Consider the following 43,667-nt stretch of genomic DNA (forward strand, 5'->3'; position numbering starts at 1 on the left):
TCCTCCTCGTCGTCACCGGGGAAGGTGTCGCGGAAGGCCTGGTCGAGGTGGCGTTCGGCGACCCGCCACCACTCCTCGGCGGTGCGCGGCCGTTCCTCCTCCTGCAGCGCCGCGATCCAGGCGCGGGCGTCGTCGAGCGTGCCGCCCCACTCCCTGCCCAGCTCGCCGAGCCGCAGCGCCTCACGCTCGGCCGTGACCTTGGCCGCCGCGTCGCGCGCCTGGCCGCGTTCGGACTCGTGCCTGCTCCTGCGGCCTTCGAGCCGTTCGATCTCCATGTCGCGGGTGCGGGCTCGGAAGTCGAGCGCGCCCGCCTGCTGCTCGGCGACCGCCACGGCGGGCGTGAGCTCCTGGAGCGTCTCGGTCAGCTCGGCCAGCTTGGCCCTGCGCTCGGCAAGGCGCTGCTCGATCTCCAGCAGCCGCACGCCCGCCTTGGCGCCGTCGAGCCGCCGCTGCGCCTCCGCGACCCGTTCCTCACCCGCCTTGACGGCCTGCGCCGCCTCCTCCTGCACGTCTCTGGCCCGGTTGAGCCGCTGCTCGGCGGCCTTGATGCGGGCCTCCCTGCCGGTGGCCACGCCGTCGAACGCGCCGACCACGCTCACGCCCGCCGAGCTGACGAGCACCGAGCCAGGCAGATCCTTCAGCGCGTCGGCGGCGGCGGCGAGCCGGTCGGCGTCGACGATCACCGCGTGCTCGGTCGGCCAGCCCCGCAACTGCGCGTGGTCGCTCGCCTGCTCGGCCACGTCGAGAGCGTCGAGCAGGCCGGTCGCGTCCACCCCCGCCGCCGCGAGCGCGGTGAGCTGCGCGGCGGCCGGGCCGCCCTCGGCGTCGTCGAGCGCCGCCTGCGCCGAGGCCACCTCGCGGTCGGCCACCCCGAGCGCCTTCAGCGCCTCGTTCAGCCGCCCACGCGCCTCGGTCAACTCCCGTTCGGCCGTCGGAACGTCGCGCCCGTCGGCCAGTCGCCGCCGCTCCTCCAACGAGGGGATGGCGCCCCGCAGCTCGTCGGCGGAGTTCTCCGCCACCGCCCGGTCGGCGTCGAGCTTGGCGGCCCTGGCCTGCAGCACCGCCAACTCCTTACGCGCCTCGACCACCATGCGGTCGAGCGTGTCGTCCTTCAGCGTGGCGATCTCGGCCTTGACCGTCGCGATCGCCTCGGCCGCCGACTCCTGAGCCGACTCCAGCGTGTCGAGCTGGGCGGCGAACGCCTCGTCACGGTCGGCGGCGTCGGCCAGCCTGCGCGCCTGCCGTCCCCGCCAGCACCGCAACGCCTCCGCGAGCCGCACCCTGGCCTGGTCGCGCCGGTCGAACGTGGTCAGCAGCGCGCTCGACTCCGCCTCGAACTCCGCCAGCCGTTGGCCCGCCTGCGCGGCCTTGACCCGTCTGGCGTGCTCGTCGCGGCGTGCCTCCCGCTCCTGCTCCAGCTCGGCGTCGAGCCCGGTCAGCGCGGCGATCGCCTCGAAGACGCGCTCGGGGGAGATCTCGTTCAGCGGCTGCGACAGCAGGTTGGTGGCCACCTTGCTGCGAACCGACGTCGACAGGAACGACACGCAGCGCACGCGGTCGCCGTACAGGACCTTGGTGAGGTCTCTGGCGACCACGTCGCGGCGGCCCGCCGACCTGGGCAGCGTCGACCACACCTCGTCGGCCCTGGCCACCCGCTCGGCCTCGGAGCTCGCGGCGGCCAGGTGAACGCCGTCACGCCAGCGGATCTCCAGGTGCGGCGCCTCCTGGTTGACCCGCAACCAGACGGTGATGGGGCCGTTGGCGGTGTCGGGCTCGGGAAACAACCCCTCCCCGCTGTCCTCCGGACTCGCTCCTTCGAGCGTGCCGCCGCCCTGCGCGACCAGCCCAGAGCGGCCGCTGTCCCGGCCGTCGCCCTGCGCGGTCGGCTCAGATCCGCCGTCGTCGGGGGCGCTCGGTGCTGAGGCCCCGTCGGCAAGGTGGTCGCCCGCCCCCGACACGGCGCTGGTGAGAACGTCGAGGGCGTTCCCCTGGATCGTGGGGGTTGTGTGGGCGGAAGGCCCGAAGACGCCGACGATGTAGCCGTGGTCGGCGCTGGCCCACTGCCGCCCGCCCGCGCCGCTGGCCAGCTCGGCGTTGAACAGCAGCTCGGACACCGCCTTCGCCCCCGACGCGAACCGCCACTGCTCGTCGCCGAGCAGCGCCGTGATCGACGCGATGAACGACGACTTCCCCGCACCGTTGGAGTCTTTCGGCCCCGCGCCCGCCACGACGATCAACGTGCCGGGGACGGTCGGCACCGGATGCGTGGACAGCCGTGAGATGTTGACCGCCTGAACGGCGATCAGCACCCGATCCCCGACGACGTTCTCCGCCAGTGCCACTTACTCGTCCCCCGTCTTCCGCTGTGCTCGTACGGCCGCCGCGAGAGGCGTGTGCGGCCCCGCGGCGAGAATCAGCTCTTCCTGCAGACGCCGCCGCGCCGCCCGCGTGAGCCGGTGGAACTGCGGGCCAGGCACGTAACCCCCGGCCTCTTCACCCGCCTTGACCTGCGAGAGCAGCCCGGCATGCCGCAACACGCGCAGCGCGGACTCCAGCTCGCCGATGGGCAGCTGGGTGTGGCGGCGCAGCTCGTCGACGGGGGTGGCGTGCGGCGACAGCCACGTGTCCTCCGGCAGCAGGCCCTCCGCCCGCGGTATCGCCACCGAATGCACCAGCACGAGCGTCAGCACCGCGCGCTCGCTCTCGCCCAGCGCCGTGCCCACTTTCGCGGCCACGGCGTCGTCGTAACCCGAGATCCACCGCTCCCGTTGCTGGATCAGCGTGCGTCCGCGCCTGGCGAGCATCTCGGCGAGGGTACGGCGAAGCGCCGGGTCTCTCAGCGCCGTGAAGCGCGCCTCCTGGACGGGCTCGGCGGCGAACTCGACCGCCATGAACGCCGCCACCAGCTCGGCCCTGCGCCGCTCGTCGAAGGCGTCGAGCAGGTCGTCGAACTCGGCCCGCGCCGTTTCGACCCTCCCCCCGAGCAACCCGGTCTCGCTCACGCCGAGCGCCCCTATCTCCTGCCCGCCAAGCGACTCGCCCTGTCCCGCGCCGACCGACCTGGCCTCGCTCGCGTCAAGCGACCCGCCCGGGCTCACGCCAAGCGACTCCCCCTGTCCCGCGTCGAGCGGTTCGGCCTCGCCCGCGCCAAGCGGTCTGGCGGCCTGGTCCTGCGGTGCGACGGTCTCGGTTGCGGGCACGTCGGCGGCTCCCGAAGCGACGGCCGCGGCCACCAGGTCGGCGTCGCCGACGACCGTCAGCGTGGTCCTGTCCGCCTCGGGAAGCCGCCTGACCAGCTCCTTCAGCTGCCCGTACGACTCCACGGGCCACGTCGCGCACCGCGGCCCGAGCCGGACGAATCCGTCGGCCATCACCACCCACGACGAGTCGTGCAGCCGCCGCAACGCCCCCACCGCCCAGTTGCGCATCAGGTCGTCGGTGCGGCCGATCAACGCGCGGTAGGTGTCGAGCACCAACTCCACCGGCGCGGTCGCCCCGGGCCAAGGATCGGCGGACAGGTCCACCCAGCAGCACTTCAGGCAGGCCGCCAGCACCCGCCTCGTCTCGCCCGACCGCTCGACGTTGGGCGGGGCGACCTGGTGCTCCTCCAGCAGCGAAGGCGTCACCCCGTCGGGCCACACGGGGACGGCGAGGTCGGCCAGCCGTACCATGCCCGCCGGGGTGGCCTCCCCCGAACCGAGCCGCAGCGGACCCTCCGCCCTGGCACGGGCGTGGGAGAGCAAGGGCGTCATGAGTCCTCCTTCATCGGCCTCATGACCGAGGTGCTGTGCCTCTTGATGACCTCGACAAGCTCGGTCATGGGATGCGCTCCAGGAAGCCGTGCGACAGCCACGCGGGCTCGTGAGAAGGGTCGGCCGTCAGCGCGTCGGACCACACGAGCCGGTAGGGCAGCTCGGGGCGCAGATCGACGCTGGTCAGGTCGGCCAGCAGCCGCCGGGCGGCGGCCCAGTCGGAGCTCAGCAGCCCGGCCAGCGCCACCCTGTCGGCCCCGCCGAGCACCGACTCGGCCACCTCCGCCAGCCGCTCGACCGCCGCGCCAGGCGACTGGTCGAGGGAGTCGGCGGGCCCCTCGTCGGGTAGGTCGGAGCGCGGGGGAGTGGGCTGGGCGGGCGCGGGCCGCGGGCTCTCGTCGACCGCGCGGACGATCGCCGCTGGATCGTGCCAGGGCGCGGGAGCGTCGAAGACGAACCCGTCGAGGACGGCCGCGAGCCGTTCCTTCGACGCCGTCTGCGCGAACGTGCGCCAGGTCTCGGACGGCAGCAGCGTCAGGTTGCGGGTGGTGCCCGCCGAGTCGGCCAGGCGGCCCGCCGCGCGGCGGGAGGCGTCGCTGTAGGCGTAGATGGCCGCGCGCAGGTCGGTGCAGACCCTGTCGAGCTCGGGCCAGCGGGTCAGGATGGTGCCGTGGAGGTTCTGCGCGCGCCGGGCGATCTCCTCGGTGCCCCACAGCTTGGGCGCCTGCTCGCGCAGCTCCTCGATCGTGCCGGTGGTGAGCGTGATGAGCTCGAGCGCCCACAGGCGGAAGGCCCTGGCCAGGTTGGCCGCGCTCTGCCTGGCCTGCTCCATCGTGGTGCGCGGGTCGGCGACGTTGAGGTCTTCGAGGGCGAGCAGGCGGTGCATCTCCGACTGGCCGCCGTCGTCCATCATCCGCCTGATGAACATCAGCCCGACCACGCTGGTGAAGGAGGCGCGGTAGCGCAGCTGGTTGGGCTTGGGGAACACCTCGCGGATCGCGCCGAGCCCCTTGAGCACGCGCAGCCTGTTGTCGAACTGGTCGGAAGGATAGGCGCGGCAGGCGAAGCGCATCTGCTCGTGCGTCAGCCACTCCTCGCCCGCCTCCGCGAACGCCGCGAAGAGTGTCTCGGCGACGTCGACCATGGCGGGGTCGTCGACCACCGCGCCGCTGTCGCGCGCCAGGGCGGCGAACATCCTGCGGTAGGTGGACAGCACCGCCTCCTCCGAGAGGGCGGCGTCGAGGGTCAGGGGCTGTTCGGGCACGCGCTCTAAGGTAGAGGTTCCCACCGACAGTTCGCTCAGATGACGACGCGAGAAAGCCCGTGTGCGACGGCGATGCCGCCGCACAAAAGCCCCGATGCCGCCACACGAAAGCCAGCGATGGCCCCGATAACGACAAGGCACCCAACAACGACAAGGCGCCCCGAGAGATGCGGATGGCGCTAGGGTGATGCCCGGTAAAAGGGGGACATAGCCCGCACTGACGGCCTTCCCGCCGGGGCCGCAGGAGAAGCTGTTCAGGAAGACGGCGCAGGAGGCGACGAAGGGGGCGACCTCGCCCATCAGCCAGGCGTACCGGTTGCAGAAGTTCCTGCGCACCACCGCGAAGTACGACATCACGGCGCCGCCGGGGCACTCGCTCAAGGCGCTGGAGTTCTTCATGGACACGACCTATCGGGGGACCTCCGAGCAGTTCGCGTCCGCCTTCGCGCTGCTGGCCAGGACGCTGGGGCTGCCCGCCAGGGTCGTCGTGGGGTTCAGGCCCGGGGAGCAGGACAACGGCGTCTACCACGTGCGGTCGGGACATGTCCTGGCCTGGGCGGAGATCAAGTTCGAGAAGCTCGGATGGCGGCCGTTCCATCCCACCCCCGGCAGGAGCGGGGCCAAGGACGACCACGACGTGGTGTCGGCCCAGATCCAGGAGAGCGAGCAGCTGGAGGGCGAGTTCGGGCAGGGCGGCGGCTCCAAGGACAAGCAGCCGTCGGCGAAGAAGAAGCCGGACAGGCCGGTGGCGTCGAGCGGGATGTCCTGGTGGTGGGCGATCGCCGTGGTCCCGCTCGGCTACGCGGGCGTGGCGGCGGGGCTGCCATGGTGGCGTCGCCGCTCCCGCCGTCGCGGCGGTGGCCCCTCCGACCGGGTGATGGGGGCGTGGCGGCAGGCCTGTGACGACCTCGGCCTGCGAGGGGAGCGCACGCTGACGGCGGCGGAGGTGGTGGCCGGGCACCCCGGCGCGCGGGAGCTACGGCCGCTGGCCGACCTGGCCAACCACGTCAGGTACGCGCCCGAGTCGGTCACCACGGAGGCGGCGGAGGCGGCATGGCGGTGCGGCGACGCGGTGCGCGCCCACGCCCGCCGTACGACGCCGCTGCGCGCCCGCCTGCTCCGCCGCCTCGACCCCCGCACGTTCACCAGCCGCTGACCCCGCCCGCCTGCTCCGCCGCCTCGACCCCCGCGCCTTCACCCGCCGCTGACCCGCCCGCCGCCGCCCCCCGCGTCGTTCACCCGCATCCGTTCACCTGCATCGTTCACCGGCGCCGCTGACCCACCCGTCGTCGGTCGCCGCTGCCCGTCTCCGGGTTCTGTCGGTGGCTGCCCGTAAGCTCCCCCTGTGCCGAAGGATCTGCGCAGCGCCCGCCTGTCAGCCCAGTTGCTGCACCGCCCGCCCGGCCCCGGCGTCGGTGGGATGGTTCGCCACCTGCTCGCCGTCCAGGCGCAGGACGTCCCGTCGGCCCTGCTCGCCTTCCGCGCCAGGTCCGCCACGGTCACCGTCAAGGAGATCGAGGCCGCCTGGCAGGCCCGTGAGATCGTCAGGGCGTGGGGCCCGCGCGGCACCCTCCATTTCGTCCACCGCGACGACCTGTCGTGGCTGCTCGCGCTGACCCGCGACGACACCGGCACCCTGCGCAGGCTCGCCCAGGAGGGCGTGACGGGCGACGACCTGCTCCCCCTGATCGACCGCGCCCTCGCGGGGCAAGGCCCGCTCACCAAGGCCCAGCTCGAAGCAAGGCTCGGGGGCCGCGCCCGGGGGCAGGGGATCGTCCACCTGGTCGCCCTGGCCGCCTTCCACGGCCTGGCCGTCCTCGGCCCGCTTGACCGGGGCAAACCCACCTACGTGCACACGGCCGACTGGCTCGGCGCACCCATCGCCTTCGAGCCGGACCGCGACCGGGCACTGGCCGAGCTCGCCCTGCGCTACCTGCGCGCGCACGCCCCCGCCGCGCCCGCCGACCTCGCCGCCTGGTCGGGCCTGCCGCTCGGCGCGGCCCGCTCCGCCTTCGACCTGATCGCGCCCTCCCTCGAAGCCGCCCCCCTCGGCGGCGTCCGCCTCCGCACCCGTTCCCACCCGTACCACCAGCCCACGGAGGAGCCCGAGCCCCCACCCTCGGACCACCAGCCCAAAGGGGAGATCGACCGGGCGCCCGCGGGCCACCAGCCCTGGGGCATCGCGGTCGGGGAGTTCGACCCAGTACCCGCGGGCCGCCAGCCCGCAGGGAGCGCCGCATCGGGGTTCGCGGGCGGGCGCGGGGGATCGGGCGGGCAGGCCGTCGGCGGGGTACGGCTGGCGCCCGCCTTCGACGAGTACCTCCTCGGCTGGGCCGACCGCGACCTCATCCTCGATCCGCGGCACCGCCGCGCGGTGTTCCCCGGCGGCGGGATCCTGCGCCCGGTCATGCTGGCCGACGGCGTCATCGAGGGCACATGGTCGCGCAAGGGCCAGGAGGTGACGCTGGCCCCGTTCGAGCCGGACGACCTGAGCCGATGGAAAGGGGAGGTGGCCGACGTCCGCGCCTTCCTCAGCGGGCGACCGCGCCCCTGATGCAGTACGGCTTCGACCAGACGACCGTGCTCTTCTGGCTGATCTCCAGCGCCGCGCCGACCAGGAAGCAGTAGCCGGTCTCGGGGTCCAGGCCCACGACCCTGGCCGTGGTGTCGCCCGGCTTGAGCGAGATGAGCTGCTGACCGTCGGCCGGCTCGCGTTGCAGGATCAGCGGGTAGCGGCGGGCGTTGGCGGGAAGCGTCCACCGGAGGGTGACGACGGCGCCCCGGTCGGACACCATGCGCAACCCGCGAGGAGCGAGGGCGTCGCGCGCCGCCTTGCCGATCTCGGCGGGCCTGGCGGGCTTGGCCGACTGCGGCTCCTTGGCGACCTGCTGCTTGGGCTGCGCCGCCGGGCTCTGCGGCCGGCCCGGGAGGAGAACGGCCAGGAGCGCGCCGGTCACGGCGACGGCCGCGACCGCGCCACCGATGAGGAGCCTGCCGCGCCACGACGACGCATGCGAGCGGGCGGGGGAGGTGGGGGCGTGCCGAGAGGCCGCATCCGAGGTGAAGGGGGAGCCCGGCAACGGCTCGGCTGACACCGGCCCGCCGGATGGGAAGGCGGCCCCGGGTGCCGGTACGGCTGACGGTGGCGTGCCCGGGCTGTAGGGGGACCCGGGCGTCGGTGGCGTGCCTGGGCTGTAGGCGGTCCCGGGAGTCGGCGTGGCCGACCGCGGGGGCACGAACGGGCCAGGGGCGGCGAACGGGCCGGGCGATGGGGCTGTGGAGAGGGCGCCGGGAGAGACGAGGGGGCCCGGCGGTGGTGCGGCGGGTTCGGCGGCGACCAGGTCGGTGACCGGCAGGCCGAGCTCCTGCTGCACCTCCCGCAGCCGCCCGGCGAACGCCCACGCCGACTCGTACCGCCCCGCGGGCGCCTTCGCCATCGCGCGCAGGATCGCCTCGGTGACCGCGGGCGGCATGTCGCGCCGGTTGATGGGCGGCGGCTCGGCGCTCAGCACCCTGAACATCAACGGCGCGATCGAGGCGTCGGTCGCCGAGTGGAAGGCGGGCTGCCCGGCGAGCAGGTGGTAGAGGGTCGAGCCGAGCGAGTACACGTCGGTGGACGCGCTGTGCGGCTGCCCGCTCAGCACCTCGGGCGCGGCGTGCAGCGGGGTGAACGCCTGCGCCGTGGCCGACATCTCCGCCGAGTCGACCACCCTGGCCACGCCGAAGTCGGCGATCGCGGGCTCGCCGTACCGGGAGATGAGGATGTTCTGCGGCTTGATGTCGCCGTGCAGCACCCCGGCCTCGTGCACCGCGGCCAGGGCGGCGGCGAGCTTGACGCCGGTGCGCAGGACGTCGGCCACGGGCAGCGGCCCCTGCGCGCGGATCCGGTCGCGCAGCGAGCCGTTGTCGAAGAACTCCATCGCGATGTACGGCTTGCCGGAGCGGGTCGTGCCGGTGTCGAACACCGTGACGACGTTCGGGTGCCCGGTCAGCCGCCCGGTGAGCTGCAGTTCGCGCTGGAAGCGGCGCATGGTGCGCGCGTCGACCCGGTCGACGGTCAGCACCTTGAGCGCCACCACCCGGTCGAGGCGTTCCTGGTAGGCCTTGTAGACGACGCCGAAGCCGCCCTGGCCCGCCGTGCCGAGCACCCGGTAGCCCGGCGCGTCCTCCCCTGACAGCACGTCGCCTCCCCCTGTCCCGGGCGATTTTAGTGGGGTTTCGGGGGCATTTCAGGTCACCACCAGGGGAAGTCGGCGGCGGGGATCATGAGCCACGCCCCGCCCGCCACCGAGAAGCCCGCCACCAGCAGGAAGAACAGCACGTAGAAGCCGCCCGGCAGGAACGTCAGCCTGGCCAGCTGGTCGGCGTCGGAGTCGGGCGCCTGGCCCCTGCGCCGCTTGTGCTGCAGCTCCAGGATCGGCCTGACCCCGCCGAACAGCAGGAACCACACCGCGACGTGCGCCACGACCATCTGGATGTCGCCGGGGGTGTACATCGACAGGGCGAACACCGCGCCACCGGTGACCAGGAGGATCAGCGCGCCGTACAGGTTGCGGATCAGCAGCAGCATGCAGACCAGGAAGCCGAGCACGCTCCACACCAGCAGCGTGACCCGCCCCTCGGCGGTCAGCCACGCGCCGGCCAGGCCCAGCAGGGAGGGCGCCAGGTATCCGGCGAGCGCGGTGAAGATCATGCCGGGGCCTGTGGGCCTGCCCCTGGTGAGCGTCACGCCCGAGGTGTCGGAGTGCAGGCGGATGCCCTGCAGCTGGCGGCGGCTGAGCAGCGCCACCAGCGCGTGGCCGCCCTCGTGGGCGATCGTGACGAGGCCTCGCGAGAGGTGCCAGGAGGGGCGGTAGGCGACGACCGTGAAGGCGGCCAGTGCCGAGAGTGCCACGATCCACAGCTCGGGTGGCGACTGAGCCTCGACGAGGTGAGCCCATAGCTTGTCCATCAAGCCAGACCCTATCCCGTCGGCCCTGCTTGCGTTGCGGATCTCCCGCTTCCGTCATCCTGATGACCGGCCGCGCGCTGCCTGCTGGGAGAATGCCAAAGCATCTGACCAGAGGGGGACATCGTGGACGACCGGCATGTGGCCTTGCTCGGCACTTTCTTCGAGGCGTTCCGCCAGGGCGACACCGCCGCCATGGAGCGCTGCTACCACCCTGACGTCAGCTTCGGCGACCCGCTCTTCCAGGAGCTCGACGGCCGCGACAGGGTGATGGCGATGTGGCGGCTGGTGCTGTCCAGGGGAAGCGGCATCGAGGTCACCTATCGCGACCTGGCCGCCTCCTCCTCCGCGGGTAGCGCCCGCTGGACGGCTCGCTATACCTTGACGAGCACGGGCCGCGAGGTCGTCAACGAGGTGGAGGCCTTCTTCCGCTTCGAGGACGGCCTGATCGTGCGCCACCATGACGACTTCGACTTCCGCCACTGGTCCAGGATGGCGCTGGGCAAGCCCGCGGGGCTGCTGCTCGGCTGGACGCCGATGTTCCGCAAGACCATCCGCGATCGCGCCCACCAGGCTCTCGACGAGTTCCAGCTGTCCTAGGAGGTCGGGTATGGCACGGATGAGGAGCTTCCTGCGCAGCGGCGTCCGCGAGCCCGCCCCCGAGCACTCGATGGATCCGCGCGTCAACGAGGGCTCGCCCTACCGGCCCACCGTCATCGACAACGCCCTCTACCTCGACGGCCACCGCATCGGCACGCCCGCCTCGCTCGCCGACGCCTTCGACAGCCTCAAGAAGACACCCGGCAGCATGGCCTGGATCGGCCTCTACCGGCCGAAGGACTGGGAGCTGGCCAAGCTCGCCGAGGAGTTCGGCCTGCACGAGCTGGCTCTCGAGGACGCCATCGTCGGCCACCAGCGGCCCAAGGCCGACCGCTACGGCGAGATGCTGTTCGTGGTTCTGCGCGCGGCCACCTATCTGGACGACGTCGAGGAGGTCGCGTTCGGCGAGGTGCACGTCTTCGTCGGCACCAACTTCGTGATCACCGTACGGCACGCCGAATCGCCCGACCTGGCCGCCGTGCGCCGCCGCATGGAGTCCGACCCCGACCTGCTGCGCCAAGGCCCCCAGGCGGTGCTCTACGCCATCCTCGACGCCGTGGTCGACGGCTACGCCCCCGTCGTGGCCGGGCTGCAGAAGGACATCGAGGAGATCGAGGTGCAGGTATTCGGCGGCGACCCCTCGGTCTCCCGCCGCGTGTACGAGCTGTTCGGCGAGGTCATCGAGTTCCAGCGGGCGACCAGCCCGCTGCTGCCGATGATCGACGGCTTCATCGCGGGCGCCAGCAAGTACGGGGTCAACGAGGAGCTGCAGAGCTACCTGCGCGACGTCGCCGACCACGCGATCACTGTCTCCGAGCGAGTGGCAGGCTTCCGCCAGCTCCTGCAGAACATCCTCATGATCAACTCGACGCTGGTGGCGCAGGAGCAGACCAGGGCCAGCTACGCGCAGAGCGAGGAGGTCAAGAAGATCTCCGCCTGGGCGGCCATCCTGTTCGCGCCCACCCTGGTCGGCACGATCTACGGCATGAACTTCGACCACATGCCGGAGACGCACTGGGTGATCGGCTATCCGTTCGCGATCATGCTGATGGCGGCGGTGTGCGTGATCCTCTACCTGGTCTTCAAACGCCGCGACTGGCTGTGACCCCCGCGGACCCCCGCGCGCGAGGCGCGGGGGTCTGCCGGGAACCGCCTCAGTTGAGCAGCTTCCTGGCCGCCTGCTCGATCTCCGCCTCCGACAGCAGCACGTGGTTGGCCGCCTCGCCCAGCGGGATGAAGCTGTCGGCCGAGGTCACCCTGGCGATCTGCCCCGTGAAGCCCGCGTCGAGCATCTCCGTCATGACCCCCTCGGAGACCCCGCCGGTGCGCCTGCTCTCGTCGGCGATCAGCACCTTGCCGGTCAGCTCGGCCGCCCGCATCAGGTCCTCCATCGGCAGCGGCGCCAGCCACCGCAGGTCGAGCACCCTGCAGCTCACGCCGTCCTGGGTGAGCCTGACCGCGGCCCGCAGGCTCATCCGTACGCCGTTGCCGTACGTCACGATCGTCAGGTCGCGCCCGTCGCCGTAGCCGCGCGCCCGCCCGATCGGCACGTGCGTCTCGGCCCACCTGGACGGCGGCGCGTACGGCGCGAGCCACCCGTTGTCGCCGTCGTCGAACAGGTCGCGCGTGTTGTACAGCGCGATCGGTTCGAGGAACACGCACACCGACCCCTCGGTGCGCGCCGCGGCCAGGCACGTGCGCAGCATCGCCGAGGCGTCGTCGGGCCTGGACGGCGAGGCGATCACCACACCGGGGATGTCGCGCAGCGCGGCGACGGAGTTGTCGTTGTGGAAGTGCCCGCCGAACCCCTTCTGGTAGGCGTATCCGGCCACCCGCACGACCATCGGGTTGCGGTAGGCGCCACGGGAGAAGAACGACATCGTCGCCGCCTCGCCGCGGATCTGGTCGAGCGCGTTGTGCAGGTAGGCGAGGTACTGGATCTCGGGAACCGGCAGCATCCGCGACACTCCCGAGCCGAGCGCGAGGCCGAGGACGGCCTGCTCGTCGAGGAGCGTGTCGAAGACCCTGGCCGCGCCGAAACGCTTCTGCAGGCCACGCGTCACGCCGTACACGCCGCCCTTCTTGGCGACGTCCTCGCCGAAGACCATCATCTCGGGGTAGACGGCCAGCGCGTCGGCGAGCGTGCGGTTGATCGACTGGGAGAGCGTGAGCGGCCTGTCCTCCATTTCGGGCAGCTGGCCGGCGAAGGCCTTCTCCCTGGCGGACGGCTCGGCGGCGACCGGGCTGATCTTCGCGATCAGCTCGGCCCTGCGCGGCGCGAGCGGTTCGACGATCTCGCGCGCGGAGGTGAGCTTGGGAGTGCGGGTGGTCTCCAGCGCCGTCCGCAGCACGTGCTCGCGCTCGGACTCGTAGCGCCTGAGCACCTCCTCGGGCGTGATGAGCCCGGCCTCGACCAGGAGGGCGGCGGTGCGCACCAGCGGGTCGCGCTCGAGGTCGGCGCGGATCTCGCGCTGGGTGCGGTAGGAGGCCTCCACGTCGGAGCCCGCGTGGCCCATCAGCCGCACGGTGTCGAGGTGGAGGAAGGCGGGCGTGCGGGTGGTGCGCACGTGGTCGGCGGCGCGGGTGGCGGCGTCGAAGGCGTCGGCCAGGTCGCAGCCGTCGGCGTGGAAGTACTCGATGCCGGGGCGGCGGGCGGCCGTCTCCACCCATCCCTTGGGCGTGCGGACCGAGATGCCCAGGCCGTTGTCCTCGCACACGAACAGGATCGGCAGCGGCTGGCCCTGGTAGGTGGCGTAGGAGGCGGTGTTGAGGCCCGACAGCGCGCTGGCGTGGTTGGTGGAGGCGTCGCCGAAGCTGCACACCGCGATCGCGTCGGCGGGCCACGGTGACGGCACGCCGATCGCCTTGGCCCGCTCGATGGCCAGCGCGACGCCGACCGAGCGCGGCAGGTGGCTGGCGATGGTGGAGGTCATGGGGATGACCGCGAGGTCGGGATGGCCGAAGACCTTGTGCCTGCCGCCCGCGATGGGCTCGTCGGCCGAGGCGGTCAGGCCCAGCAGCACGTCGCGCAGCCCCTGCTCGGGCAGGCGGCCCGCCATGGTCGAACGCGTCAGGTAGAAGGCGCCGGAGCGGTAGTGGAGCAGGGCGGGGTCGGTGGTCCTGACGGCGGCGGCCACGGCCGCGTTGCCCTCGTGACCCGCCGAGCCGATGGTGTAGAAGCCCTCGTCCTGCCCGCGCAGCCATCTGGCCGCGACGTCGAGCAGCCTGCTGCCCAGCTGACGGTCGAACAGCTCGCGGCAGTGGTGCCCGGTCAGCGTGGTGCCGTCTCTGACGGGCCCCGCGGGATCTCTGGCAGTGCCCGCCCTGAGCGTCGCAACCGCTTCGGTGAAATGAGTCTCAACAGTGTCGCGCGCCACAAGCCCGATTATGTCCCGCGCATGGCGCCCGCGTCTGCCCGAACGCGACGACGAGATTCTTGTCTGACCGATCTGGATGACAGTTTGTCAGCTTTTCAAACGCTTTGCCTGCCCTAAACGTCTACTTTAAGTACGACGTGGCACCCTCAATGCCGCGTTTCAACCACCGGGGAAAGGAACGGAGTACCCGAATGTTGCAACGCTTCCGAGCGGCAGCCGTTGCGTTCGCGGTCGGAGCAGGGGCCCTCGCCCTGATGCCTCCCGCGACGGCGGCAGCCGCACCGAGCATCTCGAAGGTGGATGTCTCGCCATCACCGATCGTCGTGACGGGCGACCAGAAGGTCACCGCGACGTTCTCGTTCTCGACCAAGGGCGCCGGCAAGGCCGAGCTGCAGCTCAAGGCCCCAGGCGACGTGAGTGTCGGCACGCCTGTCGACCTCACCCCCGCATCGCATGGTCTGTGGACCAGGTGGACGGGCAAGAAGACCTTCGACGCCAAGAGCGAAGGCAGGTGGAGCTTCCTGGCGATCGCCCACGACGGCGAGGGCGGGGAGAAGTCCACCAGCGGCACCTTCGGCGTCGAGGTCAAGAAGGCCGCCGACACCAGGATCGCCGACTTCGGCGCGCATCCCGACCTGGTCGCCAAGGGTGACCGTATCTCCGTGTCAGGCCGGCTCCAGGTGGAGCGCGGCGGCTGGGACGGCTACGGCGGGCAGCGCGTCACCATCACCTTCCGCGAGAAGGGCACCGACGCCTACCGGCACATCACCACGGTCGACACCAGCCGCAGCGGCTGGTTCTCCACCAAGGTGACGGTCGAGGCCACCGGCTGGTGGCGGGCCGAGTTCGGCGGCAACGCCGACGCCAAGGGCTCGGTCAGCGACACCGACAGGGTCGATGTCAGGGCCAGGTCCCGCGACAGCAGGATCGTCGGCTTCGGCGCCTACCCCGAGCCTGTCGACAAGGGCGACAGGATCAACTTCAGGGGAACCCTGCAGGCCGAGGGCTCCCACGGCTGGGACGGGCTGTCGGGCGAGCGGGTGGCCATCCTGTTCAGGGCCGACGGCTCCGGCCACTGGGAGCGGGTGACCGGCGACTGGACCGGCCGCGACGGCCGCTTCTGGGCCCACGCCACCGCGCGGACCTCCGGCTGGTGGCGTGCGGTGTTCGAGGGCACCAGGGGCGTCGACGGCTCCAGCAGCCACAGCGACTGGGTGAGGGTCGTCGAGCCGACCCCGCCGCCGAAGGACAAGAGCAGGCTGATCAAGTTCAACGCCTACCCCGAGCCCGTCAAGTACGGCAAGTACCTGCGGTTCAGGGGAGCGCTCCTGGTCGACGGCGGCGGCTACGAGGCCAAGGTCGCCCTGTACTTCAAGCCCAAGGGCTCCACCAAGTGGCAGTACGTCAAGACGACCCGCTCCACCGGCAGCGGCAAGCTGTACACCAAGGTGAAGGCCTACAAGTCGGGCTACTGGAAGTTCGCCTTCGGCGGTGACGAGGACACCTACGGCTCCCAGAGCGGCAGGGACTACGTCCGCGTCAAGAGGTAAGTGATCGAAGAAGAGGGGCCTGGTCGTGGATCAGGCCCCTTTTTCGTGCGCCTATTCGGCCCTCCTGAACTGGGCGATCGCGATCCCCAGCAGAGCCAGGCCGAGCAGCGCCACCAGGCCGAGCTCCACGGTCACGGGCACCTGCCACCCGAACCATTGCACACCCGGATTGAGCAGCGCGTTCACCTGAGGAGTAAGGGTGAGGTGGGAGAAGACCGCCTGCCGCATGGGGTCGACCGCGTAGGTGAGCGGGTTGACGGTGGTCAGCACGTGCAGCCACGAGGGCAGGTTCGTCAGGGGGAACATCGCCCCCGACAGGAACATCATCGGCATGATCGCCATCTGCATCAGCCCGAAGAACGTCTGCATGTTGCGCATGCGGGCCGCCAGCGAGACGCCGAAGGCGGTGATGGTGAACGCGGCCAGGAACATCTCCGCCAGCAGCGTCACCATCAGCCCCGGCGAGTACGGCACGCCGACCAGCCCGGCCATCGCCAGGATGATGACGCCCTGCCCGACAGCCACCACCGCGCCGCCCAGGCACTTGCCCACGACGATCGAACCGCGTGAGACGGGCGCGACCAGCATCTCCCTCAGGAAGCCGAACTCCCTGTCCCACACGATGGACCCGGCCGAGAACATCGCGGTCATGATGACCGTCATCGAGATCATGCCGGGATACATGAACGTGCGGAAGTCGACGCCGGGGATCGAGCCGCGCACCAGCGTGCCGAGGCCGGTGCCCATCACGAACAGCCACAGCACCGGCTGGATGAGCATCGACAGCATGCGCGTGCGGTCGTTGACGAAGCGCAGCATCTCGCGGTGCAGCACCACCTTGACCGCGCGCAGGTCGTGGGCCAGACCGCGCGCGGGCGTCCGCACGCTCACCACGTCGGTCGCCGTCATCGCCGCACCATCGCCTTCGTCCACTCATTGGTGCCCGAGCCCGACTCCGCGTCCCTGATCGTGGACCCGGTGTAGGACATGAACACGTCGTCGAGCGAGGGCCGCGACACGCTCACCGACCTGATGGGCAGCCCGAGCTCGGCGAACAGCCGCGGCACGAACTCCTCGCCCGAGGCCACCGCGAACGTCACCGCACCCTCGTGGACGGCCGCCTCGATGCCGAACCTGTCCCGGAGCGCCGCGATCGCCTCGGCGTCGTCGCCGGTGTGGATCTGCACCCTGTCCTTGCCGACGCTCGCCTTCAGCGCCTCGGGGGAGTCGATCACGACGATCTCGCCGTGGTCGATGATCGCGATCCTGTCGCAGTACTCGGCCTCGTCCATGTAGTGCGTCGTCATGAAGATCGTGATGTCCTCCGCGCGGCGCAGCTCGTTGATGTAGCCCCAGATGGCCGCGCGGGTCTGCGGGTCGAGGCCGACGGTCGGCTCGTCGAGGAAGAGCACGCGCGGCGAGTGGAGCAGGCCGCGGGCGATCTCCAGCCTGCGTTTCATGCCGCCGGAGAACGTCATCACCTTGGCGTCCTTGCGGTCCCAGAGCGCGACCATCTCCATGACCTGCCGGATACGGCCGGCGACCACGTCCTTGGGCACGCCGTACAGCTCGGCGTGGAAGCGGAGGTTCTGCTCGGCGGTCAGATAGCCGTCCAGCGTCGGATCCTGGAAGACCAGCCCGATGTTGCGGCGGACCTCGTCGCGCTGCCTGACCACGTCGTGGCCGGCCACGACGGCGGTGCCGCTCGTGGGGTTGACCAGCGTGCACAGCATGCTGATCGTGGTGGTCTTGCCGGCGCCGTTGGGGCCGAGGAAACCGAAGACCTCACCGGCCTCCACCTCGAAGTCGACGCCCTTGACCGCCTCGACCTTGCCATAGGTCTTGCTCAGGCCCTTCACCGTGACCGCGCTCATACGCCCTCCGCTGGACAGCGGCCGTGGCCCGTGACTGTCCCCGGGTGCCGAGCCGGCCACTTTCTCCCATGGTGTCAGCGTTTGCGGCCACACGCTCGTGAGTTAACGATCGCTAACCAAGGGTGTCGAAGGCGGCCATCGCCATCCCGCGCAGCAGGCCGCGCATCGCCTCGGCGGGCAGTTCTCCCGCGCTGTGCGGCGTGGAGTTGAGCAGGCCGAACACCGCGTGGGTGGCCGCCCGCAGGCGCGGCGGAGGGCAGGAAGGATGCAGCTCCGACAGCACCGTCACCCATTCCTCGACGTAGAGCCGCTGCAGCCGCCTGATCTGCCGCCGGTGCGGCTCGGGCACGTTGCCCAGCTCCCTGTCGTGCACCGTGATCAGCGCCGGCTGCTCCAGCGCGAACGTGATCTGCGCGTCGAGCAGCGCCTCCAGCGCCGGCTCCGGCCCGTGGGCGGTCGTGACGACGGCGACGGCGGCCTCGCGCAGGCGCGTGCTGATGTCGGTGAGCATCTCCACCAGCAGCGCCTCCTTGCCGCTGAAGTGGCGATACAGCGCGGGCCCCGACACTCCGACCGCCGCGCCGAGGTCCTCGATGGACACGCCGTGGTAGCCGCGGGCGGCGAACAACGTCGCGGCGGCCTCCAGGATCTCGTCCCGGCGATTGCGGGTAGGAGTGCTCACATCTCACATTCTAGACACAGACGTTAATGATGATTAACCTTCATGGCATGTTCAAGCGCAACGCCGAGGTCAACGAGCGGCTCGCGGCCGAGCTGCGCGAGCGCCTGGCCGAGACCGCGAAGGGCGGCCCCGAGCGGTCCAGGCAGCGCCACGTCGATCGCGGCAAGCTGCTGCCCCGCGACAGGGTCGACGGGCTGCTCGATCCGGGATCCCGATTCCTGGAGCTGTCGCCGCTGGCCGCCAACGGCCTCTACGACGACCAGGCGCCCGCCGCGGGCATCATCACGGGAGTGGGCAGGGTCTCGGGCCGCGAGTGCGTGGTCGTGGCCAACGACGCGACGGTCAAGGGCGGCACCTACTACCCGCTGACCGTCAAGAAGCACCTGCGCGCGCAGGAGGTGGCGCTGCAGAACCACCTGCCCTGCCTCTACCTCGTCGACTCGGGCGGCGCGTTCCTCCCCAAGCAGGACGAGGTCTTCCCCGACCGCGAGCACTTCGGCCGCATCTTCTACAACCAGGCCACGATGTCCGCGCGCGGCATCCCGCAGATCGCCGCCGTCCTCGGCTCGTGCACGGCGGGCGGCGCCTACGTCCCCGCGATGAGCGACGAGGCCGTCATCGTGCGCAACCAGGGCACGATCTTCCTGGGCGGGCCGCCGCTGGTGAAGGCCGCCACGGGCGAGGAGGTCACCGCAGAGGAGCTCGGCGGGGGCGACCTGCACGCCCGCGTCAGCGGCGTCACCGACCACCTGGCCGAGGACGACGCCCACGCGCTGGCGATCGTCCGCGACATCGTCTCCACGTTCGCGCCCAGGTCGCAGTCGCCGTGGGAGCGGGCGGCTCCTGAGGAGCCCCACCTCGACCCCCAGGAGCTGTACGGCATCGTGCCGCCCGACACCCGCACGCCGTACGACGTGCGCGAGGTGGTGCGCAGGATCGTCGACGGCTCGCGCTTCCTGGAGTTCAAGGCCGAGTACGGCACGACGCTGGTCACCGGCTTCGCCCACATCCACGGCCACCCCGTCGGGATCATCGCCAACAACGGCATCCTGTTCGCCGAGTCGGCGCTGAAGGGCGCCCACTTCATCGAGCTGTGCGACAGGCGGCGGATCCCCCTGGTCTTCCTGCAGAACATCAGCGGCTTCATGGTCGGCAAGGCCTACGAGGCGGGCGGCATCGCCAAGCACGGCGCGAAGATGGTCACCGCGGTGGCGTGCGCGCGCGTGCCCAAGTTCACGGTCGTCATCGGCGGCTCCTTCGGGGCGGGCAACTACGCGATGGCGGGCAGGGCCTACTCCCCGCGCTTCCTGTGGATGTGGCCGAACGCCCGCATCTCGGTCATGGGCGGCGAGCAGGCCGCCAACGTGCTGACCACCGTCGGCACCGTCGACGCCGACGCGATCAGGGCCCAGTACGAAGACCAGGGCAACCCCTACTACTCCACGGCCAGGCTGTGGGACGACGGCGTGATCGACCCGATCGACACCCGCACCGTCCTCGGGCTCGGCCTTTCCGCGGCGGCCAACGCGCCGCTCGAACCCATCGGCTACGGCGTCTTCCGGATGTGATGATGTTCAGCACCGTACTGATCGCCAACCGGGGCGAGATCGCCGTCCGGATTATCAGGACGCTCCGCGCCATGGGGATCACCTCCGTCGCGGTCTACACCGACTCGGACGCGTCCGCTCTACACGTGCGCCTGGCCGACCAGGCCCTCCATGTCCCGAAATATCTGGACATGGAGGCGTTGGTGGCGGCGGCCCGGACGTCGGGCGCGCAGGCCGTACACCCCGGCTACGGATTCCTCGCCGAGAACGCCGCCTTCGCGCGCAGGTGCGCGGAGGAGGGGCTGGTCTTCATCGGGCCGCCCGCCGAGGCCATCGAGGCCATGGGCGACAAGATCCGCGCCAAGCGGACCGTCGCCGAGGCGGGCGTGCCCGTCGTTCCCGGCGGGATCGGCGCCGACCTGGAAACCTGGACCGACTTCCCCGCGCTGATCAAGCCGTCGGCGGGCGGCGGCGGCAAGGGCATGGTGCTGGTGCGCGCGGCGGCCGAGCTGCCCGAGGCGCTCGCCTCCGCCCGCCGTACGGCCGAGGCGGCCTTTGGCGACGGCACCCTGCTCATCGAGCGCTACATCGAGAACCCCAGGCACATCGAGATCCAGGTGCTCGCCGACACCCACGGCGCCGTCGTCCACCTGGGCGAGCGCGAGTGCAGCCTGCAGCGCCGCCACCAGAAGATCATCGAGGAGGCGCCCTCGCCGTTCGTCACCGACGCCATGCGCGAGGGCATGGGGGCCGCGGCCGTCGAGGCGGCCCGCTCGGTCGGCTACACGGGCGCCGGCACCGTGGAGTTCATCGTCGACGGGATCTCCGGTGACTACCACTTCATGGAGATGAACACCCGCCTGCAGGTCGAGCACCCCGTCACCGAGCTGGTCACCGGGCTCGACCTGGTCGAGCTCCAGGTGCGGGTGGCCGCGGGCGAGCCGCTGCCGTTCGGCCAGGAAGAGGTACGGCTGCGCGGCCACGCCGTCGAGGCGCGCGTCTACGCCGAGGACCCCGTCCGCGGCTTCCTGCCCACCGGCGGCAGGGTGCTGGCGCTGCGCGAGCCCGCGGCCGCCAGGGTCGACTCCTCGCTGGCCGAGGGCGTGGTCGTCGGCAGCGACTTCGACCCGATGCTGTCGAAGGTGGTCGCCTGGGGCGAGGACCGGGCCGCGGCGCTGCGCTCCCTTGACCGGGCGCTGGCCTCGACGGCCGTGCTCGGGGTGACGACGAACATCCCGTTCCTGCGGGCGCTGGCCGTCCACCCCGACGTCGTCGCGGGCACGCTCGACACCGGTCTGGTCGAAAGGGTGCTGCCCTCGCTCGCGCTGACCGCCGACGTCCCCGACGACGTGCTGGCCGCCGCCGCGCTGGTCTTCCACTCCACGCCGCCCCCCGCCGACCCGTGGGAGATCGCCGACGGCTGGCGGGTCGGCGAGCGGGCGTGGACGACCTGGCGGCTGGAGTCGCGTGACGGCGTCCACGAGGTCGCCGTGCGCGGCCTGCCCGCCTCAGGCGCCGAGGTCCGTACGGCCGAGGCCACCGCCACCCCCGCCAGGGCGAGGGTCGAGGGCGGCGAGCTCGTCGTCACGCTCGGCGCTCGCGCCGTGCGATACGTGATGGTCCGCGAGGGCGACACGCTGTGGCTCGGGCGCGACGGCATGGCGTGGACGCTCACCAGGCACCGGATCGGCGACCCCGGCGACCGGCCCGGAGGCGCGGGCGGCGGCGACGGCGTCGTCCGCAGCCCCATGCCGGGCACCGTGCTGCTGGTCAAGGTCGAGCCAGGCGACCAGGTGAGCGAGGGACAGCCGCTGGTGGTCGTCGAGGCGATGAAGATGGAGCACACCGTCACCGCCCCCGTCCAGGGCACGGTCACCGAACTGCCGGTCAGGGCGGGCCAGCCCGTCGACATGGACGCGGTCCTGGCCGTCGTCTCGTCCGAGGAGTGAGCCGCATGCCGTACCGACTAGATGGTCTGCCCGAGCGGGTCACGGTCTACGAGGTCGGGCCGCGCGACGGTCTGCAGAACGAGAAGGCCGTCGTCCCCGTCGAGGTCAAGGCCGCCTTCATCGACCGGCTCGCCGACGCGGGCCACACGGTCATCGAGGCGACCAGCTTCGTCCACCCGAAATGGGTGCCGCAGCTGGCCGACTCCGGCGAGCTGCTGGCCACGCTGGAGCGCAGGCCCGGCGTCCGCTACCCGGTGCTGGTCCCCAACGAGCGCGGCCTCGACCGGGCGCTGGAGTGCGGCGTCGAGGAGGTGGCCGTCTTCGCCAGCGCCACCGAGACCTTCGCCAACAAGAACCTCAACCGCGGCCTGGACAGCCAGTTCGAGATGTTCGAGCCGGTGGTCGCCCGCGCGCTGGCGGCGGGGGTCAAGGTCCGCGCCTACGTCTCGATGGTCTTCGGCGACCCGTGGGAGGGGCCGACGCCGGTCGACCAGGTCGTGCGGGTCGGCACCAGGCTGCTCGACCTCGGCTGCCACGAGCTGTCGCTCGGCGACACGATCGGCGTGGGCACCCCCGGCCACGCCACCGCGCTCATCGAGGCCTTCCCCTCGCCCGACCGGCTCGCCGTCCACTTCCACGACACCTACGGCCAGGCCCTGGCCAACACGCTCGCCGCGCTCAGGGCGGGCGTCACCGTCGTCGACGCCTCCACCGGAGGCATCGGCGGCTGCCCCTACGCCGAGTCGGCCACCGGCAACCTCGCCACCGAGGACCTGGTGTGGATGCTCCAAGGACTCGGCGTCGACACGGGACTCGACCTCGGCAAGCTCGTCGCCACCAGCGTCTGGCTCGCCGAACGGCTCGGCCGTCCCAGCCCCTCCCGGGTCGTCCAGGCCCTCTCGAAAGGCTGAAAACCATGCTCAACGACGAGTACGAAGAGCTGCGCAAGACCGTCGAGGCCTTCGCGCGCGACGTGGTCGCCCCCGTGATCGGCGACTACTACGAGCGTGAGGAGTTCCCGTACGACATCGTCCGCCAGATGGGCGCCATGGGCCTGTTCGGCCTGCCCATCCCCGAGGAGTACGGCGGCATGGGCGGCGACTACTTCGCGCTGTGCCTCACGCTGGAGGAACTCGCGCGCGTCGACTCCAGCGTGTCCATCACCCTGGAGGCGGCCGTCTCCCTCGGCGCCATGCCCATCTACCGCTTCGGTACGGCCGAGCAGAAGGCCCACTGGCTGCCCGAGCTGACCTCAGGCCGCATGCTGGGCGCCTTCGGGCTGACCGAGCCTGGCGGCGGCAGCGACGTGCCCGGCGGCATGCGCACCACGGCCGTGCTCGACGGCGACGAGTGGGTGATCAACGGGACGAAGGCGTTCATCACCAACTCCGGCACCGACATCACCGGCGTGGTCGCCGTCGCCGCGCTGACCGGCGAGCGGGAGATCTCCACGATCCTGGTGCCCTCGGGCACGCCGGGCTTCACCGTGTCGAAGAAGTACTCCAAGGTGGGCTGGAACGCCTCCGACACCCGCGAGCTGTCCTTCGCCGACTGCCGCGTGCCGGCGGCCAACCTGCTCGGCCAGCGCGGCAGGGGCTACGCCCAGTTCCTGCAGACCCTCGACGAGGGGCGCATCGCCATCGCCGCGCTGAGCGTCGGGCTGGCCCAGGGCTGCGTCGACGAGTCGCTGCGCTACGTCCGCGACAGGCGCGCCTTCGGCCACCCCATCGGCCACTACCAGGCCATCCAGTTCAAGGTCGCCGACATGGAGGCGCGCGCCCACACCGCCAGGCTCGCCTACTACCACGCGGCCTCGCTGATGCTGGCGGGCCGGCCGTTCAAGAAGGAGGCGGCCATCGCCAAGCTCGTCTCGTCGAACGCGGCCATGGACAACGCCCGCGACGCGACGCAGATCTTCGGCGGCTACGGGTTCATGAACGAGTTCCCCGTCGGCCGCTTCTACCGCGACGCCAAGATCCTGGAGATCGGCGAGGGCACCAGCGAGGTGCAGCGGATGCTGATCGCCAGGCAGCTCGGCATGGCGGACCTCTGAGGTCCCGATAGCGGCATATGCTCGTGTTCCTGGAGTTCCGGATTGGACGACCCAGTGGGAACGATCTATGGTCCACGTCATGACCTCAGACGATCTGCACATTCGGAGGGCGGAGCCGAGCGACGCTGATGAGATCTTCGCGCTTGCGCGGGAGTTCGGGCTGACCTTCAGGCCCGAGCGCGCGGCCTTCGACCTGGCCTTCCCGCAGCTGCTGGAGAACAAGGACGCGCTGGTGCTCACCGCGGTGGCCGAAGGCCGCGTCCACGGCTACCTGCTCGGCTTCGTCCACCTGACCCTCTTCGCCAACGGGCCGGTCGCCTGGGTGGAGGAGGCCATGGTGCAGAGCGGCTACCGCAGGCAGGGCATCGGCCGCGGCCTGCTGGAGGAGTTCGAGGTCTGGGCGAGGGAGAAACAGGCGGGCTATGTCGCCCTCGCCACCCGCCGCGCCCCCGAGTTCTACCGGGCGCTGGGCTACGAGCAGTCGGCGAACTTCTACCGCAAGGTCCTGCGCTGAGTTTCGTCAGTGACTGATGGCATCCTGTTGGGCGTGAGCATCAACACGGTGAGCCCCCTGTTCGTCGGCCGCGTCGACGAGCTGGCCGTGCTCGAGTCGGCGCTGCGCGAGGCCCGCGAGGGCAGGTCCTCCACCGTCCTGGTCGGCGGCGAGGCGGGAGTCGGCAAGACCAGGCTGATCCGCGAGTTCACCGAGCGCCTCACCGACGCCAGGGTGCTGGTCGGCGGCTGCCTGGAGCTCGGCACCGACGGCCTGCCGTTCGCCCCCTTCACCGCGGTGCTGCGCAGGCTCGTGCGCGACCTCGGGCGCGACGACATCGCCGCGCTGGTGCCCGGCGGCTCCACCAGGGGCCTCGGCCGGCTGCTGCCCGAGTTCGGCGAGCCCGAGGGCGACGGGCCGGAGGCGCGCGCCCGGCTGTTCGAGCAGGTCCTCGGCCTGCTCGAAGGGCTGGCCGAGCGGGAGCCGACCGTGCTGATCGTGGAAGACGCCCACTGGGCCGACCGCTCCACCCGCGACCTGCTGTCCTTCCTCGTGCGCTACCAGCGCTCCGACCTGCCCCTGCTGATCATCGTCACCTACCGCGCCGACGAGCTGCACCGCACCCATCCGCTGCGGCCGCTGCTGGCCGAGCTCGGGCGGGTCGACTGGGTCAGGCGCTTCGAGCTGCGCAGGCTGAGCCGCCGCGAGGTGGTCGAGCAGGCCGCCGGCATCCTCGGCGGCCTGCCGGGCAGGCTCGACGTCGACGACATCTACTCCCGCAGCGAGGGCAACCCGCTGTTCGTCGAGGCGCTGGTGACGGGCGACGGCCACGACAGCGTCCCCGAGTCGCTGCGCGACCTGCTGCTGGCCAGCGTCGAGCGGCTGCCCGACGACACTCAAGACCTGCTGAGGGTGGCCAGCGCGGGCGGCGCCAGGATCGACCACGCGTTGCTGACCGCCGTCGCCGGGCTCGACGACGGCACGCTGTCGCGGGCGCTGCGCCCGGCCGTGGCCGGAAACGTCCTGGTCGTCGATGGCGAGGGCTACTCCTTCAGGCACGCGCTGATCCGCGAGGCCGTCCACGACGACCTGCTGCCCGGCGAGCGCACCCGCCTTCACACCCGCTTCGCCAGGACGTTGGAGGACAACCCGCTGCTGCTGCCGGCCACCAGGGCGGCCATCGAGCTGGCCCACCACTGGCACGCCGCCCACGACGTCAGGCCGGCGCTGGTCAGCGCCTGGCGGGCGGCGGCCGCGGCACGCAAGGCCACCGCCTACGACGAGCAGCTCACGATGCTCAACAGGGTCATGGAGCTGTGGGAGCAGGTGCCCGACGCCGCCGAGCTCATCCAGGCCTCCTACGTCGACGTGCTGCGCGCCAAGATCATGGTCTCCCACCTGGCGGGCGAGTTCGAGCGGGCGATCTCGCTGTCGCGGGCCGCCCTGCGCCTGGTCGACGCCGAGAGCGACCCGATCACCACCGCCAAGCTCCTGCGCCACCGGGGCCTGGCCAGATACGACCTCGGCCGCCAGGGATACGTCGACGACCTGCGCGCCGCGGCGAGCCTGGTGCCCGCCTCCCCGCCGACACCGCTGCGCGCCAAGATCCTCGAAGCCCTGGGACGCATGCTCCACACGCCAGACGTCCAGGCGGAGAAGGTGGCGCACGCCGAGGAGGCGCTGCGCATCGCCCGCCAGATCGGCGACGCCACCACCGAGGCCCAGGCGCTCATCACGCTGACCTGGGCGCACAGCCACAACGCCGAGGCCGACCAGCAGCTCGGCGGCTACGCGGAGGCCAGGCGCGTCGCCGGCGCGGCCCGCGCCTACAACGCGCTGATGAGAGCGGCCATCTCCGAATCCGACACGCTGGAGGGCTGGGGCCGCCACGAGGCCGCCACCGTGGTGGCCAGGCAGGGCATCGCCAGCGCCGAGGAGTACGGCCTGGCCCGCACCTCCGGCGCGTTCCTGGCCATCAACCTGGCCGAGCCGCTGGTCTCGCTCGGCCGGTGGGACGAAGCGCTCGAGGTCATCGACCACGCGCTCGACCTCGCCCCGCCGCCGCCCTACCGGGCCAGCCTGCTGGGGTTCTCCGCCGACATCGCGCTCGCCCGGGGCGAGGCCGACCGGGCCGAGACCCTGTTCGAGGAGGCCGTGGGGCTGCTGTCCACCGGCTTCTACCGGGATCAGACCATCCTGCCCAACCTCGGCAGGGAGCTGGAGATCCGGCTGGCACAGGGCAAGCGGGAGGCCGCGTTCGGAGTGATCGCGCGGGCGCTGCGCGCTCAGGACCTGTCGGCCAACCCCCGCTATGCGTGGGCGTTCATCGTCGCCGCGGCCCGCGCCCTCACCGCCGCGCCGCCGCCGGGTCCTGCCGGGGGCGCGGGGTCGAGCGCCCTGCCCCGTCCCGACCTCCGGTACGGCTCCGCCGACCCCAGTGCCGACCCCGCCCAGCCGGTGCCGTCCGCCGACGAGCTGCTGGCGCAGTTGCGGGCGGTCGCGGGCAAGGTCGACGTCAAGGGCGACCTACAGCGGGCGCTCAACCGCACGTTCGCGGCGTTGCTCACGCGAGAGCCGGCGGCGTGGGACCTGGCGGCGGCGGCGTGGGAGGCATTGGGTCAGCCGTACCGGCAGGCCATGGCACTGCTCGGCGCGGCCCACGCGGCGATCGCCGACCCCTCAACCCTCGCGGGCGGCGCTTTGGGCGGCACCTCGGGTGGGGCTTTGAGTAGTGCCTCAGGTGAGGCATTGGGCGGCGCTTCGGCTGGGGCTTCGGGCGGCGTCTCGGGTGAGGCCGTGGGCGGATCCGCGGGTGGACCCGCTGGGGGCGGCTCGGGGGTTGCGGGCGGACTCACTGGGGGCGGTTCAGGGACCGCGGGTGGATCCGCTGGCGGGAGAGAGGCGGCGGCCGAGCGGCTGTCCGTGGCGCGGACGCTGGCCGAACGCCTGCTCGCCGCGCCGCTGCTGGCGGAGATCGACTCGCTGGCCAGGCGGGCCCGCATCTCGCTGGCGGGAGAGGCGCCGGTGGAGGACAACAGGCTGGGGCTGACCGCGAGGGAGTTCGAGGTGCTCAAGCTGGTCACGAGCGGGTTGAGCAACAAGGAGATCGCGGCTGAGCTGTTCATCTCGGTGAAGACGGTCAGCGTCCACGTCTCCAACATCCTGGGCAAGCTCGGCGCCGCGTCCCGAGGCGAGGCGGCGGCCACCGCCCATCGCCTCCACCTGTTCGACACCCCCATTCCCTGACCCCGCCCGATGTCTCCCGGTGGGGCTGGGGCCCTTCCCGGGCTCGTCACTTCATGCGTCTTCCACCCGCCCCCAACTCCCGCCGCCTCGTCGCCCGCGCCCCGCCTTCGTCTCCGGGATGGAACGCGAGTACATTCGCGACCGCACCCTCGAAGGGCACGAGTCAGCTCGTACCCGGGGCAAGAGCATCGGCGGCGCCAGCGTCACCGACGACGCCATGCTCGCCGTCGCCCTCCACCTGCGCGAGCAGAACCTCAGTCTGCGTGACATCGCCGCCCGGCTTGTCATCACCAAGGGCAAGAAGAAGGGCCAAAATCCCTCACCCGCCACCGTTCTGCGCATGCTGCGCGAACACGACGAACAACCCAAATACCGGCCAAACCACGGGTTGAGCAGGCAGTTGGCCAAGGATCAGCGATTCCTTGGCCCCTGGTCGTAGCTGTAGGAGTTTCGACATCGAGCGGTTGGCCGCCGGTGCCGTGGGCTCCAATGCGTGGTCAGGCATGGTCGGGCGCGCAGGCGGTTTCGTGTGGCCGTCCGTCCTCGACCCTGGCGACGGGCTCGCCGACGAGATCTTGCAACACGCTCTTCAGAGCGGTCCGAGCCGAGGGAGCGAGGTCGGCCAGGAGCTGGTCCTCTATTGCCTCGATGTCGCCGCGGGCGGCTTTGAGGGCACGGCTCCCCTCGGAGGTGACCTCGACGATGCGCGCCCTGCGGTCGGCGGGGTCTGGCCGGCGGCGCACCAGGCCGGCGCTTTCCAGCTCGTCGAGGATGAGGACGAGCTTGCTCTTGTCGACCGACACGGCTTGGGCGAGGGCGAGCTGGGTGCGGGCGGGGGCTTCAACGATCGCCATCAACACCGTGTAGCCCCACAGGGTCATGCCGTGCTCACGCACGGCCGCGATCTCCGCTGTGGCCAGGCCTTGCTTCAACCGCGCGAACAGCCAGTGCAGGTCCTGGTGCAACCAGGTGCCGGGCGAACCTTCGGGAGCGGAAGAGATGGCCATGGCAGCATGATAGCAAGCCACGATGTTCTTGACTCAAAACCATCTTGCCCTATATTGATTGAGAATCCAGATTATCTTGAATGTGAGGCAATCCTGTGATGCATCTTCTGCATCTGGACGCCGGCGGACGCAGCGACTCGTTCTCGCGCAGGCTCGGCAAGACCTTCGTGGCCGACTGGCGGGCGACCCATCCCGATGGGGTCTACACCTATCGCGACCTGGTGGCGGACCCGGTGCCGCCCATCGACGAGGACCGTGTCCACCTCGCCACCCAGTCGTCCGTGAACGGGGTGCGCGACATCGAGGCCATGGACAAGGTGGCCGCCGGCGCCCCCGAACTGGCCAGGAGCTGGGCAGCCACCCGCCCGCTGGTGGAGCAGCTGCTCGCGGCGGACGTCCTGCTCCTGGGCGTTCCGATGTACAACTTCTCGGTGCCCGCCGCGCTCAAGGCATGGATCGACCGCGTGACCCTGCCCTGGCTGCCGCTCAAGGGAAAGTCGGCCGTGGTGCTGAGCGCGCGCGGCGGGGGGTACGGGCCGGGATCGCCCCGCGAGCAGTTCGACTTCCAGGAGCCCTACCTGCGCGCTTACTTCTCCGTGCTCGGATTGGACGACGTGGAGTTCGTCCATGCCGAGCTCACGCATGCCACGGTCATGCCCTTCCTCGCTCAGTTCCGCGAGGAGCATGAGGCCTCCCACGCCGCGGCGCTCGACGCGGTGCACACCCTGGCGACCCGAGTGCGCGCCGAGACGCCGTCCTGAAGGTGACTTTCCACCCGATCAGCGAAGACAAGAGGACAACCGCACCATGAACACAGATATCAACGGCCGCGTCGCTCTGATCACCGGCTCGTCGACCGGGATCGGAGCCGCGACCGCCCGCGCCTACGGGCGCGAAGGCGCTCGGGTGGCGATCACCTATCGCAACAACCAGGACAGCGCCGAGAAGGTGGCCGCCGACGTCGAGGCCTTCGGCGGGCAGGCGTACGTCGTCCGGCTCGACCTCGAAGACCTGCCGACCATCGACTCCGCTGTCGCGAGCGTCATCGAGCGCTGGGGCGGGATTGACGTCCTCGTCGCCAATGCCGTGCGCTGGGGCGGCGACGGCCCGCCCGACCCCAGCCTCCGGTTCGAGGACGTGCCGCTGCAGGAGTGGGACGCGATGATCAGGGCTAACCTGATCGGGACGGCGGCCTCGGTCCGCGCCGTCCTGCCCAGCATGCGCGCCAGGGGTTGGGGTCGGATCGTGCTGATCTCCTCGAGCGTCGCGGAGGAGGGCCTGCCCGGACCGGGCCCCTACGGGACAGCCAAATCGGGCCTGTACGGGCTCGCCCGCAGCCTGGCCTGGAACGGCGGCAGGGACGGGATCCTGGTCAACGTCGTGGCACCGGGCTTCACCCTGACCGACAGCCGCCCCGACATTCCGGCGTTCGTCACCGACACCCTCGCCGCCGCCACCCCCACCCGCAGGCTCTCCCACTCCGACGATGTGGCCAACCTCATCGTCTTCCTGGGCTCGGGAGCCAACGGCAACCTCACCGGTGAGGTGATCCGAGACGGCTCCGCCGCCGCACGCGCACCACACATCGGCGGATAGCAGGCCCAACCCCGCACTACATGAACCCGCTCCCCATCCGACATGCGAGCGGGGAGCGGATCTCACACGCCATCCTGGACCGCCACCGAGGCATCGTCGTCGCACAATGCGGGCAGGTCGTCAGGCGGCCAGGCCCAGATCCCCAGGAACGCGGAAAACCCCATCGTGCGGAGGCCGGAGGATTGAGATCCCGGGGAGCGGCACTGGTGACGCACCCTCCTGAACCCTCGAGCCCTCCGCCTCCCTGCTGCGACCCTAGGCTCCCGCTCCGCAGAACCCCGGCGCTGCCACGAGTCCCCGGCCCTCGGCTCGCTCGCAGATCCGTGCCTCGGCACGCTCACTCTCACAACCTTGCGCCCGATGCCCGCTCAGCGCAGTCCCCGGGGAGGGTGGGGTCGCAGGGGGGAGGGCCCAGGGAGCAGCGGGTCAGCTGGTGAGCTGGGCGTCGAGGCGGTAGCCGTCGACGGTGACGTAGACCTGGTCGCCCGGCCGGGCGTTCAGGCGCATCAGCACCGGCTGCAACGAGTCGAAGACGGGCTGCTGGTCGCGCCACACGAGCACGACCGCGTTGTCGCCGGGGCCGGTCACCGACAACAGCGTGCCCGGCCGCATGCCGAGCTGGGCGGCATACCCCTCGGGAACGGCGACGGGCCCGCCCCGCAGATGCTCGGGGGTCACGTCGATGCGCTGCCAGCGGCGCGGGTCGGAGGTGGGGCTGGGCGGCGGAGGCGGCGGCGAGGAGGGCGCGCCCGCCAGCAGCGGGGGCGGCGCGGAGGCCCCGGCCAGCAGCGGCGAGCGTCCGCCCGACAGCGCCGAGAGCGTGGCCAGCGCGGCGCTGGGGTCGATCTGTCCCTGAGGCGTGGGCGGTACGGGCGCTCCACCCCTGTGATGGTGGCCGTTGGCCCCCGGCGTACGGCGCGGCAGCGGCTGCTGAACGGCGGGCGGGGCGGCGGCCATCCCGGCGGGCGCCTCGGCGGGCAACGCGTCGAGCCACGCCTGGGCGGAGTGTCGCCTGATGCCGAGCTCGCCGAGCAGTTCCTCCACGTCGGCATCGGCCGGATGGGCGGCGAGCAGCTGCCTGGTGCGCGCCTGCAGCCCGGTCAGGTCGCCCACGACGAGCCAGCCGTCCTGCAGGCGGCGGTCGGGCATGAGCGTGACGAGCACCCGCCACAGCGGGCTGCGCAGGGTCGGCACGATGACGGGGTGCGCGGGATCGGCGCCGATCAGCTGGTCCTCGGTGGCCGCGGTGCCGAGCCATTCGGTGAGGCGGAACATGTGCCCCGTGACGGGCGCGGACTCCGAGGAACGCAGCCAGTGCAGCACGCGTTCCTCGGCGGTGCGCTGGGCCTGGGACAGCACGTCCCTGTCAACCAGGAGCTTGTGGGCGAGGGTGCGCAGCGTGTCGGGGTCGGCGGCGAACAGCCGGTTGACCGCGACCGCCAGCTCCAGCCGGTCGAAGGAGCGGAACAGGCCGTCGACCACGCGGACCATGGGGTAGTCGTCGTCGGGCGCACCCGCGGCGGGTGCGGCGAGGGGCTGGCTCGGGTAGGAGCCAGAGCCGGACTGCGGTTGGGCGGCGAAAGGCGATGTCTGGCTCGGGGAGGGCGCGGGCCCGCCGCCGGGCTGACCTGGCAGGGGAGCCCCGGATCCCTGTCCCTGAGCGCCGGGCTGACCGGGAGCGCCGCCGGGCTGACCCGCCACGCCAGATGGCTGTCCTGCTACGCCAGAAGGCTGACCGGGCGCACCGCCAGGGTGACCCGGCAGGCCGGAGGGGTGGCCTGGCATGCCCGAGGGGTGGGCCGACCCGCCGCCGGGCTGACCTGATACGCCACCGGGCTGGCCGGGAGCACCGGAGGGCTGACCGGGACCGCCAGGGTGTTGACCGGGCTGACCCGGTGCACCCGTGGGCTGGCCGGGAACACCACCGGGCCGGGCGGGGCCTCCACCGGGTTGGGCCGGGAAGGAGCCGGTCGAGGGTCGCGAGGGCAGGCCGCCCGGCTGAGAGGGGAAGGAGCCTGTGGAGTTCCCGCCCGGGACTGCGGGGAAGGAGCCGGTCGAAGGGCCGCCGGGGATCGCGGGGAAGGAGCCCGTGGAGGGGCCGCCGGGGACCGCGGGGAAGGAGCCCGTGGAGGGGCCACCGGGGACCGCGGGGAAGGAACCTGTGGAGGTCCGGCCGGGGTCCGCGGGGGAGCCGGTAGAGGGGCTGCCGGGAACCGCCGGGAACGAACCGGTCGAGGGGCCTCCCGGAACCGCGGGGAAGGAACCGGTCGAGGGGCCGCCAGCCGATCCGGGAGCGCCGGGGCGGGCGGGGTCCTGGGCGGCGGGCCGCTGGGGCAGGGGAGCGCCCTGCCCGGACGGCTGGCCTTGCTGCGGCGCGAAGAACCCGCCCTCAGGCGGCTGCGAGGGAGTCTGCGGGCGCTCGGGTCGCTGGGGGAGCGCTCCCGCGGGCCGTACGGCAGAAGCGTCCGACGTCGCGGGGATCCGTCCCAGCACTTCCCTGAACACCGACCCCACCACGACCTCGGTCGAGGCCGACGAGGAGGGCGAGCCCAGATCACCTGTGCTCAACCGGCGCAGCACCCGCCACCCGCCGAGGTCGGCGATCACCGTCCTGGCGGGTTCGGGCCAGCCGGGCAGGGAGGGGTCCACATGATGCACGTGCAGCGCGGGCAGGACGTCGGCCAGCGGCAGGTGGTCCCACCGGGCGGCGGCCAGCCGCGCGAGCCGTTCGCACATCCACTCGATGCCGGTCGTGCCGAGCGCCCGCGACAGCGAGAGCGAGCCCCACCAGCCGGCGGGGAGGCGAGGGTCGGCCAGGGCTTCGGCGACCTGCTGAGGACGGCTCCAGCGCAGCGCTGGGACCAGGTCGCTCAGGCAGATCGATGACTCGACGTCCATCGGCGGACCGCATCCTCCCCAGAAAGTTGTGACGCGTGTGGCTAATGGTGCAGCCTACGCCGCAAGCTATCAATCGGTGTGAATAGGGTAAAGACGATTGGAACCCAAACCGTACCGTGGCCGACCCCCCACGATGGCCACAGCGTCGGCGCCCGCTTCGCACCCCGCCTCGAGACAGGCCAGGTCATCGGCGCCCGCGAGCATCGCCGTGAGAAAGCCCGCGGCGAACGCGTCTCCCGCTCCGGTGGAGTCGACCACGGCGCGTTCCCTGCCCTTGGCCGTGGCGGTCACACGTCCGTTCCTGGCGAGGATCGCGCCGTCGGCGCCGAGCTTGACCACCGCCGTGCCGTACCGGCCGCTGAGGTACTCGGCGGCGCGCTCGGGAGAGCTCGCGCCGGACAGCAGGAGCGCCTCGTCCCTGTTGGGGATGACCAGCCCGGCCCGCGCGGTCTCGGCGAGGAAGCGTTCGACGCCGAACTCGCGTAGCGGCCCGGTCGAGGCGGGGTCCACGCTGATCGACAGGCCCAGCGCCGCCGCGGAGTCCATGGCCAGCCTGGCCAGCTGGAGGCCAGGCTCGGCGAACAGCGTGTAGCCGGAGACGTGCAGGTGGCGGACGCCGTCCAGCAGGTCGGGCGACCAGTCGTCGGCGGAGATGTGGCCGCCGGCGCCGCGGTTGGTGAGCATGGAGCGCTCGCCGGTGACGTCGACCATCGCGATGACCACGGCGGTCGGGTGGTCGGGGTCGACGCGCACGTGCGGGCGCACGCCCACCTTGGTCAGCTCGGCGGTGTGCCATTCGCCGGTGTCGAAGCCCACCCTGGTCAGCAGGCGGGAGTCGGCGCCCAGATAGGCGGCCCATGAGGCGGTGTTCGCGCCCGAGCCGCCGGGCCGCAGCACGATGTCGGCCGCGGTGTCGGTGCCCGGGCTGACCGGGACGCCGTGGATGGCGACGACGTCGGTGACGACGTCGCCGATCACCAGGAGTCCTGCGCTCATCCCCGTGCCCACGCGACCGCGATGTCGCTTGCCACCCGGACGTTGCCGCGCACGGCGGCGAGGTTGGCCTCGAGGGAGGCGCCGTCGGTGCCGCGCACCAGGTACGCCAGCAGGAACGGGGTGATGGCCTGTCCCGTCACGCCCTCCCGCTCGGCGGCGGCCAGCGCCTCGGCCAGCACGCGGTCGTGCAGCTCCGGGTCGAGCTGCTCGGCCACCGGCACCGGGTTGGCGACGATCAGCGCCGTCTCGGGGCCGCCGAGTGCGTCCTGGCCGCGCATGATGGCGGCGGCCTGCTCGGGCGTCTCGATCCGCCAGTCGATCGGCTCGCCGGAGCTGTGGAGGTAGAAGCCGGGGAAGGTGTCGGTGCGCAGCCCGGCGATGGTGACGCCGCGGGTCTCCAGGCGCTGCAGCGTGGCGGGCACGTCGAGGATCGACTTCACGCCCGCGCACACGATGGTGATGCGGGTGCGGGCGAGGGTGTCGAGGTCGGCGGACTCGTCCTGGTCCTGCGTCCAGCCGCGGTGCACGCCGCCGAGGCCGCCGGTGGCGAAGATCCTGACGCCCGCGCGGGCGGCGAGGAAGGAGGTCGCCGACACGGTGGTCGCGCCGCTGGCCCCGAGGGCGGCGGCGACGGGCAGGTCACGCTGGCCCAGCTTGCGCAGGCCGGGCTCGGTGGCGATGCGGACCAGTTCGTCCTCGTCCAGGCCGACCCTGGCCACGCCGTCCAGCACCGCGATCGTCGCGGGCACCGCGCCCGCCTTGCGGACGATCTCCTCCAGCTCCCTGGCGACCTCCAGGTTCCTCGGCTGGGGCAGGCCGTGGGAGATGATCGTGGACTCCAGGGCCACGACGGGAGCGCCTGAGGCGAGCGCCTCGGCGACCTCGGCGGACGGGCGGAGGATCGGGTCGGTGCTGGGCATGAGGTGGTTCGTGCTCCTTGGACGCGCTGGTGCTGGTGTCTTCTGGAACGGGCCAATGGCCGGGAAATGTTCCAAAAGGAGCAGATTACCGCTGGTCAGACGAGCAGCGCCACGCCGCCCAGCGAGAGCGTGACGATCATGGCGGTGGCGATGCCGCCGAGCAGCAGCGCCCTGCCGCCCCTGGCGAGTTTGCGCACGTCGATGCCGGTGCCGAGACCGAACAGCGCGGCGGCCAGCAGCAGGCCGCTGACCTGGGGCGCGGCGTCGGTGATCGGCTGCGGGACCAGGCCGGTGGCGCGCACCGCGACCATGAGCAGGAAGCCGAGCACGAACAAGGGGACGAGCGGCGTGGACCGCCTCCTGGAGACGCCCAGGCGCAGCGAGGTCAGCGCCACCAGCGGCGCGAGCAGCACCACCCTGGCCAGCTTCACCGTCACGGCCACGGTGAGCACCGCGGCGCCACCCGCCGCGCCGATGGCCGCGACCTGGGCGACCTCGTGCACCGACGCGCCCGCCCACACGCCCAGCTGGTGTGCGGTCAGGCCGAGCCATGAGCCCAGCAGGGGGAGCAGCGCGATCAGCGCCGTGCCGTACAGGACGACCACGCTCAGGGCGCTGGCCACGTCGTCGTCGTCGCTGACGCCGCCCTCGCCGCCGCCCTCGCTGCCGGTCGCCTCGTGCATGCCTGCCACCGCGGCGGCGCCGCAGATCGAGACGCCGGTGGCGACCAGCAGCGAGGTGCCCTGCGACAGGCCGAGACGGCGGCCGATCAGCGGGGTGAGGGCGAAGGTGAGGCCGGTGGCCACCGCGATGACCGCCAGCGGCGGCCAGCCGAGCGCCAGCACGTCCGGCACCGCGATCTGCAGGCCGAGCACGACGATCGCCGCGCGCAGGACCGTCCGGGCGGCGAACCTGACGCCCGGCGTGAACGCGGCGCCCACGCCGACGGTGTTGGCCAGCGCCGCGCCCATGACCACCGCCAGGATGGCCGGGCTGAGCACCGGGACCAGCCGGTTGGTCACCAGCGCCACCACGACCGCGACGGCGGTCAGGGCAAGGCCCGGCAGCAGCCCACGCACGGTGCCCTGATTAAGGGGTGCGGCGGTGAGAGTCATGCTCCCAGTCTTCGGCCCGGCGGGTCCCGTCAGTAGACCGATCTTGGCTGGGAGGTCATAGCCTATGGCTATGAGTGAATTGCCCGACTTGGAGTCATTGCGGCTCCTGGTCGACGTCGGCGAGCGGGGCAGCCTCGGTCAGGCGGCCAGGGCCGCGGGCATGGCGCAGCCCTCGGCCAGCAAGCGCATCGCCAGGCTCGAACGCCGCCTCGGCGTGCCGCTGCTCGAACGCACGCCGCGCGGATCGGCGCTGACCGCCGAGGGCAGGATGGTCGCGGGCTGGGCGGCGCAGGTGCTGGAGGCGGCGCGCGAGCTGATGCGCGCCGTCGATGCCGTACGGCAGGGTGAGGCCGCGCAGCTCCACATCGCGGCCAGCATGACGGTGGCCGAGTACCTCGTGCCCCGCTGGCTGGGCGAGCTGCAGAGCCGCGAGCCCGACATCCAGGTGGGGCTCGACGTGATGAACTCGGCCGACGTGGCGGCCAGGGTGCTGGGCGAACAGGTGGAGCTGGGCTTCGTGGAGGGGCCGACGGTGCCGGACGGGCTGGCAGGACGGGTGGTGGCCACCGACCGGCTGGTCGTCGTGGTCGCCCCAGGCCATCCGTGGGCGCGCCGCCGTACCGTGCTGCGGGTGGCGGAGCTGGCGGCCACCCCGCTGGTGGTCCGAGAACCGGGGTCGGGGACCAGGGAGACACTGGACCTCGCCTTCGCCGGTCAGCACGTCGCCAGCCCCCGCCTGGAGCTCGGCTCGAACGCGGCGGTGAAGGGCGCGGCCCAGGCGGGGGCGGCGCCCGCGGTGCTGAGCGGGCACGCGGTGGAGGCCGAGGTGGCCACGGGACGGCTGGTCGAGGTGCCGCTGGCGGGGCTCAACCTGGTGCGCAGTCTGCGGGCGGTGTGGCGGCGGGGCAGGTCGCTGACCGGGCCCGCCGCCACGCTGCTGGCGATCGCCTCCCGCCCGTGACACCTTGACGGTTCGTGGCATATCTAGGACAAATAGGTCGTATGTCTTATGACGTCGTGATCGCCGGCGGCGGGCACAACGGCCTGGTCGCCGCCGCCTATCTGGCCAAGGCGGGCCGCAGCGTGCTCGTCCTCGAGCGGCAGGACCACGTGGGCGGCCTGGCCATCTCCACCAGGGCCTTCCCCGGCGTGGACGCCCGCCTGTCGCGCTACTCCTATCTCGTCAGCCTGCTCCCCACGAAGATCGTCAAGGATCTGGGGCTCCGCCTCGAACTGCGCGGACGGCGCTACGCCTCCTACACCCCCGTCGGCGACGGCGGCCTCCTCGTCGACAACGCCGACGAGGAGCGGACGGCGGCCTCGTTCAGGCGCGTCACCGGCGGCGAGTCCGACTACCGGGCCTGGCGGGAGTTCTACGCCATGACGGCCCGGGTCGCCGAGCGGGTCGCGCCGACCCTGGTCGAACCGCTGCGCTCCGCGGACGAGCTGCGCGCCCTGATCGGGGACGAGGTGGCCTGGCGCGACCTGTTCGAGCGGCCGATCGGGCAGGTCGTCGACGAGCGTTTCGCCGACGACACCGTGCGAGGGGTGGTGCTGACCGACGCGCTCATCGGCACCTTCGCCGACCCCGCCGAAGACCTGCTGGCCAACAGGTGCTTCCTCTACCACGTGATCGGCGACGGCACGGGAGAGTGGAACGTGCCGGTCGGCGGGATGGGCGCCGTCACCGGGGCGCTGGAGGAGGCCGCCAGGCGGGCGCCACCATCAGGACGGGCGCGGAGATCGTGGGGATCGACCCCTCGGGCGAGGTCACCTTCCGCGACGCCGAGGGCGAGCACGCGGTCAACGGCGAAAGGGTGCTGGTCAACCTGCCGCCCGCCGTACTCGACCGGCTCATGGGACGTCCGCCGGTGACCCCCGAGGGCGCGCAACTCAAGGTCAACATGGTGCTGAGCAGGCTGCCCAGGCTGAAGGACGCGAGCGTCGACCCGCGCGAGGCCTTCAGCGGCACCTTCCACATCAACGAGAGCCGTGACCAGCTCGACCGCGCCTACGCCCAGGCGGTAAGTGGCGAGGTGCCCGACCTGCCGCCCGCGGAGGTCTACTGCCACTCGCTCACCGACCCCTCCATCCTGGGGCCCGGGCTGAAGGCGGAGACGATGACGCTGTTCGGCCTGCACATGCCCGCCCGACTTTTCCCGAAATATCGTGACGAGGCGCTGGCGGCCACGCTGCGGTCGATCAACTCCGTCCTGGCCGAGCCGCTGGAGGACTGCCTGCTCACCGCACCCGACGGCAGGCCGTGCATCGAGGCCAAGACCCCGCACGACCTGGAGACGGAGGCGGGGCTGCCCGGCGGGCACATCTTCCACCGCGACCTCACCTGGCCGTACGGCGAGGCGGGCGCCTGGGGCGTCGAGACCGAGCACCCGCGCATCCTGCTGTGCGGCGCGGGCGCCCAGAGAGGCGGCGGCGTCAGCGGCATTCCAGGACACAACGCCGCGATGGCGATTCTGACCGGGCCTTCATGACGTTCTCATGAAGCCGGTCTACCGTGGGTGACCATGAGTGATGGCGCGCGGTTGCTGGTGGTCGACGACGAGCCCGCCCTACGGGAGGCGCTGCAGTCGAGCCTGGAGTTCGAGGGCTACCAGGTCGCCACCGTCGCCGACGGCCAGGCCGCGCTCGACGAGCTGGCCCGCGAGAGCTACGACGCCGTGCTGCTCGACGTCATGATGCCGCGCCTGGACGGCCTGACCGCCTGCCGCAGACTGCGCGCGGGCGGCAACCACGTGCCCGTGCTGATGCTCACCGCCCGCGACGCCGTCGGCGACCGCGTCTCAGGTCTCGACGCGGGCGCCGACGACTACCTCGTCAAGCCCTTCGAGCTGGACGAACTGCTGGCCAGGGTGCGGGCGCTGCTGCGCCGCAGCTCGCTCGGCGGGCCCACCGCGCACGCCCCGCTGACCTTCGGCGACCTGCGCATGGACTCCTCCACGCGCGAGATCACCAGGGGCGGGCGCCGCCTCGACCTGACCAGGACCGAATACCTGCTGCTCGAACTGCTGCTGGCCCACCCGCGCCAGGTGCTGACCAGGGAGCAGATCCTGACCGAGGTGTGGGGCTTCGACTTCGAGCCGGCCTCCAACTCGCTGGACGTCTACGTGATGTACCTGCGGCGCAAGCTGGAGGCCGAGGGCGAGCCCCGCCTGATCCACACCGTCCGAGGGGTGGGGTACGTGCTGCGGGCCGCCGCGTGAGACGGCGCAGCCTGCGCTCACGGCTGACACTGCTGGTGACACTGGCGGTGGCGGCCGCGATCGCGGTCTCGGCGGTCGGCTGCTACATGATCGTCAAGCACGAGCTGTACGGCCAGATCGACCGCACCTTCGACGAGCAGCGGACCAAACCGGCCAAGTACAAGCAGCACGACGTCGACGCGCTGCTCCTGGAGTGCCGGCCGACCCCCGACACCACCCCGCACTACGGCGGCCGCCAGCCCCAGTCGACCCAGGTGATCTACGCGAACCGGGCGCTGCGCGACTGCTACCTCGGCCCCGCGCTGCCCGTCCGCCCGAAGGACCGGCAGATCGCCGCCAACGGCGGCTTCGACCTGTACGACGGCACCACGGTCGCGGGCAAGCCCGTGCGCATCTTCGTCGAGTCCCCCCGCCCCGGCATGGCGATCATGGACACCCGGCCGCTCGGCGAGATCCTGGCCACGCTGCGCACGCTCGCCGTCCTGCTCACCACCGTCGCCGCCATCGGCGTGCTCGGGGCGGCCTCCGCCGGCCTGCTCATCTCCCGTACGGCCCTGCGCCCCGTCGGCCGCCTCACCAAGGCCGTCGAGCACATCGCCAGGACCGAGGACCTCAACACCACCATTCCCGTCGACGGCACCGACGAGATCGCCAGGCTCAGCCGTTCCTTCAACGCCATGACCGCCGCCCTCGCCGGATCCCGCGAACGCCAGCAGCAACTGGTCGCCGACGCGGGCCACGAGCTGCGCACCCCGCTCACCAGCCTGCGCACCAACATCGACCTGCTGCTGCGCAGCGAGCACACCGGCAGGGCCATCGACCCCAAGGCCAAGGAGCGCCTGCTGGTCAACCTCAAGGCGCAGTTCGAGGAGCTGTCCACGCTGGTCGGCGACCTACTGCAGCTCGCGCGCGGCGAGTCCGACCACGAGCCGCACGTCGAGGTGGCCTTCCACGACGTCGTCAACGCCGCCGTCGCCCGCGTCAGGCTGCGCGGCGCCGACGTCACCACCGACCTCGAACCCTGGTACGTCGAGGGCCACCCCTCCTCGCTGGAACGCGCCGTCATGAACCTGCTCGACAATGCCGCCAAGTTCAGCTCGGGCGGCAAGGTCGAGGTGGAGCTGCGCGGGGGCGAGCTGACGGTCCGCGACCACGGCCCCGGCATCCCCGCCGAGGAACTGCCGCACGTCTTCGACCGCTTCTGGCGCTCGCCCTCGGCGCGCAGCCTGCCGGGCTCCGGGCTCGGGCTGGCCATCGTGGCGCAGGCCGTACAGGAGGCGGGGGGAGCGGCGCGGCTCGACAACGCCCACGGCGGCGGCGCGATCGCGCGGATCATGCTGCCCGGATCGCCGGTTCTCACCCAGTCCTAAGAGCGGCCTCAGTCACCTCCAAGTCGTGCTCGCGACCTTGTACGCATGACGACAGAACTCAGGACGCGCCTGGTCGAGGTGGTCGTTCCGGTCCACAACGAGCAGCGGGCGCTGCCGGTGTGCGTGGCCAGACTGCACGAGCACCTCACGACGTCCTTTCCGTACGGTTTCCACATCACGATCGCCGACAACGCCAGCTCCGACGGCACCTGGCCGGTCGCGCTTGAGCTGGCCGCCCGCTACCCCGGGGTGAGCGCCGTCCGCCTGGAGGAGAAGGGCCGCGGCAGAGCGCTGCGCAGCGTGTGGGCGGCGAGCGAGGCCGACGTCGTGAGTTACATGGACGTCGACCTGTCGACCGGCTTGGACGCCTTCCTGCCGCTGGTCGCGCCGCTGCTGTCGGGGCACAGCGACCTGGCGATCGGCACCAGGCTCGCCAGGTCGGCCACCGTGGTGCGCGGGCCCAGGCGCGAGTTCGTCTCCAGGGTCTACAACCTGCTGCTGCGCGGCGTCATGGGCGCCCGGTTCTCCGACGCGCAGTGCGGCTTCAAGGCCGTACGCACCGAGATAGCGCACGCCCTGCTGCCGGCCGTCGAGGACGAGGAGTGGTTCTTCGACACCGAGCTGCTGCTCCTGGCCGAGCGCCACGGCCTGCGCATCCACGAGGTGCCCGTCGACTGGGTGGACGATCCGGACAGCAGGGTCGACATCGTGAAGACGGCCGTGGACGACCTCAAGGGCATGGCGAGGGTGGCCCGCAAGGCACTGGCGGGGGCGGCGAACCTCCCCGTCCCGCCGCGGATCCAGCAGGCCGAACTGCCCCAGGGCATGGCGCGGCAGTTGCCCAGCTTCGCCGTCATCGGCGTCGTCAGCACGGTCGGCTACCTGCTGCTCTACTCCCTGTCGCGCCAGGTCCTGCCCGCCTTCGCCGCCAACGCGCTCGCGCTGTTCACCACCGCCGTGGCCAACACCGCCGCCAACCGGCGCTTCACCTTCGGCGTGAAGGGGAGCGCGGGCGTGCTGCGCCACCAGGTCGAAGGGCTGATCGCCTTCCTCGTAGGGCTCACGCTGACCACGGGAGGGCTGGCCATGGTGCCCGAGGGCGCGGCGCACCGGGTGGAGCTGATGGCGGTCATCGTCGCCAACGCGCTCGCCACTCTGGTGCGGTTCCTGCTGCTGAGGGTGTGGGTCTTCAACCCGAAGCGGAGGAACGCCCGATGAGCCGGCCCCGTGTCCTCCTGGGCGCCGACGGTGATCCGCGCTGGTCGCGGCCCGCGCTGTGGGGCGTGCTCGCCGTCGCCTTCGTCCTGTACGCGTGGGCGCTGAGCGGCATGGCCAACGAGTACTACTCCGCCGCGATCCTGTCGGGCACCAAGAGCTGGAAGGCCTTCTTCTTCGGCGCCCTCGACGCGGGCTCCTTCATCACCGTCGACAAGCCGCCGCTCGCACTGTGGGTGATGGGACTGTCGGCGCGGATCTTCGGGTTCGGCACGTGGAGCATGCTGCTGCCCCAGGCCGTGGCGGGCACGGCCGCGGTCGCCATCGTCTTCTCTGCAGTACGGCGCAGCTCGGGCCACTTTTCTGCGGTACGGCGCAGCTCGGGCCATGCGGCCGCCCTGGTGGCGGCGGTCGTCATGACGCTGACGCCGATCACGGTGGCGATCAACCGCGACAACAACCCCGACACCCTCCTCGTGCTGCTCCTGGTGTCGGCCGCGTGGTCCTGCCTGGAGGCGATCAGGCGGGGGCGGGTGCGCTGGCTGCTGCTGTGCGCGCTGCTGGCAGGTCTGGCGTTCAACACCAAGATGCTGCAGGCCTACCTGGTCCTGCCCGCCTTCACCGTGGCGTACGCGGTGTGCGCGCGGGCGCCGTTCGTGAAGCGGGTCGCCCACCTGCTGGCGGCGGGCGCCGTGCTGGTGGTCTCCAGCGCGTGGTGGATGGTGGTCGTCGACCTGTGGCCCGCCGCGTCCAGGCCGTACGTGGGCGGATCGACGGACAACTCGGTGTGGGACCTGGTCATCGGCTACAACGGGCTCGGGCGGATCTTCGGTCAGGGCGGCGGGCGGGGCGTCGGGTGGGGCGGCCCTTCCTTCGGCGGCGAGCCGGGGGCCGGGCGGCTGTTCAACGACGTCATGGCGGGGCAGATCTCGTGGCTCCTGCCGTTCTGCGCGGTGGCGCTGGCGCTCGCGGTGGCGAACCGGCGGACGCTGCGGGGGCGCGGGGCGGCCTGGGTGGCGTGGGGCGGCTGGCTGCTGGTCCACTACGCGGTGTTCAGCTTCTCCAGCGGCACCTTCCACCCGTACTACGCCACCGCCATGGCTCCGGCAGTGGCGGCGCTGACGGGGATGGGCGGCGTGCTGATGTGGCGGACGTACCGGGGGACGCGGGCGTGGGCGTGGGTGTTGCCGGCGGCGGTCGCGCTGACCGGTGGGTGGGCGTTCGTGGTGCTGCGCCGTATACCCGAGTTCGTGCCGTGGCTGGCGTGGGCGGTGGCGGTCGCGACCGCGCTCGCCGTCGCGGGGCTCGCCGTCGCAAGGCTCGCGGGCGCTGGGCCGGTGGTGGCGAGGCTGCGCGCCGGTGGGCCAGGCCGGCGGGCGGCGCGGCGTACGGCGGCGGCCGGTCAGGGGGCGGTCGGGCACGGCGCGGTCAGTCAGGGGGCGGTCAGTCAGGAGACGGTCGGGCAGGGGGCGGTCAGTCAGGGGGCGGTCAGTCAGGAGGCGGTCGGGCACGGGGCGGTCGGGCACGGGGCGGCCACGACGGCGGCGGCTAGGACGGCGGCGGTGGCGGTGGCCGTGGCGCTGCTGGCGGGCCTGGCGGGGCCCGCGGCGTACGCGGTGACGCCGCTGGGCTCGCCGGTCAACGGGACCAACCCGACGGCGGGGCCCTCGGTCGGCTCGGTCGGCTTCGGCCGCGGACCCGGTGGTCCGGGCGGCATGCGCGGAGGGCCGCCCCCAGCCGGGCTGCAGGAACAGAACGGCCAGCCGCCCGCAGCGCGAGAAGGGCAGGAGGGGCAACCACCTGCGGACCAGGAGGGCGAGGACGATCAGCCGCCCGCGGCGCGAGAAGGGCAGGAGGGGCAACCGCCCGTGGACCAGGAGGGCGAGGACGGCCAGCCGTCCGCAGCGCGAGAAGGGCAGGAGGGGCAACCACCTGCGGACCAGGAGGGCGAGGACGATCAGCCGCCCGCGGCGCGAGAAGGGCAGGAGGGGCAA

General features: G+C 72.0%; 35 protein-coding genes (1 of these 35 running past the window's edge). 21 read left to right on the forward strand and 14 right to left on the reverse strand.

Translation table 11 applies throughout. The annotated features are described in order from the left end of the window. The 3 genes from ACFXJ8_RS11465 to ACFXJ8_RS11475 all read right to left on the reverse strand — a co-directional run. A protein-coding gene (locus ACFXJ8_RS11465; RefSeq protein WP_379643759.1) for a chromosome partitioning protein ParA crosses the window boundary here: on the reverse strand, positions 1–2,342 show its 5' portion. Its footprint begins 817 nt before the window's first position; 2,342 of the gene's 3,159 nt are visible here — the first part of the coding sequence; the start codon lies at positions 2,340–2,342; its stop codon lies off the left edge, out of view. Then, positions 2,343–3,752: a hypothetical protein gene (locus tag ACFXJ8_RS11470; RefSeq protein ID WP_379643760.1), complete on the reverse strand. Its 1,410-nt coding sequence runs from the start codon at positions 3,750–3,752 to the stop codon at positions 2,343–2,345. Between the two features lie 64 nt (positions 3,753–3,816). Continuing rightward, complete coding sequence (locus ACFXJ8_RS11475; RefSeq protein ID WP_379643761.1) at positions 3,817–5,016, reverse strand: hypothetical protein; 1,200 nt, start codon at positions 5,014–5,016, stop codon at positions 3,817–3,819. A 250-nt stretch (positions 5,017–5,266) separates the two neighbouring features. Between ACFXJ8_RS11475 and ACFXJ8_RS11480 the strand changes: the two genes are divergently transcribed. Then, the gene (locus ACFXJ8_RS11480) at positions 5,267–6,172 is read left to right on the forward strand and encodes a transglutaminase family protein (protein ID WP_379643809.1); all 906 of its coding nucleotides are present in this window, start codon (positions 5,267–5,269) and stop codon (positions 6,170–6,172) included. 189 nt (positions 6,173–6,361) lie between these two features. Continuing rightward, positions 6,362–7,570: a winged helix DNA-binding domain-containing protein gene (locus ACFXJ8_RS11485; RefSeq protein ID WP_379643762.1), complete on the forward strand. Its 1,209-nt coding sequence runs from the start codon at positions 6,362–6,364 to the stop codon at positions 7,568–7,570. On the opposite strand, the gene ACFXJ8_RS11490 is transcribed toward ACFXJ8_RS11485, so the two are convergent. After that, positions 7,548–9,197, reverse strand: a complete 1,650-nt coding sequence (locus ACFXJ8_RS11490) for a protein kinase (protein WP_379643763.1) — start codon at positions 9,195–9,197, stop codon at positions 7,548–7,550. The two genes, ACFXJ8_RS11485 and ACFXJ8_RS11490, sit on opposite strands and share 23 nt — an antisense overlap. 53 nt (positions 9,198–9,250) lie before the next feature. Further along, a complete protein-coding gene (locus ACFXJ8_RS11495) occupies positions 9,251–9,967 on the reverse strand; it encodes a M50 family metallopeptidase (protein ID WP_379643764.1) in 717 nt (238 codons plus the stop codon). Between the two features lie 123 nt (positions 9,968–10,090). On the opposite strand from ACFXJ8_RS11495, the gene ACFXJ8_RS11500 reads away from it, so the two are divergent. Together ACFXJ8_RS11500 and ACFXJ8_RS11505 are read left to right on the forward strand one after the other, a co-directional pair. Next, positions 10,091–10,564: a nuclear transport factor 2 family protein gene (locus ACFXJ8_RS11500; RefSeq protein ID WP_379643765.1), complete on the forward strand. Its 474-nt coding sequence runs from the start codon at positions 10,091–10,093 to the stop codon at positions 10,562–10,564. Positions 10,565–10,574: 10 nt separating this feature from the next. Continuing rightward, positions 10,575–11,669 (forward strand): magnesium and cobalt transport protein CorA, encoded by a 1,095-nt coding sequence (locus ACFXJ8_RS11505; RefSeq protein ID WP_379643766.1) that lies wholly within the window; start codon positions 10,575–10,577, stop codon positions 11,667–11,669. Between the two features lie 49 nt (positions 11,670–11,718). On the opposite strand, the gene ACFXJ8_RS11510 is transcribed toward ACFXJ8_RS11505, so the two are convergent. Next, positions 11,719–13,941 (reverse strand): thiamine pyrophosphate-dependent enzyme, encoded by a 2,223-nt coding sequence (locus ACFXJ8_RS11510; protein ID WP_379643767.1) that lies wholly within the window; start codon positions 13,939–13,941, stop codon positions 11,719–11,721. Positions 13,942–14,237: 296 nt separating this feature from the next. Here ACFXJ8_RS11510 and ACFXJ8_RS11515 point away from each other — a divergent pair, with 296 nt between their 5' ends. Then, positions 14,238–15,491 carry a hypothetical protein gene (locus tag ACFXJ8_RS11515; RefSeq protein WP_379643768.1) on the forward strand — a complete coding sequence of 418 codons (1,254 nt, stop codon included), beginning with the start codon at positions 14,238–14,240 and terminating at the stop codon, positions 15,489–15,491. A gap of 51 nt (positions 15,492–15,542) precedes the next feature. Here ACFXJ8_RS11515 and ACFXJ8_RS11520 read toward each other — a convergent pair whose 3' ends face one another. The 3 genes from ACFXJ8_RS11520 to ACFXJ8_RS11530 form a co-directional block, all read right to left on the reverse strand. Further along, the gene (locus tag ACFXJ8_RS11520; RefSeq protein WP_379643769.1) at positions 15,543–16,400 is read right to left on the reverse strand and encodes an ABC transporter permease; all 858 of its coding nucleotides are present in this window, start codon (positions 16,398–16,400) and stop codon (positions 15,543–15,545) included. Further along, positions 16,397–17,365 carry an ATP-binding cassette domain-containing protein gene (locus ACFXJ8_RS11525; RefSeq protein WP_379643770.1) on the reverse strand — a complete coding sequence of 323 codons (969 nt, stop codon included), beginning with the start codon at positions 17,363–17,365 and terminating at the stop codon, positions 16,397–16,399. Before ACFXJ8_RS11525 ends, ACFXJ8_RS11520 begins: the two co-directional genes overlap by 4 nt. Before the next feature lie 112 nt (positions 17,366–17,477). Beyond that, positions 17,478–18,047 (reverse strand): TetR/AcrR family transcriptional regulator, encoded by a 570-nt coding sequence (locus ACFXJ8_RS11530; protein ID WP_379643771.1) that lies wholly within the window; start codon positions 18,045–18,047, stop codon positions 17,478–17,480. Between the two features lie 47 nt (positions 18,048–18,094). Here ACFXJ8_RS11530 and ACFXJ8_RS11535 point away from each other — a divergent pair, with 47 nt between their 5' ends. From ACFXJ8_RS11535 to ACFXJ8_RS11565, 7 genes are all read left to right on the forward strand, one after another. After that, positions 18,095–19,615 carry a carboxyl transferase domain-containing protein gene (locus ACFXJ8_RS11535; protein WP_379643772.1) on the forward strand — a complete coding sequence of 507 codons (1,521 nt, stop codon included), beginning with the start codon at positions 18,095–18,097 and terminating at the stop codon, positions 19,613–19,615. A 2-nt stretch (positions 19,616–19,617) separates the two neighbouring features. After that, positions 19,618–21,543, forward strand: coding sequence for an acetyl/propionyl/methylcrotonyl-CoA carboxylase subunit alpha (locus tag ACFXJ8_RS11540; protein WP_379643810.1), 1,926 nt, complete (start codon positions 19,618–19,620; stop codon positions 21,541–21,543). A 5-nt stretch (positions 21,544–21,548) separates the two neighbouring features. Next, a complete protein-coding gene (locus ACFXJ8_RS11545) occupies positions 21,549–22,454 on the forward strand; it encodes a hydroxymethylglutaryl-CoA lyase (RefSeq protein ID WP_379643773.1) in 906 nt (301 codons plus the stop codon). Positions 22,455–22,459: 5 nt separating this feature from the next. Then, on the forward strand, positions 22,460–23,596 hold the full coding sequence (locus ACFXJ8_RS11550; RefSeq protein WP_379643774.1) for an acyl-CoA dehydrogenase family protein: 1,137 nt from the start codon (positions 22,460–22,462) through the stop codon (positions 23,594–23,596). A gap of 79 nt (positions 23,597–23,675) precedes the next feature. After that, entirely contained in the window at positions 23,676–24,110 is a 435-nt protein-coding gene (locus ACFXJ8_RS11555; protein WP_379643775.1) for a GNAT family N-acetyltransferase, read from the forward strand. A 33-nt stretch (positions 24,111–24,143) separates the two neighbouring features. Beyond that, the gene (locus tag ACFXJ8_RS11560) at positions 24,144–27,335 is read left to right on the forward strand and encodes a helix-turn-helix transcriptional regulator (protein ID WP_379643776.1); all 3,192 of its coding nucleotides are present in this window, start codon (positions 24,144–24,146) and stop codon (positions 27,333–27,335) included. Positions 27,336–27,453: 118 nt separating this feature from the next. Beyond that, on the forward strand, positions 27,454–27,774 hold the full coding sequence (locus ACFXJ8_RS11565; protein WP_379643777.1) for a hypothetical protein: 321 nt from the start codon (positions 27,454–27,456) through the stop codon (positions 27,772–27,774). A 58-nt stretch (positions 27,775–27,832) separates the two neighbouring features. Here ACFXJ8_RS11565 and ACFXJ8_RS11570 read toward each other — a convergent pair whose 3' ends face one another. Beyond that, positions 27,833–28,342, reverse strand: coding sequence for a MarR family winged helix-turn-helix transcriptional regulator (locus ACFXJ8_RS11570; RefSeq protein ID WP_379643778.1), 510 nt, complete (start codon positions 28,340–28,342; stop codon positions 27,833–27,835). 98 nt (positions 28,343–28,440) lie between these two features. Between ACFXJ8_RS11570 and ACFXJ8_RS11575 the strand changes: the two genes are divergently transcribed. Further along, on the forward strand, positions 28,441–29,103 hold the full coding sequence (locus tag ACFXJ8_RS11575) for an FMN-dependent NADH-azoreductase (protein WP_379643779.1): 663 nt from the start codon (positions 28,441–28,443) through the stop codon (positions 29,101–29,103). Positions 29,104–29,149: 46 nt separating this feature from the next. Then, positions 29,150–29,938, forward strand: coding sequence for an SDR family NAD(P)-dependent oxidoreductase (locus ACFXJ8_RS11580; protein WP_379643780.1), 789 nt, complete (start codon positions 29,150–29,152; stop codon positions 29,936–29,938). Positions 29,939–30,364: 426 nt separating this feature from the next. On the opposite strand, the gene ACFXJ8_RS11585 is transcribed toward ACFXJ8_RS11580, so the two are convergent. The 4 genes from ACFXJ8_RS11585 to ACFXJ8_RS11600 all read right to left on the reverse strand — a co-directional run bounded on the left by ACFXJ8_RS11585 (position 30,365) and on the right by ACFXJ8_RS11600 (position 35,867). Then, positions 30,365–32,836: a hypothetical protein gene (locus tag ACFXJ8_RS11585; protein ID WP_379643781.1), complete on the reverse strand. Its 2,472-nt coding sequence runs from the start codon at positions 32,834–32,836 to the stop codon at positions 30,365–30,367. Between the two features lie 69 nt (positions 32,837–32,905). Further along, the gene (locus ACFXJ8_RS11590; protein ID WP_379643782.1) at positions 32,906–33,832 is read right to left on the reverse strand and encodes a carbohydrate kinase family protein; all 927 of its coding nucleotides are present in this window, start codon (positions 33,830–33,832) and stop codon (positions 32,906–32,908) included. Further along, positions 33,829–34,752 (reverse strand): pseudouridine-5'-phosphate glycosidase, encoded by a 924-nt coding sequence (locus ACFXJ8_RS11595; RefSeq protein ID WP_379643783.1) that lies wholly within the window; start codon positions 34,750–34,752, stop codon positions 33,829–33,831. The genes ACFXJ8_RS11590 and ACFXJ8_RS11595 overlap by 4 nt, the downstream gene beginning before the upstream one ends. Before the next feature lie 95 nt (positions 34,753–34,847). Next, on the reverse strand, positions 34,848–35,867 hold the full coding sequence (locus tag ACFXJ8_RS11600; RefSeq protein WP_379643784.1) for a YeiH family protein: 1,020 nt from the start codon (positions 35,865–35,867) through the stop codon (positions 34,848–34,850). 70 nt (positions 35,868–35,937) lie between these two features. On the opposite strand from ACFXJ8_RS11600, the gene ACFXJ8_RS11605 reads away from it, so the two are divergent. The 7 genes from ACFXJ8_RS11605 to ACFXJ8_RS11635 form a co-directional block, all read left to right on the forward strand. Further along, the gene (locus tag ACFXJ8_RS11605; RefSeq protein WP_379643785.1) at positions 35,938–36,828 is read left to right on the forward strand and encodes a LysR substrate-binding domain-containing protein; all 891 of its coding nucleotides are present in this window, start codon (positions 35,938–35,940) and stop codon (positions 36,826–36,828) included. 41 nt (positions 36,829–36,869) lie between these two features. Then, positions 36,870–37,742, forward strand: coding sequence for a phytoene desaturase family protein (locus ACFXJ8_RS11610; protein WP_379643786.1), 873 nt, complete (start codon positions 36,870–36,872; stop codon positions 37,740–37,742). After that, positions 37,685–38,359 carry a hypothetical protein gene (locus ACFXJ8_RS11615; protein WP_379643787.1) on the forward strand — a complete coding sequence of 225 codons (675 nt, stop codon included), beginning with the start codon at positions 37,685–37,687 and terminating at the stop codon, positions 38,357–38,359. The genes ACFXJ8_RS11610 and ACFXJ8_RS11615 overlap by 58 nt, the downstream gene beginning before the upstream one ends. A 33-nt stretch (positions 38,360–38,392) precedes the next feature. Next, the gene (locus ACFXJ8_RS11620; RefSeq protein WP_379643788.1) at positions 38,393–39,088 is read left to right on the forward strand and encodes a response regulator transcription factor; all 696 of its coding nucleotides are present in this window, start codon (positions 38,393–38,395) and stop codon (positions 39,086–39,088) included. Continuing rightward, the gene (locus ACFXJ8_RS11625; protein WP_379643789.1) at positions 39,085–40,458 is read left to right on the forward strand and encodes a sensor histidine kinase; all 1,374 of its coding nucleotides are present in this window, start codon (positions 39,085–39,087) and stop codon (positions 40,456–40,458) included. The genes ACFXJ8_RS11620 and ACFXJ8_RS11625 overlap by 4 nt, the downstream gene beginning before the upstream one ends. 45 nt (positions 40,459–40,503) lie before the next feature. Continuing rightward, complete coding sequence (locus tag ACFXJ8_RS11630) at positions 40,504–41,676, forward strand: glycosyltransferase (protein ID WP_379643790.1); 1,173 nt, start codon at positions 40,504–40,506, stop codon at positions 41,674–41,676. Then, a partial coding sequence (locus ACFXJ8_RS11635) for a glycosyltransferase family 39 protein (RefSeq protein WP_379643791.1) occupies positions 41,673–43,667 on the forward strand: 1,995 nt, incomplete at its 3' end. The genes ACFXJ8_RS11630 and ACFXJ8_RS11635, both read left to right, overlap by 4 nt.

The organism is Nonomuraea sp. NPDC059194, from assembly GCF_042754765.1.
In the GTDB taxonomy this organism is placed as follows: domain Bacteria; phylum Actinomycetota; class Actinomycetes; order Streptosporangiales; family Streptosporangiaceae; genus Nonomuraea.

Coding starts and splice junctions, on each gene's coding strand:
- ACFXJ8_RS11470 (WP_379643760.1), bottom strand. CDS start 3,752: ATGACGCCCTTGCTCTCCCACGCCCGTGCCAGGGCGGAGGGTCCGCTG.
- ACFXJ8_RS11495 (WP_379643764.1), bottom strand. CDS start 9,967: ATGGACAAGCTATGGGCTCACCTCGTCGAGGCTCAGTCGCCACCCGAG.
- ACFXJ8_RS11505 (WP_379643766.1), top strand. CDS start 10,575: ATGGCACGGATGAGGAGCTTCCTGCGCAGCGGCGTCCGCGAGCCCGCC.
- ACFXJ8_RS11520 (WP_379643769.1), bottom strand. CDS start 16,400: ATGACGGCGACCGACGTGGTGAGCGTGCGGACGCCCGCGCGCGGTCTG.
- ACFXJ8_RS11525 (WP_379643770.1), bottom strand. CDS start 17,365: ATGAGCGCGGTCACGGTGAAGGGCCTGAGCAAGACCTATGGCAAGGTC.
- ACFXJ8_RS11535 (WP_379643772.1), top strand. CDS start 18,095: ATGTTCAAGCGCAACGCCGAGGTCAACGAGCGGCTCGCGGCCGAGCTG.
- ACFXJ8_RS11540 (WP_379643810.1), top strand. CDS start 19,618: ATGTTCAGCACCGTACTGATCGCCAACCGGGGCGAGATCGCCGTCCGG.
- ACFXJ8_RS11545 (WP_379643773.1), top strand. CDS start 21,549: ATGCCGTACCGACTAGATGGTCTGCCCGAGCGGGTCACGGTCTACGAG.
- ACFXJ8_RS11550 (WP_379643774.1), top strand. CDS start 22,460: ATGCTCAACGACGAGTACGAAGAGCTGCGCAAGACCGTCGAGGCCTTC.
- ACFXJ8_RS11555 (WP_379643775.1), top strand. CDS start 23,676: ATGACCTCAGACGATCTGCACATTCGGAGGGCGGAGCCGAGCGACGCT.
- ACFXJ8_RS11565 (WP_379643777.1), top strand. CDS start 27,454: ATGGAACGCGAGTACATTCGCGACCGCACCCTCGAAGGGCACGAGTCA.
- ACFXJ8_RS11570 (WP_379643778.1), bottom strand. CDS start 28,342: ATGGCCATCTCTTCCGCTCCCGAAGGTTCGCCCGGCACCTGGTTGCAC.
- ACFXJ8_RS11575 (WP_379643779.1), top strand. CDS start 28,441: ATGCATCTTCTGCATCTGGACGCCGGCGGACGCAGCGACTCGTTCTCG.
- ACFXJ8_RS11580 (WP_379643780.1), top strand. CDS start 29,150: ATGAACACAGATATCAACGGCCGCGTCGCTCTGATCACCGGCTCGTCG.
- ACFXJ8_RS11585 (WP_379643781.1), bottom strand. CDS start 32,836: ATGGACGTCGAGTCATCGATCTGCCTGAGCGACCTGGTCCCAGCGCTG.
- ACFXJ8_RS11590 (WP_379643782.1), bottom strand. CDS start 33,832: ATGAGCGCAGGACTCCTGGTGATCGGCGACGTCGTCACCGACGTCGTC.
- ACFXJ8_RS11595 (WP_379643783.1), bottom strand. CDS start 34,752: ATGCCCAGCACCGACCCGATCCTCCGCCCGTCCGCCGAGGTCGCCGAG.
- ACFXJ8_RS11600 (WP_379643784.1), bottom strand. CDS start 35,867: ATGACTCTCACCGCCGCACCCCTTAATCAGGGCACCGTGCGTGGGCTG.
- ACFXJ8_RS11605 (WP_379643785.1), top strand. CDS start 35,938: ATGAGTGAATTGCCCGACTTGGAGTCATTGCGGCTCCTGGTCGACGTC.
- ACFXJ8_RS11610 (WP_379643786.1), top strand. CDS start 36,870: ATGTCTTATGACGTCGTGATCGCCGGCGGCGGGCACAACGGCCTGGTC.
- ACFXJ8_RS11620 (WP_379643788.1), top strand. CDS start 38,393: ATGAGTGATGGCGCGCGGTTGCTGGTGGTCGACGACGAGCCCGCCCTA.
- ACFXJ8_RS11630 (WP_379643790.1), top strand. CDS start 40,504: ATGACGACAGAACTCAGGACGCGCCTGGTCGAGGTGGTCGTTCCGGTC.